This is a genomic window from Streptomyces sp. NPDC034111 (assembly GCF_055575375.1).
Genome location: NZ_JBVIST010000002.1, coordinates 676710 through 732769 on the forward strand (window position 1 = coordinate 676710; position 56060 = coordinate 732769).

Annotated in this window: 51 protein-coding genes and 7 pseudogenes (1 of these 58 only partly in view); 27 read left to right on the forward strand and 31 right to left on the reverse strand. The window is 70.1% G+C overall.

The features are described from left to right. The first annotated feature begins 121 nt into the window (after positions 1-121). Positions 122-886 (forward strand): SIR2 family NAD-dependent protein deacylase, encoded by a 765-nt coding sequence (locus ACZ55A_RS08750; RefSeq protein WP_468836242.1) that lies wholly within the window; start codon positions 122-124, stop codon positions 884-886. A 3-nt stretch (positions 887-889) separates the two neighbouring features. On the opposite strand, the gene ACZ55A_RS08755 is transcribed toward ACZ55A_RS08750, so the two are convergent. The 3 genes from ACZ55A_RS08755 to hydA all read right to left on the reverse strand — a co-directional run bounded on the left by ACZ55A_RS08755 (position 890) and on the right by hydA (position 5001). Beyond that, complete coding sequence (locus ACZ55A_RS08755; RefSeq protein WP_468836244.1) at positions 890-2449, reverse strand: NCS1 family nucleobase:cation symporter-1; 1560 nt, start codon at positions 2447-2449, stop codon at positions 890-892. A 47-nt stretch (positions 2450-2496) separates the two neighbouring features. After that, on the reverse strand, positions 2497-3498 hold the full coding sequence (locus ACZ55A_RS08760; protein ID WP_468836246.1) for a TIGR03842 family LLM class F420-dependent oxidoreductase: 1002 nt from the start codon (positions 3496-3498) through the stop codon (positions 2497-2499). A gap of 93 nt (positions 3499-3591) precedes the next feature. After that, positions 3592-5001, reverse strand: coding sequence for a dihydropyrimidinase (gene hydA, locus ACZ55A_RS08765; protein WP_468836249.1), 1410 nt, complete (start codon positions 4999-5001; stop codon positions 3592-3594). A gap of 283 nt (positions 5002-5284) precedes the next feature. On the opposite strand from hydA, the gene ACZ55A_RS08770 reads away from it, so the two are divergent. Then, on the forward strand, positions 5285-6172 hold the full coding sequence (locus tag ACZ55A_RS08770; protein ID WP_468836252.1) for an ABC transporter substrate-binding protein: 888 nt from the start codon (positions 5285-5287) through the stop codon (positions 6170-6172). Between the two features lie 101 nt (positions 6173-6273). On the opposite strand, the gene ACZ55A_RS08775 is transcribed toward ACZ55A_RS08770, so the two are convergent. Both ACZ55A_RS08775 and ACZ55A_RS08780 read right to left on the reverse strand, forming a co-directional pair. Continuing rightward, positions 6274-7596 carry an aspartate aminotransferase family protein gene (locus ACZ55A_RS08775; protein WP_468836254.1) on the reverse strand — a complete coding sequence of 441 codons (1323 nt, stop codon included), beginning with the start codon at positions 7594-7596 and terminating at the stop codon, positions 6274-6276. Continuing rightward, the gene (locus ACZ55A_RS08780) at positions 7593-8435 is read right to left on the reverse strand and encodes a nitrilase-related carbon-nitrogen hydrolase (protein WP_468836257.1); all 843 of its coding nucleotides are present in this window, start codon (positions 8433-8435) and stop codon (positions 7593-7595) included. The genes ACZ55A_RS08775 and ACZ55A_RS08780 overlap by 4 nt, the downstream gene beginning before the upstream one ends. 215 nt (positions 8436-8650) lie before the next feature. Between ACZ55A_RS08780 and ACZ55A_RS08785 the strand changes: the two genes are divergently transcribed. From ACZ55A_RS08785 to ACZ55A_RS08795, 3 genes are read left to right on the forward strand one after another with little or no spacing between them, the layout of a single operon-like run. Continuing rightward, complete coding sequence (locus ACZ55A_RS08785) at positions 8651-9082, forward strand: MarR family winged helix-turn-helix transcriptional regulator (RefSeq protein WP_468836259.1); 432 nt, start codon at positions 8651-8653, stop codon at positions 9080-9082. Continuing rightward, positions 9079-10557 (forward strand): MFS transporter, encoded by a 1479-nt coding sequence (locus ACZ55A_RS08790; RefSeq protein ID WP_468836262.1) that lies wholly within the window; start codon positions 9079-9081, stop codon positions 10555-10557. Before ACZ55A_RS08785 ends, ACZ55A_RS08790 begins: the two co-directional genes overlap by 4 nt. A 35-nt stretch (positions 10558-10592) precedes the next feature. After that, positions 10593-11147: an isochorismatase family protein gene (locus tag ACZ55A_RS08795; protein ID WP_468836265.1), complete on the forward strand. Its 555-nt coding sequence runs from the start codon at positions 10593-10595 to the stop codon at positions 11145-11147. Positions 11148-11150: 3 nt separating this feature from the next. Here ACZ55A_RS08795 and ACZ55A_RS08800 read toward each other — a convergent pair whose 3' ends face one another. Further along, positions 11151-12635: an amidase gene (locus ACZ55A_RS08800; protein ID WP_468836267.1), complete on the reverse strand. Its 1485-nt coding sequence runs from the start codon at positions 12633-12635 to the stop codon at positions 11151-11153. A gap of 180 nt (positions 12636-12815) precedes the next feature. Beyond that, entirely contained in the window at positions 12816-14636 is a 1821-nt protein-coding gene (gene ggt / locus ACZ55A_RS08805; protein ID WP_468836269.1) for a gamma-glutamyltransferase, read from the reverse strand. Positions 14637-14782: 146 nt separating this feature from the next. Here ggt and ACZ55A_RS08810 point away from each other — a divergent pair, with 146 nt between their 5' ends. Further along, on the forward strand, positions 14783-15526 hold the full coding sequence (locus ACZ55A_RS08810; RefSeq protein ID WP_468836271.1) for a hypothetical protein: 744 nt from the start codon (positions 14783-14785) through the stop codon (positions 15524-15526). A gap of 119 nt (positions 15527-15645) precedes the next feature. Continuing rightward, positions 15646-16470 carry a polysaccharide deacetylase family protein gene (locus tag ACZ55A_RS08815; protein ID WP_468836273.1) on the forward strand — a complete coding sequence of 275 codons (825 nt, stop codon included), beginning with the start codon at positions 15646-15648 and terminating at the stop codon, positions 16468-16470. Positions 16471-16648: 178 nt separating this feature from the next. Here ACZ55A_RS08815 and ACZ55A_RS08820 read toward each other — a convergent pair whose 3' ends face one another. After that, positions 16649-17386 (reverse strand): SDR family NAD(P)-dependent oxidoreductase, encoded by a 738-nt coding sequence (locus ACZ55A_RS08820; protein ID WP_468836275.1) that lies wholly within the window; start codon positions 17384-17386, stop codon positions 16649-16651. Between the two features lie 242 nt (positions 17387-17628). On the opposite strand from ACZ55A_RS08820, the gene ACZ55A_RS08825 reads away from it, so the two are divergent. The 4 genes from ACZ55A_RS08825 to ACZ55A_RS08840 all read left to right on the forward strand — a co-directional run bounded on the left by ACZ55A_RS08825 (position 17629) and on the right by ACZ55A_RS08840 (position 22554). Beyond that, positions 17629-19920 (forward strand): MMPL family transporter, encoded by a 2292-nt coding sequence (locus ACZ55A_RS08825; protein WP_468836277.1) that lies wholly within the window; start codon positions 17629-17631, stop codon positions 19918-19920. A gap of 54 nt (positions 19921-19974) precedes the next feature. Then, positions 19975-20946, forward strand: a complete 972-nt coding sequence (gene ligD, locus ACZ55A_RS08830; RefSeq protein WP_468836279.1) for a non-homologous end-joining DNA ligase — start codon at positions 19975-19977, stop codon at positions 20944-20946. 108 nt (positions 20947-21054) lie between these two features. Continuing rightward, complete coding sequence (locus ACZ55A_RS08835) at positions 21055-22113, forward strand: glutathione S-transferase family protein (protein ID WP_468836282.1); 1059 nt, start codon at positions 21055-21057, stop codon at positions 22111-22113. Between the two features lie 141 nt (positions 22114-22254). After that, positions 22255-22554: a hypothetical protein gene (locus ACZ55A_RS08840; protein ID WP_468836285.1), complete on the forward strand. Its 300-nt coding sequence runs from the start codon at positions 22255-22257 to the stop codon at positions 22552-22554. Between the two features lie 36 nt (positions 22555-22590). On the opposite strand, the gene ACZ55A_RS08845 is transcribed toward ACZ55A_RS08840, so the two are convergent. Continuing rightward, positions 22591-23919: an aminotransferase-like domain-containing protein gene (locus ACZ55A_RS08845; protein WP_468836288.1), complete on the reverse strand. Its 1329-nt coding sequence runs from the start codon at positions 23917-23919 to the stop codon at positions 22591-22593. 138 nt (positions 23920-24057) lie between these two features. Here ACZ55A_RS08845 and ACZ55A_RS08850 point away from each other — a divergent pair, with 138 nt between their 5' ends. Continuing rightward, positions 24058-24876, forward strand: coding sequence for an alpha/beta fold hydrolase (locus tag ACZ55A_RS08850; RefSeq protein WP_468836292.1), 819 nt, complete (start codon positions 24058-24060; stop codon positions 24874-24876). A 76-nt stretch (positions 24877-24952) separates the two neighbouring features. Here ACZ55A_RS08850 and ACZ55A_RS08855 read toward each other — a convergent pair whose 3' ends face one another. Further along, a complete protein-coding gene (locus ACZ55A_RS08855) occupies positions 24953-25771 on the reverse strand; it encodes a class I SAM-dependent methyltransferase (protein WP_468836295.1) in 819 nt (272 codons plus the stop codon). A gap of 166 nt (positions 25772-25937) precedes the next feature. Here ACZ55A_RS08855 and ACZ55A_RS08860 point away from each other — a divergent pair, with 166 nt between their 5' ends. Next, on the forward strand, positions 25938-27548 hold the full coding sequence (locus ACZ55A_RS08860) for an alpha/beta fold hydrolase (RefSeq protein WP_468836298.1): 1611 nt from the start codon (positions 25938-25940) through the stop codon (positions 27546-27548). Positions 27549-27660: 112 nt separating this feature from the next. After that, positions 27661-28116, forward strand: a complete 456-nt coding sequence (locus ACZ55A_RS08865) for a pyridoxamine 5'-phosphate oxidase family protein (protein WP_468836300.1) — start codon at positions 27661-27663, stop codon at positions 28114-28116. A gap of 40 nt (positions 28117-28156) precedes the next feature. Here ACZ55A_RS08865 and ACZ55A_RS08870 read toward each other — a convergent pair whose 3' ends face one another. The 5 genes from ACZ55A_RS08870 to ACZ55A_RS08890 form a co-directional block, all read right to left on the reverse strand. Continuing rightward, positions 28157-29029, reverse strand: a complete 873-nt coding sequence (locus tag ACZ55A_RS08870; RefSeq protein WP_468836303.1) for an amino acid ABC transporter permease — start codon at positions 29027-29029, stop codon at positions 28157-28159. Then, on the reverse strand, positions 29026-29670 hold the full coding sequence (locus tag ACZ55A_RS08875; RefSeq protein WP_468836306.1) for an amino acid ABC transporter permease: 645 nt from the start codon (positions 29668-29670) through the stop codon (positions 29026-29028). The genes ACZ55A_RS08870 and ACZ55A_RS08875 overlap by 4 nt, the downstream gene beginning before the upstream one ends. Positions 29671-29689: 19 nt before the next feature. Then, the gene (locus ACZ55A_RS08880) at positions 29690-30619 is read right to left on the reverse strand and encodes a glutamate ABC transporter substrate-binding protein (RefSeq protein ID WP_468836309.1); all 930 of its coding nucleotides are present in this window, start codon (positions 30617-30619) and stop codon (positions 29690-29692) included. Positions 30620-30633: 14 nt separating this feature from the next. After that, positions 30634-31377: an amino acid ABC transporter ATP-binding protein gene (locus tag ACZ55A_RS08885; RefSeq protein ID WP_468836312.1), complete on the reverse strand. Its 744-nt coding sequence runs from the start codon at positions 31375-31377 to the stop codon at positions 30634-30636. A 140-nt stretch (positions 31378-31517) separates the two neighbouring features. After that, a complete protein-coding gene (locus ACZ55A_RS08890; protein WP_468836315.1) occupies positions 31518-31958 on the reverse strand; it encodes a DUF6278 family protein in 441 nt (146 codons plus the stop codon). A 214-nt stretch (positions 31959-32172) separates the two neighbouring features. Here ACZ55A_RS08890 and ACZ55A_RS08895 point away from each other — a divergent pair, with 214 nt between their 5' ends. Next, the gene (locus tag ACZ55A_RS08895; RefSeq protein WP_468836317.1) at positions 32173-33990 is read left to right on the forward strand and encodes an SGNH/GDSL hydrolase family protein; all 1818 of its coding nucleotides are present in this window, start codon (positions 32173-32175) and stop codon (positions 33988-33990) included. A gap of 125 nt (positions 33991-34115) precedes the next feature. Here ACZ55A_RS08895 and ACZ55A_RS08900 read toward each other — a convergent pair whose 3' ends face one another. The 3 genes from ACZ55A_RS08900 to pcaDC all read right to left on the reverse strand — a co-directional run bounded on the left by ACZ55A_RS08900 (position 34116) and on the right by pcaDC (position 37006). Continuing rightward, complete coding sequence (locus ACZ55A_RS08900) at positions 34116-34895, reverse strand: exodeoxyribonuclease III (protein ID WP_468836319.1); 780 nt, start codon at positions 34893-34895, stop codon at positions 34116-34118. Between the two features lie 53 nt (positions 34896-34948). After that, on the reverse strand, positions 34949-35590 hold the full coding sequence (locus tag ACZ55A_RS08905) for an MBL fold metallo-hydrolase (protein ID WP_468836322.1): 642 nt from the start codon (positions 35588-35590) through the stop codon (positions 34949-34951). A 132-nt stretch (positions 35591-35722) separates the two neighbouring features. Then, positions 35723-37006, reverse strand: coding sequence for a bifunctional 3-oxoadipate enol-lactonase/4-carboxymuconolactone decarboxylase PcaDC (gene pcaDC, locus ACZ55A_RS08910; RefSeq protein WP_468836324.1), 1284 nt, complete (start codon positions 37004-37006; stop codon positions 35723-35725). Positions 37007-37771: 765 nt separating this feature from the next. Here pcaDC and ACZ55A_RS08915 point away from each other — a divergent pair. The 4 genes from ACZ55A_RS08915 (at position 37772) to ACZ55A_RS08930 (ending at position 40946) form a co-directional block, all read left to right on the forward strand. After that, the gene (locus ACZ55A_RS08915; protein ID WP_468836641.1) at positions 37772-38236 is read left to right on the forward strand and encodes a restriction endonuclease fold toxin-2 domain-containing protein; all 465 of its coding nucleotides are present in this window, start codon (positions 37772-37774) and stop codon (positions 38234-38236) included. A gap of 5 nt (positions 38237-38241) precedes the next feature. Next, positions 38242-38712, forward strand: a complete 471-nt coding sequence (locus ACZ55A_RS08920; protein ID WP_468836326.1) for a hypothetical protein — start codon at positions 38242-38244, stop codon at positions 38710-38712. Positions 38713-39241: 529 nt separating this feature from the next. After that, positions 39242-39598 carry a hypothetical protein gene (locus ACZ55A_RS08925; RefSeq protein WP_468836329.1) on the forward strand — a complete coding sequence of 119 codons (357 nt, stop codon included), beginning with the start codon at positions 39242-39244 and terminating at the stop codon, positions 39596-39598. Beyond that, complete coding sequence (locus ACZ55A_RS08930; protein ID WP_468836332.1) at positions 39540-40946, forward strand: PQQ-like beta-propeller repeat protein; 1407 nt, start codon at positions 39540-39542, stop codon at positions 40944-40946. Before ACZ55A_RS08925 ends, ACZ55A_RS08930 begins: the two co-directional genes overlap by 59 nt. 105 nt (positions 40947-41051) lie before the next feature. Here the strand turns inward: ACZ55A_RS08930 and ACZ55A_RS08935 are convergent. The 7 genes and pseudogenes from ACZ55A_RS08935 to ACZ55A_RS08965 form a co-directional block, all read right to left on the reverse strand. Further along, positions 41052-42256: pseudogene (locus ACZ55A_RS08935) on the reverse strand (IS1380 family transposase); the annotation flags it as partial. A gap of 212 nt (positions 42257-42468) precedes the next feature. Further along, complete coding sequence (locus ACZ55A_RS08940; protein ID WP_468836335.1) at positions 42469-42924, reverse strand: hypothetical protein; 456 nt, start codon at positions 42922-42924, stop codon at positions 42469-42471. Then, positions 42918-43196, reverse strand: a complete 279-nt coding sequence (locus ACZ55A_RS08945; RefSeq protein WP_342593542.1) for an NUDIX hydrolase — start codon at positions 43194-43196, stop codon at positions 42918-42920. The genes ACZ55A_RS08940 and ACZ55A_RS08945 overlap by 7 nt, the downstream gene beginning before the upstream one ends. Positions 43197-43293: 97 nt before the next feature. Beyond that, complete coding sequence (locus ACZ55A_RS08950) at positions 43294-43632, reverse strand: hypothetical protein (protein WP_468836665.1); 339 nt, start codon at positions 43630-43632, stop codon at positions 43294-43296. A 4-nt stretch (positions 43633-43636) separates the two neighbouring features. After that, positions 43637-43789, reverse strand: a pseudogene (locus ACZ55A_RS08955) (IS5/IS1182 family transposase); the annotation flags it as partial. Positions 43790-44103: 314 nt separating this feature from the next. Continuing rightward, positions 44104-44383 (reverse strand): annotated as a pseudogene (locus ACZ55A_RS08960) (transposase family protein); the annotation flags it as partial. A gap of 307 nt (positions 44384-44690) precedes the next feature. Beyond that, entirely contained in the window at positions 44691-45458 is a 768-nt protein-coding gene (locus tag ACZ55A_RS08965) for a dienelactone hydrolase family protein (protein ID WP_468836337.1), read from the reverse strand. 339 nt (positions 45459-45797) lie between these two features. Between ACZ55A_RS08965 and ACZ55A_RS08970 the strand changes: the two genes are divergently transcribed. The 4 genes from ACZ55A_RS08970 to ACZ55A_RS08985 all read left to right on the forward strand — a co-directional run bounded on the left by ACZ55A_RS08970 (position 45798) and on the right by ACZ55A_RS08985 (position 48494). Continuing rightward, positions 45798-46247, forward strand: coding sequence for a transposase (locus ACZ55A_RS08970; RefSeq protein WP_468836339.1), 450 nt, complete (start codon positions 45798-45800; stop codon positions 46245-46247). 127 nt (positions 46248-46374) lie between these two features. Then, positions 46375-46737 carry a MarR family winged helix-turn-helix transcriptional regulator gene (locus ACZ55A_RS08975; RefSeq protein ID WP_468836646.1) on the forward strand — a complete coding sequence of 121 codons (363 nt, stop codon included), beginning with the start codon at positions 46375-46377 and terminating at the stop codon, positions 46735-46737. After that, positions 46734-48167, forward strand: coding sequence for an MFS transporter (locus tag ACZ55A_RS08980; RefSeq protein ID WP_468836342.1), 1434 nt, complete (start codon positions 46734-46736; stop codon positions 48165-48167). Before ACZ55A_RS08975 ends, ACZ55A_RS08980 begins: the two co-directional genes overlap by 4 nt. 33 nt (positions 48168-48200) lie before the next feature. Then, positions 48201-48494, forward strand: coding sequence for a DUF1330 domain-containing protein (locus ACZ55A_RS08985; RefSeq protein WP_468836344.1), 294 nt, complete (start codon positions 48201-48203; stop codon positions 48492-48494). Between the two features lie 462 nt (positions 48495-48956). Here ACZ55A_RS08985 and ACZ55A_RS08990 read toward each other — a convergent pair whose 3' ends face one another. The 3 genes and pseudogenes from ACZ55A_RS08990 to ACZ55A_RS09000 all read right to left on the reverse strand — a co-directional run. Continuing rightward, entirely contained in the window at positions 48957-50213 is a 1257-nt protein-coding gene (locus tag ACZ55A_RS08990) for a protein-glutamine gamma-glutamyltransferase (protein ID WP_468836347.1), read from the reverse strand. A 260-nt stretch (positions 50214-50473) separates the two neighbouring features. Beyond that, positions 50474-50689 (reverse strand): hypothetical protein, encoded by a 216-nt coding sequence (locus ACZ55A_RS08995; RefSeq protein ID WP_468836349.1) that lies wholly within the window; start codon positions 50687-50689, stop codon positions 50474-50476. 866 nt (positions 50690-51555) lie between these two features. Beyond that, positions 51556-51885: pseudogene (locus ACZ55A_RS09000) on the reverse strand (transposase); the annotation flags it as partial. Between the two features lies 1 nt (position 51886). Between ACZ55A_RS09000 and ACZ55A_RS09005 the strand changes: the two are divergent. Next, a pseudogene (locus ACZ55A_RS09005) lies at positions 51887-52123 on the forward strand (sensor histidine kinase); the annotation flags it as partial. Between the two features lie 52 nt (positions 52124-52175). On the opposite strand, the gene ACZ55A_RS09010 reads toward ACZ55A_RS09005, so the two are convergent. Then, complete coding sequence (locus ACZ55A_RS09010; protein WP_468836352.1) at positions 52176-52598, reverse strand: hypothetical protein; 423 nt, start codon at positions 52596-52598, stop codon at positions 52176-52178. Between the two features lie 276 nt (positions 52599-52874). Here ACZ55A_RS09010 and ACZ55A_RS09015 point away from each other — a divergent pair. From ACZ55A_RS09015 to ACZ55A_RS09025, 3 genes and pseudogenes are all read left to right on the forward strand, one after another. Beyond that, positions 52875-53351: pseudogene (locus tag ACZ55A_RS09015) on the forward strand (potassium-transporting ATPase subunit B); the annotation flags it as partial. 43 nt (positions 53352-53394) lie between these two features. Further along, entirely contained in the window at positions 53395-53895 is a 501-nt protein-coding gene (locus tag ACZ55A_RS09020; RefSeq protein WP_468836667.1) for a hypothetical protein, read from the forward strand. A gap of 473 nt (positions 53896-54368) precedes the next feature. After that, positions 54369-54902 (forward strand): DUF1648 domain-containing protein, encoded by a 534-nt coding sequence (locus ACZ55A_RS09025; protein ID WP_468836355.1) that lies wholly within the window; start codon positions 54369-54371, stop codon positions 54900-54902. Positions 54903-55411: 509 nt separating this feature from the next. Here the strand turns inward: ACZ55A_RS09025 and ACZ55A_RS09030 are convergent. Both ACZ55A_RS09030 and ACZ55A_RS09035 read right to left on the reverse strand, forming a co-directional pair. Further along, positions 55412-55546: pseudogene (locus ACZ55A_RS09030) on the reverse strand (IS630 family transposase); the annotation flags it as partial. 365 nt (positions 55547-55911) lie between these two features. Beyond that, positions 55912-56060, reverse strand: the end of a protein-coding gene (locus tag ACZ55A_RS09035; protein ID WP_468836357.1) for a virginiamycin B lyase family protein. Its footprint extends 1720 nt past the window's final position; the window shows 149 of its 1869 coding nt (coding positions 1721-1869); its start codon lies beyond the right edge, outside the window; it ends in the stop codon at positions 55912-55914.

Here is a 56060-nt window from a genome sequence, read left to right on the forward strand (position 1 = left end):
GATCACCGGATACGTACCCCCGGACACCCCCGGCAGTACGCGGCGGCCGCCCCGGCAGTACGCGCGCCCGCACCCGGAAACTGCCGCGACGACACGGCGGTCCGCTGCGTACGCTCGCTCCATGACCGGCACCGATGCCTCCTCCGACCAGCCGCCCCGGCGTCCCCTCGTCGCGATCCTCAGCGGCGCCGGGATCTCCACCGACTCCGGCATCCCCGACTACCGCGGGCCGAACGGGCTGTGGCGGCGGGACCCGGAGGCCGAGAAGCTGGTGACGTACGACGCGTACATGGCCGATCCGGAGATCCGCCGGCGGTCGTGGCGGATGCGGCAGGAGAGCCCGGCGTTCCGGGCGAAGCCGAATGCGGCGCACGAGGCGGTGGCCCGGCTGGAGCGGTCGGGGACGCCGGTGCGGGTGATCACGCAGAACGTGGACGGGCTGCACCAGCTCGCGGGGATGCCCGAGCGCAAGGTGCTGGAGCTGCACGGCACCGCCCGGGCGGTCACCTGCACCCGCTGCCACGCCCGCTCGTCGATGCGGGAGGCACTGGAGCGGGTGGCGGCGGGCGAGCCCGATCCGGCGTGTCTGGTGTGCGGGGGCATCCTGAAGTCCGCGACGGTGATGTTCGGCGAGCGGCTGGACCCGCAGGTGCTGGGCACGGCGCTGGGCGTGGCGAAGGCGGCGGACATCTTCCTGGCCGTCGGGACGACGCTCCAGGTGCAGCCGGCCGCCTCGCTCGCGGGGGTGGCGGCCGAGCACGGTGCGCGGCTGATCATCGTCAATGCCGAGCCGACGCCGTACGACGAGCTGGCCGCCGAGGTGATCCGCGAGCCGATCGGCACGGCGCTGCCCCCGCTGCTGGCGGGCCTCGCCCAGCCGGGCTGACGTTCAGCCTCGGGCGGCGGCCCGCCCCGGCGCCGTGGCCATGAGCAGCACATAGAGCAGCAGGGCGGCGCCCAGGCCGACCGCCCAGCCGTAGTCGGCCAGGGGTTTGAGGAAGGGGATCAGACCGTCGGCGGGGAAGGGGCCCTTGCCGGGGTGGGAGTACGAGCCCCCGACGGACAGCAGCCCGCCGACGGCGAAGGCGAGGACCGCCCGCCAGTTCCAGCCGGCCGTGTACCAGTAGCGGCCTCCGGGGCGGTAGAGCGCGGCGAGGTCGAGGACGGTACGGCGGATGATCCAGTAGTCGGCGATCAGGATTCCGGCGACCGTGCCCAGCAGGCCGCCGACGACCCCGAGCCAGGTGAAGATGTACAGCTCGGGGGTGGCGGTGAGCTTCCACGGGAGGATGAGGACGCCGACCACGCCCGTGATCAATGCCCCGGTACGGAAGTTGATGAACCTCGGCGCCAGGTGGGCGAGGTCGTACGCCGGCGAGACGACATTGGCCGCGATATTGACGGAGATCGTGGCGATCAGGACGGTGACGAGGGCGAAGAGCAGACCGAAGACGTTGTCGGCCTTGCCGGCCAGGGCGACCGGGTCCCAGAGCGGGGCGCCGTAGACCGCCTGTGAGCCGGAGGTGACGAGGACGGAGAGCAGCGCGAACGCCGTCATGGTGGTCGGCAGGCCGAGGGTCTGGCCCCAGACCTGGGCCCGCTGTCCGGCGCCGAAGCGGGTGAAGTCGGGGATGTTGAGGGAGAGGGTGGCCCAGAAACCGATCATGCCCATGAGGGAGGGGAAGAAGACCGGCCAGAAGTCCGCGCCCCAGCCCAGTGCGCTCGGCTGGTCCAGGAGGGGCCCGAACCCGCCAGCTTTGGTCGCCATCCAGACGAGCAGCGCCACCGCGCCGACGAGGACGAAGGGGGCGGCCCAGTTCTCGAAGCGGCGCAGGGTCTCCATCCCCCGGTGGATGATGGCGAGTTCGGTCGCCCAGAAGACCAGGAAGCAGAGCCAGAGGGTCCAGGGGTAGCCGGCGACGGCCGTCGCCCCGGCCCAGTCGCCGCCGAAGACCTTGCCGAGCAGGATGTAGATGCCCTGGCCGCCGATCCAGGTCTGGATGCCGAACCAGCAACAGGCGACGGCCGCGCGCACCAGCGCGGGCAGATTGGCGCCGCGCAGGCCGAAGGAGGCGCGGGCCAGGACCGGGAAGGGGATGCCGTACTTGGGGCCGGCGTGGCCGGTGAGCAGCATCGGGACGAGGACGATGAGGTTGGCCAGGGCGATGGTCAGCACCGCCTGCTTCCAGTCCATGCCGAGCGCGACCAGGCCCGAGGCGAGCGTCCAGGAGGGGATGTTGTGGGCCATGCCGACCCACAGGGCGGTGAAGTTGTAGGTGGTCCAGCGGCGTTCGGCGAGCGGCACGGGGCGCAGATCGTCGTTGAGGTAGCGGCCGTGCGGCGGGAGGGCGTCGGGTGCCGGTTCGATACGGCCGTCGGGCGCGGTGAGCTGGCCGGCTGGGGACGCTATCGGCGGTTCCGGCGGCACGGGAGGGAAGGTCGCGGGCATACGGGGGCCTTTCGTCCGGGTGCGGGCCGCCGGTCTCCGGGGTCCGTTCAGTCGGCGAACGCGGGGATGATCTCTGCTCCGTAGGCGTCGATGGTGGATTCCTTGGCGTCGTGCATGGCGTAGACGGCGAACTGGTCCACGCCCAGCGCCTTGAGCTGTCGCAGCTTGTCGAGGTGCGCGGCGGCCGGGCCGAGCAGACAGAACCGGTCGACGATGGCGTCCGGCACGAAGGCGGTGTCGGGGTTGTCCGCGCGGCCGTGGTGGGAGTAGTCGTAGCCCTTGCGCGCCTTGATGTAGTCGGTCAGCTCGTCGGGGACCATGCCGGAGTGTTCGCCGTAGCGGGCGACGAGGTCGGCGACGTGGTTGCCCACCATGCCGCCGAACCAGCGGCACTGCTCACGGGCGTGGTCGAGGTCGTCGCCCACGTAGGCGGGGGCGGCGACACAGATCGTGACGGCGGCCGGGTCGCGTCCGGCGTCCGTCGCGGCCTGCCGTACCGCCTTGATCATCCACTCGGTGAGGAACGGGTCGGCGAGCTGGAGGATGAAGCCGTCGGCCAACTGCCCTGTCATGGTGAGGGCCTTGGGGCCGTACGCGGCCATCCAGACCGGCAGCTTGCCGTTCTTGATCCAGGGGATCCGGATGCGGTGCCCGCCGACCTCCGCCTCCCGGCCCTCGGCCAGGTCGCGGATGGTTCCGATCGCCTCGCCCAGCCGGGCCAGGGTGTTGGGCGGCCGTCCGGCCACCCGCATCGCGGAGTCACCGCGGCCGATCCCGCAGACCGTGCGGTTGCCGTACATCTCGTTGAGGGTGGCGAAGGTGGAGGCGGTGACTTCGGGGGCGCGGGTGGAGGGGTTGGTGACCATCGGGCCGACGATCAGACGCTCGGTGTGTTCCAGGACGCGGCTGTAGATGACGAACGGTTCCTGCCACAGGACGGTCGAGTCGAAGGTCCAGCCGTAGCGGAAGCCGTTGCGTTCGGCGCGGCGCATCAGGGACACGACGGCGGAAGAGGGCGGGTCGGCCTGGAGGACAACTCCGAAGTCCACGGCGGCGCTCCTTAAAAAGGGTCCTTGAAGAGGTCCTTGGTCGTAGGGGTCCTTCTTGGTCCTGGTCCCTGATCCCTCGTGAGGGAGAGGGCCCTAGAGGAGGTACTGGCAGGTGCCGCGCGGGATGTACTGGCCGTGTCCCGCGCGTCCGGTGAACTTCCGCCGGTCGATGACGAGTTCACCGCGCGAGAGCACCGTCTCGACCTGTCCGGTGAGCCGTGTGCCCTCGTACGCCGAGTAGTCGACGTTCATGTGGTGGGTCTCGGCGGAGACGGTCTGCTCGGCGGACGGATCGTAGATCACCAGGTCGGCGTCGGAGCCCGGGGCGAGGGTGCCCTTCTTCGGGTAGAGGCCGAACATCCGGGCCGGGGAGGCGCAGGCGATCTCGATCCAGCGCCGGCGGCTGATCCGGCCCTCGACGACGCCCTGGTGGAGCAGGTCCATCCGGTTCTCGATGCCCGGCATCCCGTTGGGGATCTTGGAGAAGTCTCCGCGGCCGAGTTCCTTCTGGCCCTGGAAGCAGAAGGGGCAGTGGTCGGTGGAGACGACCTGGAGGTCGTTGGTGCGCAGTCCGCGCCACAGCGCGGCCTGGTGCTCGCGGGGCCGCAGCGGGGTGGAGCAGACGTACTTGGCCCCCTCGAAGTCCGGCTCGGCGAGGTTGTCGGTGGACAGGAACAGATACTGCGGGCAGGTCTCGCCGAAGACGTTCAGCCCCTTGTCGCGGGCCTGGGCGATCTCGGCGACGGCTTCCTCGGCGGAGACATGGACGACATAGAGCGGGGCGCCGGCGACCCGGGCCAGCTGGATGGTGCGGTGGGTGGCCTCCGCCTCCAGCAGGACGTGGCGGACCTCGCCGTGGTAGCGCGGGTCGGTACGGCCCTCGGCCAGCGCCTGTTCGACCAGCACGTCGATGGCGATGCCGTTCTCGGCGTGCATCATCACCAGGCCGCCGTTCTCGGCGGAGCGCTGCATCGCGCGCAGGATCTGGCCGTCGTCGCTGTAGAAGACGCCGGGGTAGGCGGTGAACAGCTTGAAGGAGGTGACGCCCTCCGCCACCAGGAGGTCCATCTCCTTGAGCGTGTGCTCGTTGACGTCCGAGAGGATCATGTGGAACGCGTAGTCGACGGCGCACCGGGCGTCGGACTTGGCGTGCCAGGTGTCCAGGCCGGCGCGGAGCGAGTTTCCGCGGGACTGGACCGCGAAGTCGACGATGGTGGTGGTGCCGCCCCAGGCCGCCGCCCGGGTGCCGGTCTCGAAGTCGTCGGAGGAGGACGTCCCGCCGAAGGGGAAGTCCAGGTGGGTGTGGGCGTCGACACCGCCCGGGATGACGTACTTGCCGGTGGCGTCGAGGGTGCGGTCCGCGGACTCGCGCCAGCTGTCGGCGGTGCGGCTGCCGTGCGCGGCGAGGGCGGCGATCCGGCCGTCCTCCACCAGGACATCGGCGTGGATCTCATCGGCGGCGGTGATCACCAGTCCGCCCTGGACGACCGTACGGCTCACCATCTCAGCTCCCTACCTGACGCCACGTCACAGCTGGTCTACACCCGTAGATTCCGGTCGAGAAGGAGACACCGTAGAAGCATGTCACCCACCGTGGCAATACCATGACGGTTAATCAGTGGGGACGTTCGTGTTGCCGCCACGATCAGCCGCCCGGTTCAACGCGGGGCCCGCCGCGGAGGGGTGCGGAGGGGGCCGGACGGGCAGATATCCGCCGACGCGGGCGGGCAATCCTCGCGGGCGCCAGCCTCATCGGGACGGACCACAGCGCGGAGGGCGGCAGGTCATGGACCAGAACACACCGTGGGAGTTCTCCGACGACCGGGGGCGCCTGGTGGTGGCCGGGAGCCGGCCGGTGCGGATCGTGGCCTACATACAGGCGGGGGCGACCCTGTGGGACCACGGCATACGCCCGGTGGGGCTGTTCGGATCCCAGCACGACGGGCCCGCCCCCGATCCCGCGAAGGGCGGTGAACTGCCGCTCGGGGAGATCCCGTACCTCGGCTCGGGTGCCGCGCTGCACCCCGACACCCTGCTGGCGGCGGAGCCGGACCTGGTGGTGGCCGTGACCTATGACGGTGAGCAGGTCTACGGGCTGGAGCAGAAGACCGCGCTGGAGCTGGAGGTGCATGTCCCGGTCGCCACCGTCGCGGTGGGCCCGGGCCGGAGCCTGGCCGAGGTGCGGGAGCGGTTCGCGGCGCTGGCCGGATCGCTGGGCCGCGGCGAACCGCTGGGTATCGCCCGGGAGTTGGACGCCGCGGAGGATGCCCTGCGGCAGGCGACCGGGGGTGCGGTGCGTCCCCGGGTGCTGGCGCTGTCGCCCGCCGGGCCCGAGCGGGTGCATCTGGCCCGGCCCAGCTCCTGGCCCGATCTGCGGGCACTGGCTGAACACGGGGCGGCCCTGCTGGAGCCGGCCGCGGGCGCCGGTGTGAACTGGTCCACGCTCGGCTGGGCGGAGGCCGCGGCCCTGGCGCCCGACATCGTCCTGATGGACGTACGCGCCAATGCCGCCCGCCCCGAAGCCCTCCGGACCGACGAGCACTGGCGGGCGATAGAGGCCCGCGCCCGGTTGCTGCCCTGGAACCCCGAGGCGTCGTGCAGCCGGCGTGCGCACACCCGGTTCTTCACCCTGGTCGCCGACACGGTGCGGGAGGTGGCTGCCCAGGCACCGTGAGGCCGCCCGGGGAGCTGACGCGCACGCGGTACGGCTGCGGCCGGGGCGCGCGCCCCTCGCCCGGCCGCAGCCATATGCCGTACGCCGCAGGCCGTACGCCGCTACCCCGCCGCCAGCATTCCCTGCACCACCCCTAGCGCGTCCGCGAGCAGGGCGGCCCCCTCCTCCGCCTCCGCGACGGTCAGCGTCATCGGAGGCGCGATCCGCAGCGACGCCCCGCCCTGGCCGCCCTTGCCGACCAGCAGACCGCGCTCGCGGGCGGCCTCCAGGACCAGCGACGCGGCCTCCGGGGAGCGCTCGTCGGTGCCGGGACGGACCAGTTCGAGGCCGATCATCAGGCCCCTGCCGCGCACCTCGCGCACCATGTCGAGGCCGGCCGCGACCGCCCGCAGCCGCTCGATGAGCAGCCCGCCGACCCGCCGGGCGTTGCCCTGGAGGTCGTGTTCGAGGAGGTAGGTGAGGTTGGCCAGGCCCGCGGCCATGGTGACCGGGCTGCCGCCGAAGGTGGAGATGGAGTTCGCGGTGAGCGAGTTCATCACCTCGGCGCGGGCCACCACCCCGCCGATGGACATGCCGTTGCCGATGCCCTTGGCGAAGGTGAGCAGGTCCGGCGGGCCGTTGTCGGCGTGCGCCTGCCAGCCCCAGAAGTGGTCGCCGGTGCGGCCCCAGCCGGTCTGCACCTCGTCGCTGATCCACAGGATGCCGTGCCGGGAGAGCACCTCGCGGAAGGCGGCGTAGAGGCCGTCCGGCGGCACGGTGAAGCCGCCCACGCCCTGGACCGGCTCGGCGATCAGCGCGGCGACCCCGCCCGCGGTCTGCTGGAGCATGTCCTCCAGGTCGGCGACGCAGGCCGCGATGTAGTCACGGTCGCCGAGCTCCGCGTACGGGCCGCGGGTGCGTACCCCGCCGTGGACGTAGAGGGTCTGGAGGGGCGACAGGCTGGTGGGCGACCAGCTCTGGTTGCCGGTGATCCCGACGGTGGAGAAGGAGCGGCCGTGGTAGCTGTTGCGCATCGCCAGGATCTGGTTGGAGCGCCGGTACGTGGTGGCCAGCAGCAGGGCCGCGTCATTGGCCTCCGTACCGGAGGTGGTGAAGAAGACCCGCGCGTCGGGGATGCCGGAGAGCGCCGCGATCCGCTCCGCCAACTCGACCATGGGGCGGGAGAGATAGAGCGTCGAGGTGTGGATGATGCGGCCGGCCTGCTCGCTGACGGCCTTGGTGACCTCGGGCAGCGCATGCGCCGTCATGGTGGTGAGGATGCCGCCGAAGAAGTCGAGGTAGCGGTTGCCCTCGGCGTCCCAGACGTGCCGGCCCTCGCCGTGGGTGAGTTCGAGGGGCCGCTCGTAGTAGAGGCTGAGCCAGGACGGCAGTACGGCCTGGTGGCGGGCGTGCAGGCCCGCCGCGTCATGGGGCGCGTGGGTCATGGCCGCACCAGCCCGTCGTAGGCGTCGGGACGGCGGTCGCGGTAGAACGCCCACTGCTGGCGGACCTCGTCGATCAGCCCGAAATCCAGGTCGCGGACGACCAGTTCCTCCTTGGAGTCGCTGGCGACCTCACCGACGAACTGGCCTCGGGGGTCGACGAAGTAGCTGGTGCCGTAGAAGTCGTTGTCGCCGTACTCCTCGACACCGACGCGGTTGATCGCCGCGATGAAGTACTCGTTGGCGACGGCGGCCGCGGGCTGCTCCAGCTTCCACAGGTAGGCGGACAGTCCGCGGGAGGTGGCGGAGGGGTTGTAGACGAGCTGGGCGCCGTTGAGGCCCAACTGCCGCCATCCTTCGGGGAAGTGGCGGTCGTAGCAGATATAGACGCCGACCTTGCCGACGGCGGTGTCGAAGACCGGCCAGCCGGCGTTCCCCGGCCTGAAGTAGAACTTCTCCCAGAAGCCCTTGACCTGCGGGATGTGGTGTTTGCGGTAGCTGCCCAGGACCGTGCCGTCGGCGTCGATGACGGTCGCGGTGTTGTAGTAGAAGCCGGACTGCTCGACCTCGAAGACCGGGACGACGATGACCATGCCGGTCTCGCGGGCGAGGTCCTGCATGCGCCGTACGGTCGGCCCGTCGGGCACCGGCTCGGCCCAGCGGTAGTGCTCCGGGTCCTGGACCTGGCAGAAGTACGGAGCGTTGAAGACCTCCTGGAAGCCGATCACCTTCGCGCCCTGCGCGGCCGCCGCTCTGGCGTACTCCTCATGCTTCGCGATCATCGATTCGGTGTCGCCGGTCCAGGTCGCCTGGACCAGTGCGGCACGCACAACATCGGCCATGAGCTGCTCCTTTGTCGATGCGTCAGCCTGCGGGCCACGCGGGATCCACGACACGGTGCACGGCGCGATCTACGCGTGTGGAGGTGACCGTAAGGCCCGGTACGCAGCGTGGCAAGACCATCTCTCACGTGGCGCGTCCGGCCGGTCACTCCGGCATCCACCCATGCTCGACAGGGAAACTTGCAAGTTTCCCTGTCGATATCTACGGTGGAGATATGCCGGAAAAGGAGCAGGAACGCCTGGCGACGGAGCTGCGCGCGACCGTCGCACAGCTGATGCGACATCTGCGCGCCGCCTCACCCCAGGGCGAGCTCACCCCGACCCAGCGCTCGGCGCTCTCACGGATCGAAACCGACGGACCGGCCACCATCGCGGCGCTGGCCCGCGCCGAGCTGGTGCGCCCGCAGTCCATGCGGCTGACCGTCGGCGCGCTGGAGGAGCGCGGCCTCCTGGCCCGCAGCCCGCATCCGACGGACGGCCGCCAGGTCGTCTTCTCCCTCACCGAGGACGGCCGCCGGATGATCGCCGAGCTGCGGCAGGCCAAACAGCACTGGCTCGCGGTGGCCATCGCCGACCGGCTCACCCCCGACGAACAGCAGACCCTGGCGGCCGCGACCGGGCTGATACGACGGCTGATGCAGGAATGACCGACCCCTCTGCCGCGGAAGCGGCCCCGGACCGGGCGGACGGCACACGGCCGCGCCCCGGTGGGCCCACGGGTGCCGGCGACGCTTTCGGCGCCCGGCTGATGGCACCGCTGCTGCTCGGCTCGCTGCTCAACCCCGTCAATTCGACGATGATCGCCACCGCTCTGGTGGCCATCGGGCAGGACTTCCACGTCGGAGCCGTCGACACCGCCTGGCTGATCTCCGCGATGTACCTCGCCAGCGCGGTCGGCCAGCCCTCGATGGGGCGGCTCGCCGACCGCGTCGGACCGCGCCGGGTCTTTGTCGCCGGAGCGCTGACCGTCTGTGCCGCGGGCCTGATCGGCGCGCTGGCCCCGACCTTCACCCTGCTGATCGTCTCCCGGGTCGTCCTCGGTATCGGCACCTCGGCGGCCTACCCCGCGGCGATGGCGATCCTGCGCGCCGAGTCCCGGCGGGTGGGGCGGCCCACCCCCCGCCGCGTCCTCGGCCGGCTCTCACTGGCCGCACTGGGCAGCGCCGCCGTCGGCCCCACGCTCGGCGGGCTGCTGGCCGCGACCGCCGGCTGGCGGGCGGTGTTCGCGGTCAATCTCCCGCTGGCGCTGCTCGCGCTGGCCGGTGCGCTGGCCTGGCTCCCGGCGGACCGGAGGGCGGACGGGAAGACCGGCCGGACGTCCCGCCGCAGGTATACGAAGCGCCGGTGCACCGCGCCCGCCTCCGGCTCCCTCGACCCGCTGGGCATCGGCCTCTTCGCCACCGCCCTGACCTGCGCGATGGTCTTCCTGCTGGGCCTTACGGACCCGCAGTGGCCGCTGCTGGTGCCGACCGCCGTGCTCACCGCCGTCCTGGTCCGGTGGGAGCTGCGCCATCCGGCGCCCTTCATCGACCTGCGGATGCTCGCCCGCAACCACGCGCTGGTCCTCACCTACCTGCGGCACGGGCTGACATACCTGGTCATCTACTGCGTCCTGTACGGCTTCAGCCAGTGGCTGGAGGAGGCGCACGGCTACTCGTCCTTCCACGCCGGCCTGGTCATGCTGCCGATGTCCGTCGCCGCCGCCGTCTGCTCGGTCGCCGGCGCCCGGACCAAGGGCATCCGCGGCCAGCTGACCCTCGCCGCGGTCTGTCTCGCCGCGGGCAGCGCGGCCTTCCTGCTGCTCCAGGGCACCAGCCCGCTGCTCGTGCTGCTGTGCGCGGGGGCGCTCTTCGGCATCCCGCAGGGTCTGGCCTCCACGGGCAACCAGGCCGCGGTCTACGCCCAGGCCCCGGCCGACGGTGTGGGCGCGGCCGCCGGGCTCCAGCGCACCGCCCAGTACCTCGGCGCCATCACCGCCGCCGGCCTCATCGGGCTGCTCTACGGGCCGCGCGCCTCCGACCCCGGGCTGCACACGATCGCGCTGATCGGTGTCGTACTGGGCCTGCTGCTGCTCGTCCTGACCCTCGCCGACCGCGCCCTGCGGGCCCGTCGCGCGCCCTGACCGACCGTCCGTCACCTCACTCAAGGAGCCCGCCCGTGCCCGCCACCACCCTCGACCCCACCACCGCCCTGGTCCTGATCGACCTTCAGAAGGGGATCGTCTCTCTGCCCACCGCTCCGCTGCCCGCCGCCGATGTCGTCGCGCGCGGCGCGCGGCTGGCCGCGGCGTTCCGCCGGCGCGGGCTGCCGGTCGTCCTGGTCAACGTCACCGGCTGCGCACCGGGCCGTACGGAGACCGCGCTGCGCGGTGGCACCCCACCCGCCGACCGGGCGGAGTTGGTGCCCGAGCTCGACCGGCAGCCCGGCGACCTCACCGTCACCAAGCAGCAGTGGGGTGCCTTCCACGGCACCAACCTGGATCTGGAGCTGCGCCGCCGCGGCGTCACCCAGATCGTCCTGGCCGGCATCGCCACCAGCATCGGTGTGGAGTCCAGCGCCCGTGCCGCGCACGAGCACGGCTACCACGTGACCGTCGCCTCCGACGCGGTGACCGACCTGGACGAGGCGGCGCACCGCAACAGCCTGGAGAAGATCTTTCCGCGGCTGGGCGAGACCGATACGGCCGAGGCGATCCGCACGCTGCTCGGCTGAGGCTCAGCGCGGTACGCCGTCGGCCGACGCCGGGTGCGCGGGCGGCCGGTGCTCGTGCCAGCGCAGATCGTCCTGGAGCTGGGCGGCCAGCGAGATCAGCAGGGGCTCGGCATGGGCCGGGCCGAGGAGCTGGGCGCCCAGCGGCAGCCCGTCGGCGCTGAATCCGGCGGGGACGCTCACGCCCGGCCAGCCCAGGACGTTCCACGGCCAGGCGTACGGGCAGGCAGCGATCATGGCCTGATCCGTACGCCAGCCGTTGAGCTTGGCGAGGGTGCCGATGCGCGGGGGCGGGGTGGCGGTGGTCGGTGTCAGCAGCACGTCGTAGGACCCGAACAGGGCGCCGATACGCCGCTGTTGGCGCCTCTCGACGGCGCGGGCCCGGCGCAGTACGGGCCCGCCGAGCAGCCGGCCCAGCCGCGCCGCGCCCCGCGTACGGGGGTCCAGCAGGGAGCGGTCGGGGACCCGGCCGGCCCACTCCCCCACGCCGGCCGTGGCGCGCGGCAGGAAGGCCAGCCCGACCAGCCCGTAGTCCGGCTCCGCCTCCTCGACGAAGTGGCCGAGGCCGGCCAGGGTGCGGGCCACGTCCGTCACCGCGGCCCTGACCTCCGGGTGCAGCGGCTTGCGGGTGAAGGTGAGGGCGGTCTTCCAGGAGAGCGCGATCCGCAGACGGCCCGGGTCGCGGCCGGCCGCCTCGCGGGCCGCGATGGCCGGCGGCCGGTGCAGATCGCCGTCGTGATTGCCGCTCGCCACGTCCAGCAGCAACGCCGCGTCCTCGACCGTACGGGCCAGCGGGCCGATGCCGGTGATCCCGTTGAAGGACTCGGGGTCCGGCCAGGTGGAGATCCGGCCGCGCTGGGGTTTGATGCCGACGAGGTGTGACCAGGCGGCGGGGATCCGGACCGAGCCGGCGCCGTCGGTGCCGAGCGCGGCCGGTACGAGTCCGGCCGCGACCGCGGCGGCCGAACCGCCGGACGAGCCGCCGGGGGTGTGCGCGAGGTTCCACGGGTTGCAGGTGTTGCCGAAGGCCGGGCCCTCGGTGAAGGGCCACTGTCCCAGCTCGCAGGCGTTGGTCTTGCCGACGATGATCGCGCCGGCTGCGCGCAGCCGCCGGACGACCTCGGCGTCGCGCTCCTTGGGCGGGAACTCGCCGGCGCAGCCGAACGCGGTCGGTTCGCCCGCCACATCGGTGTCGTCCTTGACCGCGACCGGCACTCCGAGCAGCGGCAGCCGCTCGCCGGCGGCCAGCCTGCGGTCGGCCGCCGCGGCCTCCGCCATCGCCGCCTCGGCCCGTACCCGCCGGAAGGCGTTGACGGTGCCCTGGGTCGCCTCGATGCGCTCCAGCGATCTGTGGACCAGCGCGGTCGAGGTGGCCCGCCCCTCGGCCAGCGCCCGGGCCTGCTCGGACAGGCCCTCCAGCTCCCCGGCCGCCGCACCGAGGTGCCGGGCCGGGGCCCCGGCCGCGCTCTCCTGGCTCTCGTCAACGCTCACGCTGCGTGCCCTCCCTGGGACCGCTCATTCGAACGAACGGTCCCAGGAGGCTAATCGCACCCGCCATGACCATCAATGACGCCGCGCGGCGCGACACGTCGACGACACACGGACGGCACACAGCGGCCCGTCCTTGAGCCGGTGGTGTTAACGTCCGCCGCCCGCACCAGCGGCCTCGCGCTATGACCGGTGGACGACCATCGCCGAGCCGCCGCCGCGCCGCACCTTTTCGGCCGCGGCCAGCCAGCGGCCGTCCGGCAGCCGCTGCACCCCGGTCGCCGCGCCGATCTCCGGATTCTGCTTGAAGGCATGTCCGATCGCTTCGAGTTGCGCGCGGACCGGGCTGTTCCACAGGGCGGGTTCGAGCTCGGTGGCCGCCGCGTTGCGCTGGCTGGCGCGGGGTGCGGCGATCGCGTCGACCAGCGGCATGCCGCGGTCCAGGTGGTTCACCAGGGTTTGCAGCACGGTGGTGATGATGGTCGCGCCGCCGGGCGAGCCGAGCGCCAGCACCGGCCGGCCGTGGTGCAGCACGATCGTCGGCGACATGGATGAACGCGGCCGCTTGCCGGGCCCCGGCAGGTTCGGGTCGTACACGGCGGGGTTGGCGGGCGCGAAGGAGAAGTCCGTGAGCTCGTTGTTGAGCAGGAAGCCCCGGCCGGGGACGACGATGCCGCTGCCGCCGGTCTGCTCGATCGTCAGGGTGTAGGCGACGACATTGCCCCACTTGTCGGCGACGGTCAGGTGGGTGGTGTTCTCCCCCTCGTACGTCGTCGGGGCGGCCCGGCCGGCGCTGGCGCAGCGCGCCGGGCCGCGCGGGTCGCCGGGCGCGAGCGGGCTGGTCAGCGCCTTGTCGTCGTGGATCAGGCAGGCGCGGGAGTCGGCGAACCGCTGGGAGGTGAGGCCCTTGACCGGTACGTCCTCGTAGGCCGGGTCGCCGACCCAGCGGCCGCGGTCGGCGAAGGCGATCCGGCTGGCCTCCAGGTAGCGGTGCAGATACTGCTTCCGGCTCATCCGGGAGAGATCGCTCTTCTCCAGGATGTTCAGCGCCTCGGCGACGCTGGTGCCGCCGGAGGAGGACGGGGCGATGCCGTAGATGTCCAGGCCACGGTAGGTGGTGTGGGTGGGCGTGTGCCTGAGGGCCTGGTAGGTCCGCAGGTCATCCGTCGTCAGGCGGCCGGGCCGGACCTTGCGGGTGGAGCCCGGGCGCACCGGCGGCTTGTTGACCGTACGGACGAGGTCGCGGCCGAGCCCGCCCTTGTAGAGCGCGGCGACGCCGTGCCTGGCCAACTCGCCGTAGGTGCGGGCCAGATCGGGGTTCTTCAGCGTCGTGCCGACCACCGGCAGCTTGCCGCCGGGCAGGAAGAGGTCCGCGGTCGCCGGGAAGTCGCGGAAGCGTGCCTCGTTGTCGGCGGTCTGCTTGCGGAAGGTCTCGTCGACGGTGAAGCCGCGCGCGGCCAGCCGCTGAGCGGGGCGCAGTACCTCGCCGAGGGAGCGGCTGCCCCAGGTGCGCAGCGCGGTGTCCCAGGTGGCGGGTGTGCCGGGGGTGCCGACGCCCAGCCCGCTGGTGACCGCGTCCTCGAACGGGATCGGCTTGCCGTTCTCCAGGAAGAGGTCCTTGCCGGCGGTGCGCGGGGCGGTCTCGCGGCCGTCGAGGGTGCGTATGGTGCGGGTCGCGGCGTCGTAGTAGACGAAGTAGCCGCCGCCTCCGATGCCCGCGGAGTAGGGCTCGGTGACGCCGAGCGCGGCGGCGGTGGCGACCGCGGCGTCCACCGCGTTGCCGCCCTTCTTGAGCACCGCGATGCCGGCGGCCGAGGCATCCGGGTCGACGCTGGAGACCGCGCCGCCGTGGCCGACGGCGACCGGGGTCTTCTCCGGGGTGGCCGGCGCGCCGTGCGCGGGCCGTGGCGGGGCGGCGGTCTGGGCGGCGGCCGGGAGCGCCACCAGGGAGCCGGTCAGCGCGGCGGCCGCTCCCAGGACGGTGAGACGTCGGGCTCTGGTCATAACCGGAATGTCCTCCATGGCATATGCGAGGGAGCGGCAGGGGCCGGAGCCTACTCGGGCCAACGGCCCACCGACAGAGGGCATTTCGGGTGCTACCGGGCCCCGCCCTCGAACACACAACCGGAATGCCGCTACGCTCCCCGGCCATGGATGACACTCTGCTGCTCGTGACCGTCGCGGCCGCGGCCCTCCTCGTGGGGCTGGCGGCCGGCTGGGCCGTACAGTCGGCCGCGGCCCGGCGGAGGCTGACCCGCGAACAGAGCTTCTTCGGGCTGCCCGGCGGCTCGGAGTGCGTCCTGGTCACCCACCGGGACAGCTCCTCGGCCCACTGGAGCATCCCGCGGCATGACGCGCTGGCGCTGCTGGGGCTGGCCGCGGTGATCGAGAACTGCGGTGCGCACCCGGAGGTCGCGCCGCACGACACCGGCCTCCAGGGCTTCGGCGCACGCACCGAATTCTGTGTCGGCGATCCCCTCGCACACCGCCGGCTGGCGGCCCATCTGGCCAATCTGCTGCCGGGGGTCGCGGTGCACCCGGGCGATGCGTCCGGTGCGGGCCGGGGCAGCTTCACGGTCGGCGGCTCGACGTACCGGATGGAGCCCGGCGCGGTGGAGTACGTCCTGCTGGCCCGGCTGACGGCCGGGGAGGGTGGCCGCCCGGTGTTCCTGGCGGCCGGCCAGCACCCGGTCACCCACCGCGCCGCGGTGCGTCATCTCGTCCGCAACCGGGCCCGGCTGGCCCGTAAGCACGGCGCCGACGGCCAGTTCTGTCTGCTGCTGAAGGTGGTCAACTCGCAGGCGTACGGGCCCGATGTGGTCGAGCTGGTCGCCGATGTCAGCAAGGCCGCGACCACGGGCGCGGAGACGAAGAGCCACCGGGCGGCCGCCTGAGGCCGGGAGCGGCGCGGCCTCGCCCGCACGCCGGCGGGCGGCAGCCGATCGGGTAAGGAAGCCCGCACTCCCGGTGTCGCTCCCGTGATCGGGCGAGGCCGCGTGAGAGCACGTAGGGGATGAGGTCGGACAATCCCACAAATGCCCGGCGGAGGTTCCTCCAGACCGCGGTCGCGGTCGGTGCGCTCTCCGCGGGCCACGCCCTGTTCGGGCCCGACCACGGCGCGCCCCGGGCGGGCAGGGCACATCCGCCGTCCGGCCACACCGGCCGCCCGCGCCCCACCGAGGTGTACCGGCTCCGCCCGATGGCCGGCGAAACCTCCCGGTCCGGCCCCGGCGCCTCGCCGCCCCACCCCGACGTCGCCTACACGCTCTCCACCGACCACCGCGAGATCTTGCTGACCTTCGACGACGGGCCGCACCCCCTCTACACCCCGGACATCCTGCGGATCCTGCGCCGCCACGACACCCAGGCCACCTTCTTCGTCGTCGGGGAGAACGCGGTCGCCTTCCCCGGCCTGCTCCAGTACATCGCCGACGAGGGCCATGTCGTCGCCAACCACACCTGGACGCACCCTCAGCTGACCACGCTGCCCCCGGACGCGATCCGCGGCGAACTCGGCCGCACCAGCAGCCTGATCGACGATCTCCTCGGCGCCGCCCCGAACCTCGCCCGGGCCCCGTACGGCGCCTGGGACGACCTCTCGCTGGACATCTGCAACGAGCTGGGCATGTCGCCCGTCGGCTGGGCGGTCGACTCCGAGGACTGGACGACCCCTGGGGCGGCGACGATCGCGGACACGGTCCTTGCGGAGATCCGCCCCGGCGCGATCGTGCTGGCGCACGACGGGGGCGGGGTGCGCACGCAGACCGTCGAGGCGCTGGACTGGTATCTGCCACGTCTCCTCGACGACGGGTACCGGCCGGTCCGTATCGAGCCCTGACGGGGGCAATAGGTGCCAATAGGTGAGAACGGTCACTCGATGCGCCGCCCGAGGGACCCATGGTTTATCGTTCAAGTGCAAGCGGGCTCCCCCCGTGCCCGCTGTGCCGCCCCGGCCGAATTCCCCCGTTCGGCCGGGGCCCCCTCTTTTCCGCCGGGTTTTCCGGTCTTCCGGCCCGTTACCGCAGGTGCGACGCCCCGTTGACGTCGAGCACCGCCCCGGAGGACCACACCGCCTCCGGCGAGGCGAGGTAGTGCACGGCCGCTGCCACCTCCTGCGGTGAGGCGACCCGGCCGAACGGGCTCTGCTCCCGCACCTCGTCCGTCAGCCGCTCCGCGACCCGCTCGGTCCGGACGAACCCGGGCGCCACGGACGCCACCCCGATCCCGTACGGCGCGAGATGGACCGCCAGCGACTGCCCCATCGCATGCAACGCCGCCTTGGACGCCCCATAGGCGGGATGGTCCGGCTCGCCACGGAAGGCCCCCCGCGAGCCGACGTTGACGATCCGCCCCTCCACCTCCCGCTCGATCATGTTCCGTGCCGCGCAGTAACTCGTGTGCGCCGCCCCCAGCAGATTCACGTCCACGACCTGCCGCCAGGCGCGCTGCCAGTCCTCGAAGGACGTACGGTCCAGCGGGTGCGCCACATTCGCCGCGGCGTTGTTGACCAGGACATCGACCCCGCCCAGCCCGTCCACGGCCGCCTCGACGAGCGCCGCCGCCCCCTCCGGCGTCCGCACATCGCCCTGCACCAGCACATGGCCGGTCCCCGCCAGCCCCGCGAACGCCTCCTGCGCCGCCTCACGGCGCGACGCGTAGTGCAGCGCGACACGGTCCCCGCCGGCGGCGAACTCCTCGGCGACGGCCCGCCCGATCCCCCGCGAGGCCCCGGTCACCAACACTGCCCGGCTCATCGGACACCCTCCCTCAACCGTTCGGCCCACCTTGTGTCGGAACACAAACGATCTTACGGAGGAAGGGCGGCCCGCGGGCGGCCCGGGGCGAGCGGGCCGTCGGGCGGCCGGCCGCCGCGCCGCGCGGGGCACGGATGTCCCCCGTATCCCCCGCTGCGCATGCCGCCGGCGCGGAACTGCCGTTGAATGCGGAGAGATCGTCTGTCAACTGCCCAGCAGCGCCGGTCTCGTCGGGAGCACGGATGTCGTTGCCGAAGTCCCCCGGCCCTCCTGCCGTGCCGGACACCCCTCACACCAAGGGACTGCTGCGGCGTACCGGGGAGTGGTGTGCCCGGCACTTCGTGGTCGTCCTCGTGATGTGGCTGGCCGCGCTGGCCGGGTTGCAGTTCCTCCAGCGGGCGTACGGGGGCGAGTACTCCGACAACTTCGCGCTGCCGGGCGTCCAGTCGACCAAGGGCCGCGATCTGCTCCAGGAGCACGAGCCGAAGGCCGGCGGCTACAGCAGCCAGGTGGTGCTGCACGAGGCGAAGAAGCCACTGACCGGCTTCCGCAACGAGATCAACAGCGCCGTCACCGCCCTCGGCAAACTGCCGGACGTCCTGTCCGCGCAGAACCCGCTGCCCCCGCCCGGCGCCCCGCCCGCCAAGCCGCCCCCGGGGACGCCGAACGTCGGCCCGCTGTCCGGCGACGGCCGCACGGCGTACATCACCATGCGCTTCAGCGTCCAGCCGTCCACCCTGAACCCGGACTATCTGCGGGGTGTGGACACCGCCGTGGCGCCGCTGCGTTCCGCGGGCGTGGAGGTGGAGTACGGCGGGCCGCTGGGCGAGCTGGCGAGGCCCGAACCCGACGACACGCTCAGCGAGCTGATCGGCTTCGGGGTGGCGATCCTGGTACTGCTGGCCGGGTTCGGCAGTGTGCTGGCCGCCGGGGTGCCGCTGCTGACCGCGCTGCTCAGCGCGATCTGCGGCCTGGCCTGCCTGGGACTGCTCGCCGCCGCCTTCCTCTTCGCCACCGTCTCCCCCACCCTGGCCACGATGATCGGCCTCGGTGTGGGCATCGACTATGCGCTGTTCCTGCTCACCCGGCACCGGCAGAACCTCATGGACGGCGCGGACCCCGTCGCGGGCGCCGGCCAGGCCGTGTCCACCAGCGGCCGGGCGGTCCTGGTGTCCGGCTGCACGGTGATCATCGCGCTGATGGGGCTGTGGGTCTCGGACGTCACCTTCATCGGCAAACTGGGGGTGGCGGCGGCGATCACGGTGGTCTCCGCGGTCCTCGGCGCGCTCACCCTCGTACCGGCGCTGCTCGGTCTGATCGGCCGCCGTATCGACCGGCTGCGCGTCCGCAGACCGATCGCCGAGACCGACGCCGCACCGGGCGAGGAGGCACACGGCACCTGGCACCGGTACGCCCAGCGGGTGGCGCGCCGCCCCTGGTGGTACCTGGCCGGCGGGGTGGTCACCGTATGCGTCCTGGCCATCCCGCTCTTCTCGATCCAGCTCGGCCACATCGGCGACGGTGCCGACCCGAAGTCCTTCACCGACCGGCGCGCCTTCGACCTGATGTCCTCGGCGTTCGGGCCCGGCTCCAACGGCCCGCTGACGCTGGTCATCGACCAGACGCAGGTCCCCCAGGCGGACCGCGGGATGCTGGCGGCACAGGCCGGGAAGGCGCTGGCCCAGGTCCCGGGCGCGGCCTATGTCACCCCGCTCAAGCCCACCCCGGACGGCGCGGTGCTGACCGGGACCGCGTACTCCACGCAGTCCCCGCAGAGCGGCGAGACCACCGCACTCGTCAACCGGCTCAAGGACGACGTACTGCCGCAGGCGGTGGACGGCACCGACGCCCACGGCTATGTCACCGGCACCACGGCCGGCCAGGTCGACTTCCTGGACATCGTCGCCAGCCGGCTCCCGCTGATCATCGCCGTGGTGGTCGCCCTGGCCTTCCTCCTCATCCTGATCGTCTTCCGGGGCGTACTGATCGCCCTGAAAGCGGCGGTGCTCAATGTGCTGTCGATCGCCGCGTCGTACGGGGTGGTGGTCGCCGTCTTCCAGTGGGGCTGGGGCGGCCCGGCGCTGGGGGTCTCGGGCACGGTGCCGATCGAGAGCTATGTCCCGATGATGATGTTCGCGATCGTCTTCGGGCTGAGCATGGACTACGAGATCTTCCTGCTGTCGCGGGTGCACGAGGCCTGGCTGCGCACCGGCGACTCCCGGGCGAGCGTGGCGCACGCCCTGGAGATCACCGCCCGGGTGATCACCTGCGCCGCGCTGATCATGGTCAGCGTCTTCGCCGCCTTCATCATCAGCGACAACATCGTGGTGAAGATGCTGGGCCTCGGCCTGGCCGTGAGCGTACTGATCGATGCCACCGTGGTCAGACTGCTGCTGGTCCCGGCGGTGCTGACCCTGCTGGGGCGGAGGGCCTGGTGGACGCCGCGCTGGCTGGACCGGATCCTGCCGCAGGTGAGTACGGAGGGCGAGGAGCAGCAGCCGAGCCGCAGACCGGCCTCCGCGGGCCGCCCTTAGGGGGTGTCCGCCGCGGCGGGTGCGAACGCCCCCGGCTCGCCCGATGATCGAACCATGGCCCCCAGCGCCGAGCATGCCTCGGCCCCGTACCCCGTGATCCGGCCGATGCTGGCCGCGATCGGGCCGCTGCCCGACGAGCACGAGGAGACGGCCTGGGCGTTCGAGGCCAAGTGGGACGGTGCGCGCTGCATCGTCAACACCCCGGGGGACGGCACGCTCCGGCTGATCACCCGGGCGGGCAACGACGCGACCACCACGTATCCGGAGCTGGCGCCCCTCGGTGCGCAGCTGCGGGGCAGGCCCGCGGTGCTCGACGGCGAGGTGGTGGTGCTGGACACGCGCGGACGGCCGGATTTCGGGCTGCTCCAGCGCCGGATGGGTGTGGTCAATCCGCGCCGGACGGCCCGGCTGGCCATGGAGCACCCGGTGCATCTGATCCTCTTCGACGTGATGTACCTGGGCGGCTCGCTGCTCGGCTCGCCGTACCACGAGCGCCGGGCCGTCCTGTCGGAGCTGCGGTTGCAGGGGCCCAACTGGTCCTCGCCCGCGTACGTGGCGGGCCATGCGCAGCAGGCATGGGAGGCCTCCCTCCAGGCCGGGCTCGAAGGCGTGGTGGCCAAGCGGCTGACCTCGCCGTACGTGCCCGGGGTCCGCTCACCCGACTGGCGCAAGACCAAGCATCTCCAGACCCTCGACGTGATCATCGGCGGCTGGCTGGAGGGCCATGGCGGGCTCGCCGGGCTGCCCGGTTCCGTGCTGGTCGGCGTCGCGGAGCCGGCCGGTCTGCGGTACGTCGGCTCGGTCGGCTCGGGGCTGTCCGAACGGGAGCGTCAGGAGCTCGCGCAGTATTTGGGGGTGATCCCGCTCGGCCACTCCCCGTTCCTCAACCCCGTGGACGCGGCGGACCCGCACTGGGCCGAACCCCGGCTGGTCGCCGAGATCACGCTCACCGGCTGGACCGCGGCCGGCCGGCTGCGGCACCCGATCTGGCACCGGCTGCGGCCCGATCTGACGCGGCTGGGCTGAGGCGGGCACAGCGGTGATGCGCCGGGCGGCTGACGCGGGGGGATATCGGCGCCGCTCCGGGAAGGCTCGCCATGAGCACCTGGCATCCGCGGACGGAAGGAGTCGGTGATGCCCTCCCACCCCACCGGCGGCAGCGACACCTGCGGCAACACCGAGTACGGCCGAGCCACCTTCAAGCGCGCCAAGAGCCACTTCGCGGACCGCATCACCGCCGACGGCCGTGACGGCTGGCCGGTCGAGGCCGGCCGCTACCGGCTGGTGGCCAGCCGTGCCTGCCCCTGGGCGAGCCGCGCCGTCATCTCGCGGCGGCTGCTCGGTCTGGAGAACGCGATCTCGCTCGCCATCCCCGATCCCCTCCAGGACGACCGCAGCTGGCGCTTCACCCTGGACCCGGACGAGCGCGACCCGGTCCTCGGCATCCGCTTCCTCAGCGAGGCCTACGACGCCCGCGAGCGCGGCTACCCCGGCGGGGTCAGCGTCCCCGCCCTCGTCGATGTCCCCAGCGGGAAGCTGGTCACCAACGACTTCCAGCAGATCACCCTGGACTTTGCGACGGAGTGGCGGGCGCTGCACCGGCCCGGCGCGCCCGACCTGTACCCCGAGCCGCTGCGCGAGGAGATGGACGTCGTCATGTCGGGCGTCTACCGGGACGTCAACAACGGCGTCTACCGGGCCGGTTTCGCCACCGGACAGAGTGAGTACGAGGCCGCCTTCCACGATCTGTTCCGGCGCCTCGATCTGCTGTCCGACCGGCTGTCCGGCCGCCGCTACCTCATGGGCGACCAGATCACGGAGGCCGATATCCGGCTGTTCACCACGCTGGTCCGCTTCGACGCCGTCTACCACGGGCACTTCAAGTGCAACCGGTTCAAGCTGGCCGAGAACCCGGTGCTGTGGGCGTACGCCAAGGACCTCTACCAGACGCCTGGCTTTGGTGACACCGTCGACTTCCACCACATCAAGCAGCACTACTACCGGGTGCACACGGGCATCAACCCCACCGGAGTCGTCCCGCTCGGTCCGGATCTGTCCGGCTGGCTGGCCCCGCACCACCGCGAGGAGTTGGGCGGACGGCCGTTCGGCGACGGCACCCCGCCGGGCCCGGTCCCGTCGCCCGAGGAAGTGCCGCCGACCGGACGCCCGGAACAGCTGCGGCTGGGCGCCTGACCGGCCCGGAACGGCCGCTCTCCTCCGCTGACCACCGCGCCCGTACCGTGAGACCCTGAGAACAAACAGGGTCATACAACGACATACGGTGCGAACTGTGCGACGTCGAGACAACCAAGATCCACGCGAGGAGTGAGCCCGATGAGGATGGTCCTGAAGGCCCGGGTACCGACCGAGGCCGGCAATGAAGTGCTCCGCAGCGGCAATATGTCGAAGATCATGGAGAACGCCATCGCCGCCCTGAAACCGGAGGCGGCCTACTTCGCCCTCGAGGACGGCGACCGCACCTGCTACTTCTACTTCGACATGCAGCAGTCGTCGCAGATGCCGCCGCTGCTCGAATCGTTCTTCATGGAGCTGAACGCAAAGGTCTCGATCCAGCCGGTGATGAACGCCGATGATCTGCGCATCGGCCTCGGCGACCTGATGAGCGGCACCTGACCGCCGCCACACCGCGGCACCGCTCGCTCCCGCGCCTCACTCCGGACCGGTGTCCTCCGGCGTGCCGTGCGCCAACTCGCCCAGGACACCGAGCGCTTCGGCGAGCGCACCCGGCGACGGGGAGGCGAGCGCCAGCCGTACGGCGTTGGGCGCATGACCCGGGCCGACGGTGAACGCCCCCGCGGGGGTGACCGCGATACCGCGGCGGGCGGCGGCCGCGACAAAGGTGTCGGCCCGCCAGGGCTCCGGCAGCTCCCACCAGCAGTGATAGGCATGCGGATCGGCCCGTACGCGAAACCCGGCGAGCCTTTCGGCGACGATCCGCTGGCGGGCCGCCGCATCCGCACGCTTCGCCGCCTCGACGGCCGCCGCGGTCCCGTCCGTCATCCAGCGGGTCGCCGCCTCCAGCGCGAAGTGGGAGGCCGTCCAGGTCCCCGAGCGCAGCGCCGACGCGACCTCCTGGGTGGCACCTGCGGGCACGGTCAGGAAGCCCAGGGACAGGCCGGGCGCCAGCCGCTTGGACAGGCTGTCGACGACCACCGTGCGCTCCGGGGCGCGGGCCGCGAGCGGGGTAAGGTCGGCCCGGAGGAATCCGTAGATCGCGTCCTCGATGGCATGGATCTCCAACTCCCGCAGCACATCGACGAGTTCCGCGCGCCGCGCGTCGGGCATGGTGATGCCCAGCGGGTTGTGCAGGGCCGGCTGGAGGTAGACGGCGCGCAGCGGGGCGGCCTCCCGCACCGCCGCGGGCGTCAGACCGTGCTCGTCCATCGCGAGCGGGACGAGGGTGACACCGAGGCGGGCCGCGATGCCCTTGACGACGGGGTAGGTGAGGGCTTCGACGCCGAGGCGTTCGCCGGTCGGGACCAGGGCGGCGACCGCGGCGGCCACGGCCTGCCGGCCATTGCCCGCGAAGAGCAGCTGACCGGGGTCCGGGGCCCAGCCGGCCCGGGCCAGGTGGGCCGCCGCGGCCTGCCGGGCCGCGGCCGTACCCGCCGCACCCACCGGGCGGAGCGCCCCGGCCAGCGCCTCGGGGCGCAGCAGTGACTCCAGGCTCTTGGCCAGCAGCGCGGGGTGGTCCGGCAGCACCGGGAAGTTGAGCTCCAGATCGATCCGGGCCTCACCCGGCTCCGCCAGCGCCGGCTCGGCCGTGGGGGCGACGCTGCGGACGAAGGTGCCCCGGCCGACCTCGCCCACCGTCAGACCCCGCCGGCTCAGCTCCCGGTACACCCGGGCCGCCGTCGAACTCGCGATCCGCCGCTCACGCGCGAACCGACGCAGCGGCGGCAGCCGGTCACCGGGCCGGAGCCGCCCGGCCGCGATATCCGCCGCCAGCCCGTCCGCCAGCACGCGATAGTCCTCCACCGACCGCACCCCTCCCAGGACACCAAGGACACCACCCTGCCCACCATATTGCACCGAGCACATTATTTCTATTGCACCGACCATTGCACGCCCATAGCATCGAGAGCACACCGAAGCAGAGGGGCGGGGATGCAGCGCATGGGACGGTCCGTTTTCGGCGAGCTCACCATCGGATACGACGACGAGGGCAGCGGTCCGGCGCTGGTGCTCCTGCACGGGCACCCGTTCGACCGCTCGATGTGGCACCCGCAGACCGCACACTTCGGCCGGGCCGGCTGGCGGGTGATCGCCCCGGATCTGCGGGGCTACGGCGACAGCTCGGTGGTGCCGGGCAAGACCCCGCTGGAGACCTTCGTACGCGACGTCGTGGCCCTGCTCGACCGGCTCGGGATCGAGCGCTTCGTCCTCGGCGGTCTGTCCATGGGAGGCCAGATCGTCATGGAGTTCTACCGGCTCCACCCGGAGCGGATCCGCGCCATGATCCTCGCCGACACCTTCGCCGCGGCGGAGACGGCCGAAGGCAGGGCCGCGCGGTACGAGATGGCCGCGCGCCTGGAGCGCGAGGGGATGGCCGGCTATGCGCAGGAGGTCCTTTCGAAGATGATCGCGCCGCACACCATTGACGCCCGGCCGGACGTGGCCCGCCACGTCCTGGGCATGATGACCGGCACCCCGCCCGAGGGCGCGGCGGCCGCACTGCGTGGACGCGCCGAACGCCCCGACTACACGGCGCTGCTCCCGGACATCGCGGTGCCGGTGCTGGTGGTCGTCGGCTCGGACGACACATTCACACCGGTCAGCGACGCCCGGGAGATCCACCAGCGGGTGCCGAACGCCGAGTTGACGGTCATCGACGGGGCGGCACATATGCCGAATCTGGAGCGGGCGGACGCCTTCAACGCCGCGCTCGCCCAGTTCCTCACCGCACTGCCGGAAGCGGCCGGCGCACCGACCTGACGGCATCTCCACCTGTCTACTGCCGCCCCCTACCCCTACCCCTGCCCCTCCCCCTACCCCCCTCTCCGGCCCCGGCTCACCCCGCCCGCCGGCCGTACCCCAGCAATGCGGCATGCGGCAGCACCAGAGCGCCGTCCGGTGTCATGAACTCCGCGGCCAGCACGGTGAATTGACGCCGTATGCGCTCGGTCACGGCCGGCCCCTGACTGAGCACGGTCCGGCCGATGGTCGCCACTCCGGCCGCCGGACCGCCCCACCACTCCTCGGGGGTCGTCCGGTGGTCCCAGGTCAGCGCACGGCAGCCGGCCTCCACCAGCCCCGCCCCGCGCAGCAGTCCGGCCAGACCGTCCACCGTCCGCGGAAAGTCGTCCTCAGGCGCGAGTGGCGGCAGGTACGAGGGGCGCTGCACGCCGGCCGCCTGTACGGCGCGCCCGAGCAGCGCCTGTCCGGGCGCCGCGGGCACCGCCCAGATCGTCAGCGCGATCCACCCGCCCGGCCGGGTCACCCGGCGCAGTTCGTCAAGGGCGACTCTCGGCCGTCCTACGTGATTGAGTACGAAGTTGCCGACGGTCGCGTCGAACTGCCCGTCCCGGAACGGCAGTTGCGGGAGCGCGGCGACCTGCACATACGCCTGAGGGACGGTACGGCGCGCCCGCCGGGCCATATCGGGCTCGGCGTCCACGGCGGTCACCCGCGCTCCGCGCTCCCAGGCGGCCGCGGCGACCGCGCCCGGCCCCGTCCCGACGTCCAGGACCCGGGTGCCCGCCCGCACCCCCGCGGCGTCCAGCAGCCACGGCACCGTATGGGCGCAGAGCCTGCCGAAACCGGCCTCGTAGGCCGCCGCTTTCCCCTCCCACGCGCGGCGTTCGCTCGCATCGAATGCCGTCCGCACCATTGCTCCGACTCCCCCTGGATCCAAGGACGTTACCCAGCCGTAACCTACCGACGGGTTACCAGAGGTAAGGGGTGGACCTTACTCTCCAGTCAATTCGGGCCTTCCGTACGCCCCTCCTGTCCTGCGACAGCGTACGGGCGGCCCGCTTCGAGATCTGGAGCAGAAGATGACGCCCTCCCGCACGACTCTGCGTGCCGCAACAGGCACCGTCTCGGCGGCCGTGCTGGCCACCACGGTCCTCGCCGGCGCGCCGGCCACCGCCCAGGCAGCCGTACCGGATTCCGCCCGTACGACGGCGGCGGCCACCGCGGCCGGATCGCCCGGCGTGAGGTTCGTCGACATCGAGGGCGACGGCGGGGTGACCCTCAAGGCGAACGTCTTCACCCCCGCCGACGCCGACGGGACCCGGCGGTACCCGGTCCTCGTGCTGCCCACCAGCTGGGCGATGCCGCAGGTCGAGTACATGGCACAGGCCAAGAAGCTGGCGGACGCGGGCTATGTGGTCGTCGGTTACAACTCGCGTGGGTTCTGGCAGTCCGGCGGGCAGATCGAGACGGCCGGGCCGCAGGACATCGCCGATGCGTCGAAGGTCATCGACTGGGCGCTGGCCCATACGCCGGCCGACCGGCAGAAGGTCGGTATGGCCGGCGTCTCGTACGGTGCCGGGATCAGCCTGCTGGCATCCGCATTCGACAAGCGGATCAAGGCGGTTGCCGCGCTCAGCGGCTGGGCCAACCTGATCGACTCGATCTACAGCGGGCGCACCGAGCACCGGCAGGCGGCCGCGGTGCTCGGCGGTGCGGGCGCGCTGACCGGGCGGCCCAGCCCCGAACTCCAGACCATCCTCAAGGACTTCCTCAGCTCGAACCTCGCCAAGGAGCAGGACATGATCGAGTGGGGGCGGAAGCGCTCCCCCGCCACCTACCTCGACAAGATCAATGCCAACGGCACCGCGATCATGCTGGGCAACGCCTGGGGCGACTCCATCTTCCCGCCCAATCAGTACGCCGACTTCTACGAGAAGCTGAAGGGCCCCAAGCGGCTGGAGTTCCGCCCCGGCGACCATGCGACGGCCGAGGCGCCCGGGCTGTTCGGACTGCCCGACGACACCTGGACCAACACCAAGCGCTGGTTCGACCACTACCTCAAAGGCGCGGACAACGGCATCGACCGCGAGTCGCCGGTACTGCTCAAGTCCCGTTCCACCGGCGCCTACGAGGGCTACAAGAGCTGGAAGGACGTACCGTCCGCGCACCGGAGGATCGCGCTGGACGGCAGCAAGCAGATCAACACCAACTGGGACTCCGGCGCCGACGGCGGGCTGATCTTCCTCTCCAGCATGCTGGACCAGTTCTTCCGGCTGCCCCCGATGGCCTCGATTCCGCTGCTGCCGCGCTCACTTGCCGCCGTCTGGAAGTCCGAGCACTACGAGACCGGGCAGCGGGTCCGTGGCACCACACAGCTGCACACCACCCTGACCAGCACCGCGGAGAGCGGCACCGTCATCGCCTACCTCTACGACGTGGGCCCGCTGGGCATCGGCAAGCTGGTCACCCACGCCCCATTCACCTTCCACGACAAGACCCCGGGCCGGCCCTTCGGCGTCGACCTGGATCTCTTGTCCACCGCCTATGACGTCCCGGCCGGGCACCGGCTGGCGGTGGTCGTGGACACCGTCGACCCGCTGTACAACGAGCACAATCCGAGCGGCGCACGACTGACGTTCTCCTCCCCGGAGGGCGATCCGTCGTATGTCTCGGTCCCGGTACGCGACTGACCGGGAGGGGCCACACACAGGGGCGTACGACGCCGGACCCACGGCTCGTACGCCCTCGGTCCTACGGCCGGCGCCCGAGGCGGCGGCCGCTCCGCGTCGCTAGCCTCCCGCCATGGCCAACTTTCCACCGGCACGCGATGCCGGGCAGCGCAAACGTGATGCGCTCGAACGGCTGGAGAAGGACGAGGACGCCTGGGTGTCCACGGCGTCCGGTGAGGGTGCGCCCTGCCTCGTCCCGCTGTCGTTCGTCTGGCACGACGGACGCCTGGTGATGGCCACCAGGAAGAACAATCCGACGGCCCGCAATCTGGCGGCCAACGGGGAGTGCCGGGTGGCGCTGGGGCCGACGCGTGACGTGGTGCTCATCGACAGCACGGCGGAGGTCATCGCCTCCGACGCGCTGCCGAACGCCACCGGCGCGGCCTTCGCCCGCAAACTCGGCTGGGACCCCCGGGGCCGCGAGGCCTGGGTCTTCCTCGCCTTCCGGCCCCGCCGGATGCTGGTGTGGCGGGAGGAGAACGAGCTGGCGGAGCGGGAGTTGATGCGGGACGGGGTGTGGCGGGTGTAGGGCCTGGGATGGCGCGCAGCCTCCGCTGAGCCCGGGCCGCCTACGGCGGCGGCTGCTGGTGGCGGCCCGGCAGCAGGGTGCCCGGTTCCGGCGCGGCGACCTCGACGGCCTCGACCTTGGGGTTGCGCTTCTGGCGCCGGGAGACCCAGTTGGCCAGCCAGGACAGCAGCATGCACATCCCGATGTAGATCGGCGAGATGATCATGACTACCGGGATGAACGGCAGGTCGTAGTCGAGGTTGGAGGCGATGAGCTTGCCGGCGTGCAGGAACTCCTCGTAGGTGATCAGGAAACCGAGCGAGGTGTCCTTCAGGGCGACCACCAGCTGGCTGATGATCGCCGGCAGCATCGCCCGGACCGCCTGCGGCACCAGGACGTGCGTCATGACCTGGGTCTTGCGCATGCCCAGCGCATAGGCGGCCTCCCGCTGGCCGCGCTCGACGGAGTTGACGCCGGAACGGAAGACCTCGGCGAGCACCGAGCCGTTGTAGAGGGTCAGCCCGGCGACCAGCGCCGGCAGTGGTGCCACCTGGAGCGCCACATAGATGAAGAAGATCATGACGAGCACGGGCATGGCGCGGAAGAACTCGACCAGCAGGGTGCACACCCAGCGGACCGGCCGGTGCTCGGAGAGCCGGCCGGTCGCCAGCACCGCGCCCAGCGCCAGCGACAGCACCGCCGCGAAGCCGAACGCCCGCAGGGTGTTGCCGAGGCCGCGGAGCAGCAGCTCCTGGATCCCCTTGTAGAGGAAGGGCGTCCACTTCGCCGCGGTGAACTGGCCGGTGGCGAAGAGGAGGTAGAGGATCCAGGCGATCAGGGCGAGGATCGCGGCCGTCGCGCCGAGACCGTAGAGCCGGTGCCGCGCCCGGGTCCGCGGGCCCGGGACGTCGTAGAGGGCGGAAGTGGTGGTCATCGGGCGGCTCCGAAGCGCTTCTCCAGGACATTGAAGATCGCGCTGATGGTCAGGGTCACGATCAGATAGCCGACGGCGATCCAGATGAAGGTCCAGATGATGCTGTAGCCCATCTCGTTGAGCGGCTTGTAGACGCCGAGCAGTTCGAAGACGCTGAACGCGCCGGCGATCGCGGAGTTCTTGGCGAGCGCGATCAGAGTCGAGCCGATGGGCGGGATGACGGACCGGAAGGCCTGCGGGAGGACGATGTCACCGAGGGTCTGCGGAAAGGTCATCCCGAGGCTGCGGGCCGCCTCCCCCTGGCCGACCGGCACGGTGTTGATACCGGAGCGCACCGCCTCGCAGATGAAGGCGGAGGTGTAGCAGCCGAGCGCCAGGATGGCGAAGAGCTTGAAGGGCAGTACGAGACCGAAGCGCGGCAGGCCCAGGACGACGGCGAAGAACAGCAGGGTCAGGGGCGTGTTGCGCAGCACCGTCACCCACGCCGTGCCGAACGCCCGCAGCGAGGCCACCGGTGCGACGCGGAAGGCCGCCATGAGGAAGCCGAGGGCGAGCGCGAGCAGCGAGGCGTAGACGGTGAGTTCGACGGTGCCCAGCAGACCCTCCGCGTAGAGGGAGAGGTTGTCGAGGAGAACGTTCATCGGTCGGTTCCTTGGCTCCTCAGGTCGCCGGGTAGCGGTCGATCGGGGGCGGCTTGGGGGCGGGCACACCGGACAGGCCGAGGGTGGCGTCGTACGCCTTCTTCCAGTTGCCGTTCTTCTCGTCCGCGGCGAGCGCGTCATCGAGCGCGAGGCGCAGTGCGTTGTCGCCGCGCGGAACACCGATGCCGTACGGCTCCTCGGAGAACGGCTTGCCGACCACCTTCAGCTCGTCGGGCACCTTGGCGGCGTAACCCAGCAGGATCGCGTCGTCGGTGGTGACCGCGGCGACCTGGTAGGTGAGCAGGTTGTCGACGCACACCGAGTAGGTGTCGTAGGCGACCAGGACCGCCTTGGGGTACTCGGACTGGATGCGCTGGTACGGCGTCGAGCCGGCCGCCGAGCAGACCCGTTTGCCGGCCAGGTCCTGCGGGCCCTTGATGTCGTTCTCGTCGGCGCGCACCAGCAGCGCCTGGCCGGCCATGTAGTAGGGGCCGGCGAAGCCCACCAGCTTCTTGCGCTTGTCGTTGATGGTGTACGTGCCGACGTAGAGGTCGATCTGGCCGTTCTGCAGCGCCGTCTCACGGTTGGCGGAGGCGATGGTCTTGAACTGGATGGTGCTCGGCGGAAAGCCGAGGGCGGCCGACATCATCTTGGCGATCTCGATGTCGAAGCCGGAGTAGAGGCCGGAGGCCGGGTCCTTCTCGCCGAGGTAGGGCTGGTCCTCCTTGACGCCGATGACGAGATGGCCGCGGCGCTTGGCCTTCTGCCAGGTCGGGGAGTCCGGCAGCCGGAAGTTCTTCGCGACCGGGTACTGCGGAAGTTCGCTGCCCTTGGGGCCCTTGACCGGCGGACTGCCTTCCCGGCCGCAGCCGGCGAGGGCCAGCGCGAGCAGGCCGAGCGCGAGGGCCACCAGGGCACGGCGCAGGCGCGTGGAGTGACTGTGCGGCATCGCAGCGCCCCCGTTCAGTGCTTGAGGATCTTGGAGAGGAAGTCCTTGGCCCGCTCGCTGCGCGGTGCGGTGAAGAACTCCTCGGGGGTGCGGTCCTCGATGATCCGGCCGTCGGCCATGAACACCACGCGGTTGGCGGCGGAGCGGGCGAAGCCCATCTCATGGGTGACCACGACCATCGTCATGCCGTCCCGGGCGAGCTGACGCATGACCTCCAGCACTTCGTTGATCATCTCCGGATCGAGGGCGGAGGTCGGTTCGTCGAAGAGCATGGCCTTGGGGTCCATGGCCAGCGCGCGGGCGATGGCGACGCGCTGCTGCTGGCCGCCGGAGAGCTGTGCGGGGTACTTGTCGGCCTGGGAGGCGAGCCCGACCCGGTCCAGGAGTTCCCGGGCGCGCCGCGCGGCCTCGTCCTTCCTCTTCTTACGGACCTTGATCGGCGCCAGCATGATGTTGGCGAGCACGGTCTTGTGGGCGAAGAGGTTGAAGGACTGGAAGACCATGCCGACATCGGCCCGCACCTGGGCCAGCGCCCGGCCCTCGTCGGGCAGCGGCCGGCCGTCCAGCTCGATGGTGCCCGACTCCACGGTCTCCAGCCGGTTGATGGCGCGGCACAGGGTGGACTTGCCGCCCCCGGAAGGCCCGATGACCACCACCACCTCGCCGCGGTCGACGGTGAGGTCGATGTCCTGGAGAACATGCAGTTCTCCGTAGTGCTTGTTGACCCCGCGCATTTCGATCAGCGCATCACCGGCCATATGCAGTCCTGCCCACTCTCATCCGTACAGCGGAGAGCCCGCAACTTACCGGTGCAAAAGGGGCACTTCTCCACTGACACGCACGTATCAGCAGATAGGGGCGGATAAATCAGGCAAGCCGGCCGATCGCCGCACGGCCGTCAGGACTCGGAGACCTCGGCATAGACCTGGGAGAGCTCCGGCGCGCCGGTATCGGCCCAGTCATGGCCCGCCGCCACCACATCGATCTCCCGCCCGGACTCCAGCCGGACCACCGGCTGCCCGTCCGGCCACACATGCCAGACCGCGCCGCGGACCGTACGCACCAGGACCGTGCCGAGGTAGAGGCCCGCGTCATTGCCCAGCCACGGCAGCACCTCCGGGTCGTCCCGCCATACCGGCTGAAGCTGGTCCAGCAGCTCCAACGACCTTACGGAGTCGTCCAGTTCGACCCCCGCGGCGGCGGCCTGGTCCCGGAGCAGCTCGCACTCGGACAGCAGCTCGACGACGCTGCCGGGATCGGCCCGCACCGACTCCGCGAGCGGCATGGACCGGTGCGCATGCTGACGCTTACGCCACTTGTCCAGAAAAGACATGTTCATGGTGTGAGGGTCCCACCCGACCTGTGGTGCGGGCCACAGGCGCGCGGCGCAAGCGGACGCCGTTCCTCGCCTTGACGCTCCCCCTCCCTCTCCCTACCTTCATGGCGCTCGGATCGGATCGGCCGGATCCGTCGAAGCCCCCGCGCACCCCGGGGAATCGGCCGGATCGCAACGCACACCTGCCCGTTGATGCCTCCCGGAGGGACCCCGACCGATGCGCCTACGACGACCTGCCAGCGCCCTGACCCTGCTGCTCACCGCCACGGCCCTGCCCGCCACGTCCGTCGCGGCGACCGCCGCGACTCCCCTCCCCGCGCACCACGCAACCCACCCGCAACGCCTGTCGAAGCTCTTCGACAACCGGGCCATCAGTGACAACTCCCGCCCCGGCACCGCCGACTTCGACGGCGCGGGCCACTCCCTCTCCGCCCAGGACCTGGCGGCGGCCGGCTGGTCCCCCGGGAGCGTACTGACCCTCGACGGGGCACGGGTCCGCTGGCCCCGTACCGCCGGGGCACCGGACAATGTGCGGGCGGACGGGCAGGCGGTGGCGGTCTCCGGCCGGGGTGAGGCACTGACCTTCCTGGTGGCCGGGACCGGCGGCACGGCCTCCGGCACCGGCACCGTCCGCTATCGGGACGGCTCGCACAGCTCCTACGAACTCACCGCGCCCGACTGGCGGTCCGGCCCGCTGACCACGAAAGCGGTCGCACTGCCGCACCTCAACGGCCCGGGCGGACAGCTGGACGAAAAGGCGCGGCTGTACGCGGTGGCCGTACCGCTGCGCGCCGGCCGGGAGGTGGCCTCCGTAACCCTCCCCAGAGCCGCGCACTCCCCCGCCACCCTGCACGTCTTCGCGGTGTCGGTACGGGACACCGGGCGCGGACGGACCGGGAGTTGGGCAGCGAGCACCGCTGGCTACCGGGCGGTCGGCCCGTGGACGGACCGTACGCTGCGGCTGGTCGTCCACAGCGGCGCGGGCGGGCCACGGGCGCGCATACGGATCGCCAACAGCTTCGCGGCAACGCCGGTGGAGATAGGCGCCGCCAGTATCGCGTTACGCGGTACGGGCGCGGCAGCACACGGCACACCCGTACCGCTGACCTTCGGGCGGGGCCGGACCGGGGTCCGGATAGCGGCCGGTGCCGAGGCGTTCAGCGATCCGGCGGCCTTCACCGTGCCGCCCGGCTCCGATCTGCTGGTGAGCCTCCATCTGCCGGGCAGGGTCGCGGCGGCGCCGGTGCACCAGGAGGCGACCCAGCTGTCCTATCTGAGCGCGGCCGGCAGCGGGGACCGTACGGGAGACACCGGGGGCGCGGCCTACCCGGAGACGATGACCAGTTGGCCGTTCCTGACGGGGCTCGATGTCGAGGGCGGGCCCGGCTCGATCGTGGCGCTGGGCGATTCGATCACCGACGGGACGAAGTCGACCAGCGGCACCAACCGCCGCTGGCCGGACGTGCTGGCCGCCCGCTTCCAGTCGCAGAGCGCACTGCCCCGCTACGGCGTGCTCAACCACGGGATCTCGGCGAACCGCATCGTGACCGACCGCTACCAGGGCGACGGCATCAGCACGGACACCGGCGGGGTCAGCGCCCAGCACCGGCTGGAGCGGGATGTGCTGGCGCAGCCCTCGGCACGCACCGTGGTGGTCTTCGAGGGCATCAACGACGTGCGCTGGGACACCTCGGCCGAGGACGTCATCGCCGGTCTGCGGGCGCTCACCCGACGCGCACACGAGCGGGACCTGCGGGTCGTCGCGGCGACCCTCACCCCGTGCGGCGGCTACCCCGACTGCACCCCCGCCGCCGAGGCCCGCCGCCAAGCGGTCAACACCTTCCTCCGCACCACCGCCGACACCGACGCGACCCTCGACTTCGACGCCGTCCTCCGCGACCCCCAGCACCCCGAGCGGCTGCTCCCCGCCTACGACAGCGGGGACCATCTCCACCCCGGCGACAGGGGCCTGAAGGCCCTGGGCGAGGCGGTGAACCTAGGAGAGCTGGTGCCGGGGCGGCCGGGTCCGGGGTGAGGAGGATGTGCGAGAGGACGGAACCCACGCACGAACCCGCGAGCCCCGCCCCGACCTGTCCTGCCCTGCCACCGCATGTCCTGCCCCGCGCGGCGGCCTACAGGACCCTGCGGACACACCGCGCCCTAGACGTCGAGATCCACCACGACCGGGGCATGGTCCGACGCGCCCTTGCCCTTGCGCTCTTCGCGGTCCACATAAGCATCCGAGACGGACTTGGCGAACGGTTCGTTGCCGTAGACCAGGTCGATGCGCATCCCGCGGTTCTTGGGGAAGGCGAGCTGGCGGTAGTCCCAGTACGTGTACGGCCGGTCGTACTTGAGGGGGCGCGGCATCACATCCGTCAGCCCCGCCTCGCGCAGGGCCGTCAGGGCGGCGCGCTCGGCGGGCGTGACGTGGGTGGCGCCGACGAACACGGACGGGTCCCAGACGTCCTCGTCCGTCGGGGCGACGTTGTAGTCGCCGAGGACCGCGAACGGACGGGCGCCCGCCGCGTCCTCGGCGACCGCCGTCTTCAGCGCCTCGAACCAGCTGAGCTTGTAGGTGTAGTGCGCATGGTCGATCTCGCGGCCGTTGGGGACGTACACCGACCAGATGCGGACCGGGCCACAGGTCGCCGAGATGGCGCGCGGCTCCTGCACCCCTTCGTAGCCCGGGCCGCCAGGAAGCCCCAGGACGACGTCCTCCAGCCCCACCTTGGACAGCAGGGCGACGCCGTTCCACCGTCCGTCGGCGTTGACCGCGGCCTCATAGCCGAGCTCGCGCAGCTGGTCGTACGGGAACTGCTCGGCGGTGCACTTGGTCTCCTGGATGCCCAGCACATCCGTGCCGGAGCTCTCCAGCCAGGCCAGCAGCCGCGGGAGGCGGGCGGTGATCGAATTGACGTTCCAGGTCGCGATGCGCATGTCTGTAAACCTACAGCGAGGCACTGACAGCCGGGCCCACCGCCGGCCGGCCCTCAGCCGACCGCGGTGCTGCTGCCGGGGGTGAGCCGGCCGTGGTCGGTGCCGCCCAGCTTGTCGATCATGGAGTCGTAGACCGGGCGGGCATGGTCCTGCAACAGGCTGTCGTGGATGTCGATGGCCCGGCGGGGTGCGACCGCACGGACGTAGTCGATGACCTCAGCGACCTTGTTCCAGGGGGCGTGGACGGGCAGCAGCAGGGTGTCGACCGTACGGCCTTCGGGGACGGTGAGCGCATCACCGGGGTGGAACACCGCCCCGCCGTCGAGGAGATAGCCGACGTTGGTGATCCGCGGAATGTCGGGGTGGATGACGGCATGCAGCTGACCGTGCACCTCGACCTCGAAGCCGGCCGCGGTGAAGGTGTCGCCCTCACCGACCGTGTGCACCCGGCCGGGAAAGGCTGCCGAGAGCTGCTCGGCGACGCTGGCCAGGGTCCAGATCTCCGCCCCCGGATTGGCCTCCATACCGGCCCGCAACCGCTCCTCGTTGAAGTGGTCCATGTGCTCATGCGTGACCAGGATCGCGTCCGCCCCTACGGCCGCGTCCTCCTCACTGAACAGGCCGGGGTCGATGACCAGCGTCTGCCCGTCCTTCTCCAGACGGACACAGGCGTGGGTCTTCTTCGTGAGTTCCATGCCCCCATCTTGCCGCGCGGACCACTCACTCACGCGGGCACTTGGGCCACCCGTCATGTCGTTGAGCCATGTCGTTGAGCCGACCGCGCAAGAAGCCGGAAATCCAAAGAGGTACAGGTGCTCCCGGCCCCTTCACGCCTCCGGTGTCGTCTCCTCGCGGATCACCCGCTGGGCGACGGCGAAGGCGGAGTTGGCGGCGGGGACGCCGCAGTAGATGGCGGTGTGCAGGAGGACTTCCTTGATCTCCGTGGGGGTCAGGCCGTTGCGGAGGGCCGCGCGGGTGTGCAGGGCCAGCTCGTCGTGGTGGCCGCGGGCGACCAGCGCGGTGAGCGTGATGATGCTGCGGGTGCGGCGGTCCAGGCCCGGGCGCGTCCAGGTCTCGCCCCAGGCGTAGCGGGTGATGAAGTCCTGGAAGTCGCCGGTGAAGTCGTCGGCCGCGGCCTGGGCCCGGTCCACATGGGCGTCGCCCAGGACCTCGCGGCGGATCTTGATGCCCGCCTCATACGTGCCGCCGCGGTCCGGGTCCGGCTGGGCGAGGCCGGACTCTATGGCGGCGGGCGGTGCCTGCGCGGGCGGCGGGGGCGCGATCTGCGGCTTCGGGGCGGAGGCGCCTATGGCGGCCTGGCCGCCGGGGCCCGGCTTGTCGTGCCAGGCGGTGCTGAAGTGCCGGATGAGGAGTTCGGTGACGGCCGAGGGCTGCTCGACGGGGGCGAGGTGGGAGGTGCCGGGCACCAGCGCCAGGCTCGCGTCCGGGATCCCGGCCACCAGGGTGCGGGCGTCGGTGGTCGGGGTGACCTGGTCCTCGGAGCCGGCGACGACGAGCGTGGGGACGCCGATCCGGCCGAGGGAGGACCGTACGTCGTAGGAGGCCAGCGCCTCGCAGGCGGCGATGTAGCAGCCGGGGTCGGTGGTCCGCACCATCTGGACGGCCCATTCGACGATGGCGGGCTGGGTGCCGGCGAACGCGGGCGTGAACCAGTGCTCCGGCGAGGTACGGGCGATGGGGTCGAGCCCGTTGGTACGGATGACCACACCGCGCTGCCGCCAGGCGTCGGCGGTGCCGTAGCGCGGCGACGAGGAGACCAGGGCGAGCGAGGTGACCCGGTGCGGGCGGGTGAGCGCCAGCTGCGTGCCGATGGCGCCGCCGATGTTGCAGCCGGCGTAGCCGAACCGCTCGACGCCGAGTGCGTCGAGGGTGGCGACCAGGCGGTCGGCCAGCTCGGCGATGGAGGGCGTCGCGTGGGCGGGAGACCCGCCGTGTCCGGGCAGGTCGAAGCGGATGACGCGCCAGTGGCGGGTCAGCTCGGGGATTTGCCGGTCCCACATGTGCCAGGTGGTCCCGAGGGCGGCGCCGAGTACGAGTACGGGCGCGTCGTCGGGGCCGTCGATCCGGTGCTGCAGGGTCTTCTCGCTCACCCGGCCACGCTACCGACTCTCTGACGCGATCCTTACATCCGGGTCAGGAGGAGCCGTCGGAGCGCGGCCACCGATCGCGCCCGAAGCGGGATCTGCGCAGGTCAGATCCTCACCGTGGAGATGACGCAGACGATCGCGTGACCCGGCTCGTCGTAGCTCACCATGATCCTCTGGTACGGATGCGGTGCCTTGCTCGTGATCAGGGCCGGGGTCTTCTGACCCGGAGAAGTGGCGTTGCAGGGTGCGCGCCGGCATCTCACTCACACCCGGCACGCTCTGAAATCTCACCGCCGTCCAAGGCCGAACCCTCCTGCACTCTGCTGGCCAATCTGCCAGCTGCCTGCCAACAGCTCGCCAACGCCTGCGACAGGTACGCCGACCACGTCGAAACTGCCAGCAAGAAGTCCTGAGGAGAAACCGCCTCCGATGCGTTGCTCGACAGCGGCGGAGGTTCCGTCTGGGACAACCCTGCCTTCGGAGGCAACGGTGAGGACGGGGGGCTCCACGCGGCGGTCTCTGGTGACGACCGCATCATGGCCCTCGCCAGCCTGGGCCACAGTCTGGACTCCTCGGAGTCGCGCGTACGCGTTCCGCAGCCCGACCCGGCCCCCTGGAAGCCAAGCCCGGTCCTTCCGCCAGGGCTCCCCCTCCCGCTTCCTCCTCGCGTCCCCATCATGATCCCGGCCGGCTACACCAAACCCGATCCGAGCCTGTACCGTCCGGCGATGCCGCCACCCGTCCCTCCGGACCCCCCGGTTCCCGCCTCTGACGCCCACCGAGCGACAGAGCTTCAACCGATGGGCACACAGCCTTCGCGACGGGGGCTTCTCCGGCGGCACGAAAGCCGAAAGGGACTACCAACTCCGCACCGCGGGCTACCCCGAGAAGGAGGTCCCGATCGATCCGCGCAAGTCAGCCCTCGGCACACTGATGGTGGACAGCCTGCATGACACCGACGGCATGGCGGTGGAGGCGAAGTTCGTCAAGAGGCCGGGATGCACGTACCGGAACCTAGATGACCTGGAGAACAGCGACAGCTTCCAGGAGAAGGTGCTCCACAAGAAGGACGAGAAAGAGCTGTACAAGTACAAAGCGGCGATCGAGTACCCGGCCCACGCGGGCCGGTTACGCGGGGTGGAGGTTGCCACCAATGACCCCCATGCCGTGCCCTACTGGGATGCCCTGCTCGTCGCCCACGGGGTCAACGGCTACAGCAGGCACGTGCCCTGACCCAGATGGCGATCGAAGAGGATGGGAACGCCGGCAACTTCCGAACCATGTTCATCTTCAGCCCACCCGAAGGCGCTCCCCAGGGATGGGGCCTCACCTTCCCCTCCTTCGCCGACGCCTTGCGAACGAAGGAGCCCGAGGCGGTCGTGGAGGCATGGAGCGGGCATTACACAGGAGAGACGCTCTCCTTCCAGTTCCGCACATCCAGCGGCGAGATCAACGAAGGGATGATGGGAGTCGAACCGAACGGCGTAGCCCTCGAGGACTGCACCCCCGCCGAAGCGGCCGACTTCGCCAGCTGGCTCCAGCAAGCCATCGTGCCGGCCGATAGCGAGCTGATGGTGAACATCCGCGAAGGCGTGGAGTGGGAGCTGCCACTGATGAAACTTCGCAGCGGGACGCTGGCCGAGCTGGACCAGTGCCTGGTCGAACACGTTGACCAGGTCCTCCGGCATGAGGAGGAGCAGCTCGGTTAGCCAGCAGTACCTCCCACCACCTGCCGGTCCAGCCGCTACAAGGCTCTCCCAAAGCCACACCGGCAGCACCAAGACCTGGGACAGCGCCCGCGCCATCGTCCGCTCCGCCGGCATCCCCCCGTCCGTGCCCACCACCATCGGGCTGCGCCCCCGCAGGTGTCGACGACGGTCCCAGAGCGACCACAGCCATGGCGTCGGCGTCCTGACTTCTGGAGCCGCCGACCACGGGCACACTCCCTCGACCAGGTAGTGCGCCAGCGGATGGAGCGCATCTCGGGCCACGCTCGGCCCCGCCGCTCTCGAAACCGTCTTCCTGTCCCCCGGCGCACTCAACACGAATCCAGACTCTGGGCATACGGTGCATCCGCCTGGCTTCGTTCATCTCTAAAGGTTGTCCCGTAACTGATGTGGCGGTTGGTGCATTGACCGCGCGTGGCCGTCCATTTATCCCCGCATCCCTACACGGAACCAGCAAGATCTTTTCCCGTTAGACGCAGACACATCGGCTCCGCTAGCTCATCATGTCCTCATGACCACGTATCGGCGGTGGATCCTATGGGGCGGTGTCGCTTTCGGCCTCGCCTTGGTCGGCCTCGGCTCCTACTTCGCCTACATCGGCCTGGAGCAGGCGGACAAGCTGGCAAGCATTCTGGGGTTCTTTGTGGGGTCGCTGGGTCTAGCGATCTCCATCCTGGTTGCTCTGGTTCCCCGGAACAACAACGCCACGAATAACACTCCTGCCTCAGGAGGAACCGCGCCCAGTCCGACTCTCGACGGTCCGAGAACGGATTCAGAACCAGAAAATAGCCTGAGTAATATTCAGTTCCATGGACCCGCCGCGCTCATCAACGGAGATCACGGCAGGCAGCATAACCGTTTTGGATAAGTCGCGGATGCGGGATAAGGCAGGGGCCAGAAAACACTCGAACTCCGTGCATGATACGGAGATCAGAGGAAGCGCCCAGATCATTGTCGGCGACCACGGAAAGATGGTCAATATTTTCAGTCCTGGGCTCATTGGGCTTGCTATCACGGTGCTCGTTGCAGTGGCAGTCGCCGTGGTGTTTCTAGCAGAGCCGTGGAAGCCCAGAAAAACTGATCAGGACGACCAGAAGGTAGCACGGCGACCCGTCTCTCCAGTTGAACAGGGCGGCCGATTTTATCTCTCCGATGATGCGGGCTACCTAAGCGCGTTGGATCTCCGCACTGGCAAGGAGCTTTGGAGCTTTCACCAGAAGGGAACGACGGAAATTTCGCATGCCCAAGACGGCGTATCGCGCGTCTACGCCGGGACCGCAGGGCGGAGCACGAACGGATTACATGCACTGGATGCATCGAACGGGGACCCGATATGGAGCAAGACGAACGATGCGTGCGCCGGAAATCCCGTCGGGACCGCGGAGTCAACGCTAGTTGTCGAAGCGTATGGGTACGTATGCGGTCTAAACAAGGACACTGGGGAAGAAGAATGGCGAACAAAGGGCTTCGCTTGCACATTTGATCACTCAGGGACTGTCTATCTAAATACCGGAGTCGAAACAGCCGCCCTGAACGCCGTTACCGGTGCCACGATCTGGCGAGCCTCCGGAGGGGAGGGCTCGCTGATCTTTATCGAAGGGAAGCTTTACGTCAAGACCGACTCGACCTTTCAGGCACTTGATGCTCAGACAGGAAAGCGTCGATGGAATCTGCGCACGCAAGGCCTCAAGTTCAAGGACGCATCCACCTCAACGTCCACCCTGTTCTTTATGAGCGAAGCCGGAGTACATGCCATTGATGCGGATACCGGCAACCTCTCATGGCTTTACGCCGACCCAGAAGCCAAGGACCTGAAATACGGCGATGGTTCCGTATATCTCCTGACCAGTGACGAGCTCGTGGCCATTTCTGAGAAAACGCGTGCAAAGAGGTGGGCGCGGGTAGTCTTCAGTGGAGAATCTCTCGCCGTCCATCGCGGTAAGTTTATCAACCTACTGTACGTCCTGGGAGGTCGAGTTTCTGCCATTCGTACCAAGAACGGTAACCTGGCTTGGGACTCTCCTGTGTTGAGTACTGACCTAACCCCGGCCCTGGCAGACGGCGCCGCAGCGATGGCGCAAGATCATAACGACGTAACGACACTCGATCCGTGGAACGGCGCAACTCGTTGGACTTACACCTCCCGCGGCCAAGTCGTGTCAATTTCGTACAGTGGTCCGCCAACAGCAATGGATGCAATCGATCGCATTCGTTAGAAGTAGCCCTTGAGCCCACTGCCTGCGCTCAATTTCCGTCCTTAGCCTCGAACTTTCTTGACGGTCTGCCGACGGAGTCGGCGGACCGTTTCGCTTTCGGTGGCTGCCGGGCTTCGGTAGGAGAGCGAGCCGTGCGAGAGCTGCGGTGATTTCGCCGGTCCACGGCCAGTGACGGACGATGCGGAGGATGCGACGCCGTCCGGTCGTGACGAGCTGAGCGGCTGCAGAGAAGAGGCGGAGCCGAAGCCGGCGGGGCTCCCAGAGCCGGGCCTTGCCGGTGAGGGCGAGCATGGGCATCCAGGCCAGCAGGTCGAGCGCGAGCTGGATGATCTCCAGCCAGACCTTGTTCTGCGCGGTGTCGTGCAGGGGCAGGTTGCGCATTCCCGTTGCGCGGGCGGCCCGGATCCGGTCCTCGGTCCGGGCCCGCAGCCGGTGACGGAGCTCAAGTGCGGCGATGGGACGACCGGCAGTGTTGGTGGCGAAACGGGTGATCCGCATGCCGTCCGCATCCGTGATCCTCAACTGGGCGCCGGGATGGGGCCGTTCCGTGCGGACGATCAGCCGCATCCCTCTCGGCCAGCCCTCGATCAGATCGCCGGTGAGTTCGGCGACCCAGGCCCCGTCGCGGAGCTCGCCGCCGGTCTCGATGGCCGGGGTCCAGGCCGACTCGGGGATCTTCAGCACGTGCTGGTGGATGGCCTGGGTGATCACCATGCCAACGGAGTAGGACAGCCAGCGCCCGCGCTGGGCGAGCCAGGAAACGAACTCGTGGGTGCCGCCCGCGGAGTCGCAGCGGATGAGGGTCTGCCGTCCGCGCCGGTACTTCTTGGGCAGTTGGGCGAGGGCGAGGCGAGCGGTGGTGATGTGGTCGGCGGCGGTGTTCGAGCCCGCGTTCCCAGGCCGAAGGAGAGCGGGGACGGGTTCGCCGGTCCCGCCCGGCCCGTGGTCGACGAAGGCCATCAGCGGGTGGCGGCCGTAGGTCTTCTTCCAGGTTGGGGCGGCATCCTGCTTGTCGGAGTGGGAGACGACCAAGACTCCGTCCAGGTCCACGATCACCTGCCCACCGGTGTCCGGTGCCTGGCTGCCGGCCAACGACCAGGCGCGGGCCCGGACTTCGTGCCGGGCGGTGCGGATGGCGTTCTGTGGGTCGTGGACGGCCCGCGGTTTCCGCCAGGGGGCGAGTGCTGCGGATATGGCCTGCCGGTCCTGCGGACCGTTTCGGCCAGCAGCACTGAACCGGCCTGCGAGACCACGGCCCGGCCGTCGTCCCGGACAAGGACATGGGGATAGGACCCGATAGGCTGCTTCACCTGGAAAGTGCCTCCGACAGGGGCGGGAACAAGGACCTCAGCAATCCTCATTCTCGCTGGTCAGAGGCGCTTTCTGCTTGCCTGATCACTTGCCGGACAGCCCGCTTCATGAAGGCGTGAGGTTAATTCCTCCGCAGAAAACACGAGAGCCCCCGTCCTCCTGGTCGCGGAGGCGGGGGCGCTGCGTGTGCTGAGGCTCAGGTCTGGCAGCGTCAGGTCTGGCACTGGGAGGTCGCGGCGCTGCTCCAGTTGGACCAGGCGCCCCCTGCGGGCCTGACATGGACGCGGATCTCGACCTTGACGTTGACCGGGCCGCAGACGCGATCCGTGGAGCCGATGGCGAGGGGGCCGACCGTGGACCGTCGCTGGACTACGGTACGCCCGTTGCCGATCTTCACCCAGTGACCGCCCGAGACGACGCGGAAGTACGCCTCGTACTCGACCCAGGAGGCGTGCGGGCGCGTATTCGTCAGGACCGTGTGCGCGGTGATGTTGCGCATGAAGACGTGGCCGTCCTTCCACCGCTCCGCGCTGATACAGCCGTTACCGGAGATGCCCTGGGTCGAGACGGACCCGCCGCAGGCGATGGCGGCGGCGTGGGCGTCGGCGGGGAGGGCAAGTGCGGCAACGGCAGCAGCGGCCACGACAGTTCCCGTACGTTTCAGCATTCCGGTACTCCTTTGGGTTGGGTGCGGTCGGCGAGCAGCAGGGCGAGGGGACCGCCGGGGAGGTGTAACCGGCCGTCCTGCGCGGCCTGGATCGCCTCGTTCATCGGCCACCAGGACAGCTTGAAGTCCTCTTCGGTGTCGTTGAGTTCCTGTGGTCCGAGCGTGAGGTGTTCGGCGAGGAACAACGACAGGCGGGCGTTGCTTCCGAGGGTGCTCGCGTAGGTGCCGAGATGCTGCCACCGGGTGGCCTCGGCCCCGGCCTCTTCCTTCAGCTCTCGCCGCGCACAGTCCTCGGGAGTCTCCCCGGATCGCGCCGGCCACCGGGAAGGAAAATCTCCCCGTGTTCGGCGCTGCGGGAGGACAGGACGGCTACCCGGCCGTCTTTGGTGCGGGCGACGACCACGGAGGCGTCCTGAAGTTGGGGCATGGGCTCGTTTCCGTGAGGTAGGCGGTGATGATGTCGGCGAGTTCGGCGGGGGTGTTGTCGTCCGTGTCGATGATGACGCCTGTGGGGTCAGCGGCGGCGATTTTGTCGAAATTGGTGCGGAGTCGTGTCAGCCGGCCGGGGACGTTGACCATGTCGTCGTCCTGGTTGTAGTCCTGTTTTCCGGCCATACGGTCGCGCAGGGTGGCGTCCGTGCACCGCAGGTAGAACGTGTGGTCGGGCTGGACGAGGTACGGGCGGAACGGTTCGACCAGCTCCTTCACCTGCTGTGTCGTGCCTGCGCAGGTACACCAGGCCGACCAGCGCACGCTGGTGCGGTGGGAGCTTGCAGCGGCGGTCACCCTCGCGGGTGACGATGAGCATGGTGACCCACTCGACCAGGGCGTGGGGCAGGTTGAGTGCGGCAAAATACGGAACCAACGGGGCTCCTGTGCCTGTGGGTTGAGACTTCGAACACCTCCCCCAACGGCACGGGAGCCTCGTGCGTTGCGCCCACCGCCAGCGTCACCCGATCAGTGGCCACTCTGAAACAGCTCAGTGCTTCACCTGGAAAGTGCTCTTTTCCTTGCAACCAACAGGACCCTCAGCAAGTCCTATCGTTGCAGGTCAAGGGCACTTTCCGTGTTTATGATCAACCTCTGGACAGCCCACCTCATGAAAGCGCGAGGTTAGGGCCGTCCCGTCGATGATCTTTAGCGCGGGTGAGTGCGATCGGCCAACTGTCGGCCCGCTCTCTATCCGGCGAGGGCGAGGTTTTGCAGACGGCGATGCCACGCATGGAGTGGTGGACGCCGTCACGCTCGAAACGGCAGTCGCGCAGTATCTTCCAGCCCTTCATGCGCGCGAAGACGTGCTCAACGCGGGCGCGGACTTGCTTGTGAGACTTGTTGTGCTCCTCTTTCCACGCGGGCAACTCCTCGCCCCTGCGGCGGCGGTGCGGCATCACCAGGCCGTTCCGGGATAGCCGCCGTCGGCGACCGCCGTCGTGGCGCCGACGGCGGCCTTGGCACCGGATCGAGTGAAGCCCACCGATTCCAGGTGGGTCAACAACGCGTGCACCGCAGGCGTCCACTCGCCGACCGGCCTGCGGATCGTCCCGCCGATCCGCCGCACCGTGGTCACGCTGCCCTTGTCAGTGGCGCCGTCCTCGATCATCGGGTCAGCGCGGCGGCCGGATTGGTCCGCCGCAGGTCGCGGTGATCACGGTAGGGGCTCTGCCGCAGTAAATCCGGTATTTACTGCGGTAGTTGTGAATACGTCTCCGCGATCGAGTAACCGCCCGAATGCGTTTCTGCTGTGCGGACTTGAGGGGAGTGGACTGTCAGTGCCCGGGGCCAGCATGCTTACCTGGGTCATGCCCCAGATCCTCCGTCACGGGCAGGCACTCGGCGAGCAGGTCGACGACGTCGCGCCAGGCTCGCTGTGCGTGCCGTGGGTGGTAGCCGACGCCGGGGACCACGGTGTGGTCGACCGGTGGGTGGTGGAAGGCGTGCAAGGCGCCGCCGTAGACCGTGAGGCGCCAGTCGACGCCCGCGGCCTGCATCTCGGCGGTGAACGCGTTCCGTTGCGCGGGCGGCATGATCGGGTCTTCCGACCCGACCCCGGCCCACACCGGGCAGCGAATGCGCGCCGCCTCGCCCGGTCGGCCCGTGGTAGTTGCGTTGACTGTCCCGATCGCGCGCAGGTTGACGCCATCGCGCCCGAGTTCCAGCGCTATGGCGCCCCCGGTGCCGTAGCCGACGGCGGCGATCCGGTCGGGGTCGGTCCGCGGTTCGGTGCGCAACACATCGAGCGCCGCATGGCCGATGCCTCGCATCCGCTCGGGATCAGCGAGCAGCGGCAGGCAACGGGCCAGCATCTCCTCGGGGTCGCCCAAATAGCGCCCGCCATGAAGGTCGAAGGCCAGCGCTATATATCCCAGTTCGGCGAGAGCATCGGCCCGGCGGCGCTCGACGTCGCTGAGCCCCATGCCCTCTGGTCCGAGCAGCACCGCGGGCCGGCGGTCGACACCGGCCGGGAGCGCGAGGTGCCCGATCATCGTCAAGCCGTCGGCCGGATACTCGACCGTACGCGTCGTAATCGTCGTCATGAGACTGGACTGTAGTGATCGTCGAGCCCGGTCCGGCCGGTGTTCTGCCGCTGGCAGAACAGCGCGGGTATCCCTCTGAAATACGGCGAGGGCCCACAAGAACCGTCACAAACCCCGCCCCCACGGCAGCGCTGTCGGGTCGTACGCCTCGGGCTGGATGCCGAGTTCGTGGGTGCTGTACTCGCCGAACCGGTTGATGTGTTCGGTCAGGTACGGCGAGATGTGCGCCAGGTCTTCCGGGTCGGACTCTGTCGGGAATCTTGAGGACGGACAGTCAACGATCGTGACGTTGCGTCAGGCTTGTGGGAGCGTTCTACCCATGTCCCCCAGGAGCCTGACATGTCCCTCCAGCCCCGTCCCGGAGCCGAGATCCCGGCGCTGACCGTGCGGGTCGCCCGGGCCAGCAACCCCCACGGCACCGCTGCGATGTGGATCCGCGACCGCCTCGACGGCCTGTTCAGCGACGAGGACTTCACCGCCTGGTACCCGCGCGACGGCCGCCCCGGGCTCTCGCCCGCGCAGCTGGCCACCGTCTGCGTGCTGCAGTACGCGCCGAACCTGTCGGACCGCCAGGCCGCCGAGGCGGTGCGCTGCCGCATCGACTTCAAGTACGCCCTCGGCCTGGAGCTGGAAGACCCCGGCTTCCACCACAGCGCGCTGTCCGACTTCCGCGACCGGCTCGCCGAGGGCGACCGCGCCGACCGGCTGCTGGGCCTGGCACTGACCCGGATCCGGCGGGCCGGCCTGCTCAAGGGGCGCGCCGCCCGCGCCAGTCGACCATTTCCATAAACTATGAATATAAAAATGCTATGCTTCGAGCATGAGTCGTCAAGACACCGCTCCTGGCGCGTCCGCCGCCATCGGGGCAGCCCTCTACGGCCTGGCCACCAGGGCCGCGAGACGCCTGCCCCGGGACATGAGCCTGACGTCCGCCGCCACCCTGGCCACCCTGGACCGGACCGGCCCGCGGCGCATCACCGATCTGGCCGCGGTCGAGGGCATCACCCAGCCCGCGATGACCGCCCTGGTCCGGGTGATGGAGGAGTCCGGCCTGGTCGAGCGGCGGGGCGACGCGTCCGACAAGCGGGTCACGCTGGTGTGCCTGACCGAGGCCGGCGCCTCCTATGTCCGGACGCGGCGCCAGGCGGGCGTCCACGCGTTCGAGCGGTTGATCGGCGAGCTCACCGGCGACGAGGTCGAGGCACTGGTGGCGGCCCTTCCGGCGCTGAAGCATCTGGCAGAGATCGAAAGCCAGGACCGCGAAGGGCCGAAGCAGTGACCGGGCAGCCGGTCGGCGGGGTCGCGGTGAAGGCGTTCCCGGTGGCGCGTTCCGAGGCGCGGCTGCTGGTCCCCGCCCTGATGTTCATCGCTCTGGTCGTGGCGGCGGTCGCCAGCCTCGGGACGCCGCTCATCACCAGCGTGGCGACCTCGTTCCACGTCTCGCTCGGCAGCGCGCAGTGGACGCTGACCGTCGCGCTGCTCAGCGGCGCCGTCGCCACGCCGGTCCTGGGCCGGCTCGGAGCCGGCCGGCACCGGCGGGCCACGATCCTCGCCACGCTGGCGGTCGTCGTCGCCGGCAGCGCACTCACCTTGCTGCCGCTGCCGTTCGCGTGGCTGCTGGCCGGCAGGGCGGCCCAGGGCGTCGGGCTCGGGCTGACGGCGCTGATGATGGGCGTGGCCCGGGACCACCTCCCCGAGGAGCGCAGCGCGGGCGTGATCGCCCTGATCTCGGTGGTCTCGATCATCGGGGCCGGCGTCGGCTACCCGCTGGCCGCACTGCTCGGCGAGCTCGGCGGGGTACGGGCCGCCTACGGCCTCGGCCTGGTCGTCACCGCCGCCGCCCTCCTGACCGCGTGGCGCTCCATGCCCGAAGCCCCCGAAGGCCGCTCCGCCCACGTGGACGTGGCAGGCGCGGTCGTCCTGGCCGCTGCGCTGCTCCTGGTGCTGTTCCTCGCCGGCGAACGGAATCTGTGGAGCCGGCACCTCGCCGTGGCGGCGGGCCTCGCCGTCGTCGCGGTGGTGCTGCTCTGCGTCTGGGCCGTCATCGAGCTGCGCAGCACGACGCCCCTGGTCGATGTGCGGGCGGTGCGGCACCCGGCGGTCGCCGGGGCGAACCTCGCCATGTTCGTCGGCGGGATCGGCATGTACCTCCTGCTCACGCTCATCACCCGGTACGCGCAGACGCCGCACGGCGCCGGCTACGGCTTCGGGCTGACGACCTTCGTCGCCGGGCTGGTCCTCATCCCGTTCTCGGTGCTGGGGTTCGTCGCCGGCAAGCTCACGCCGCGGGTCCGGACGCGGATCGCCGACCCCCTGCTCCTGGCCGGCAGCGCCGTCGTGGTCGGCGGCGGGTTCGCCCTGTTCGCGGCGGCCCGGTCGGACCTGGCCGAACTGTTCGCGGCGATGGGCGTGCTCGGCTTCGGCGTCGGCGGCTTCTCGGCCGCGATGCCCGGCGTCATCCTGGCCGTCACCCCCAAGAGCGAGACGTCGAGCGCCATGAGCTTCAACTACGTCGTCCGCAGCGTCGGGTACTCCCTGGGCAGCGCCATCGGCGGCCTGATCCTCGCCGCGGGCACCGGCCCCGGCCACCTTTTCCCCGACGACAGCGCCTACACCACCGCGGCGCTGGTCGGCATCGGCGCCATGGCGATCACGACGCTGACAAGCCTCGCTCTCGCCCGCCGACGCTCGTCCGAGACCAACCCGTAAGTCAGATGCACTCATCCCAACACTGGAGGTTCCATGCCCAAGGGCTACTGGGTCAGCGTCTACCGCACCATTTCAGACCCTGAGAAACTGGCTGCTTACAACAAGCTGGCCGCTCCGGCCGTCAAGGCCGGGGGCGGTCGGACCTTGGTCCGTGGCGGTCGGGTCGTGGCGCATGACGCCGGAATCGCCGAGCGCACCGTCCTGGTCGAGTTCGACAGCTTCGAGCAGGCCGTCGCGGCGCACGAGAGTGCGGCCTACCAGGAGGCGCTGGTCGCACTCTCCGACGGCGTCGAGCGCAACTTCCGCATCGTCGAAGGCATCGACTGACCGAGGTCCAGTCGGATCTTCACTGAAGCAGCAGGATTCTGGGGTATACCGGCCCGCTCCCGTGAAGACGAGGTCGAGTCGTTCAACCGGTTCTCCCAGTGCGGCCGGCCTCAGCGTAAGGAAGGAAGACGGCGTCAGGAAAACAACGCCGTCGCGACGGGAGAAGGGCCTCCCCCATGCACCACGCGCACGCCGGCCCCTCCGCGACTGTCCCCCCGGGACCCCAAGGACGCGCCCCCGTCGGCACATCGACACCGGCGCCGCTTGTGCTTCCTGAACCAGGATGCCGGCACGCCGTGATCGCCCTGCTCGCCGAGAAGAGCCACGTGCGCACCGTACGCCGCTTCGTCCTGGCTCACCTGAACCGCTGGGTGTGACCGAAGAAGACCGGGACCGCATCGACGCCGGCGTGTGGCGGGCTGGGGAGAGAGGGCCGGGTGACCCGGCCCTCCTACCCGGCTGTTACGACCAGCCCTGCTTCACCTCGGCGGGGGCGGTGTTCCAGTTCTTGGGTATGAACGTGATGACGTAGGTTCCGCGGTCGAAATCCGCGTACCCGGCAGACCAGTTCCGGAACTTGCTCTCGTATACGTTCATGGGGCCCAGGCCGCCGTTGGGCGCGTGATAGTGGTTGGCGTGGGTCCATATGGTTTTGTCGGCATCCGCTTCCGTCTGAGCCCCAAACCAGCCGTAGTCGAAATTGACCCAACTTTCGCCAGGTTGAGCGGGACTGCGCGGAATGTTCCTGTCCTTCGACATGTCGACCAGGCCTGTGCCCGGGTCGGGGCGGAAGGCATCCGGGTCGCCGTACTTCCTCTTGTCAGAGGAGCCCCGCTGGTCCTGCCCGCTCCAGAAGTGTTTCGAGTAGACCACCGCCTTCATCTTGGATGGGTCGTAGTTGCCTCCATCCCTTTCCTTGAAGGACGGCGTATTCCTCAGCGCCGAGTAAAAGTTCGAGCGACTGTCCTCGTAGCGCAGAGCGTCATTTTTGTTCGCGAGCTCTGTCTTGAGGTTGTCGATGTAAGTCCCCTCGTCGTGCGCATTATCCAGGGCCTTGTTCATGACGGACGCCACATCACGTGCCCGCTTGAAACCCTTCCCCTCGTCGAAACTGTCCTTGACGATGCGCCCCTCAAACTCGGCTTGCGTCTCGTTGGGGCGTGGTCTGCCGTTTTCCAGGTTACTCTTGTACTTGTTCTCGTCGAAGAACGCGAACGCCAATTTGTTCGTCGGGTAGGGGCCCGAATTGACCCAGGTGATGCCGACGCAGCCGTAGGACAGCTTTTCTCGCTGCTCTTCGGTCATTTGCTGTGGGTTGCCGTCGCGGTGACTGTAGACCTGCTGCCACTTGCGTATGTAGTTGTTGACGACCGTAGTGGCCCTGCCTCCGTAGGCCCGGTACGCGTCAGGCATCCGGTTGAGCGGCTCGGCGGGAGGGGTCACCCTCTCGTCGGCAGCGTCGGGGGCCCGGAAGAGCGCACTGGCGCTCGGCGGCAATTCCGCCAGAGAATTGCCAGGTTGACCCGCAGTCAGGGCTCTTTTGTTCAGTGCGTTGATGTTCTTGACGTCCTCCGCCGTCAGGCCGTGCGTTTCGGCGTAGGACCCCTCCCTTTCTCCGTCGCCGCCGCTGGCGGCATGGCTGACCGACGGCATGACTCCAGCGGTACATATCGCCGCACTCACAGTGGCGAAGGCGAGTAAACTCCGACGCTTGTACATGAAAATCAGTAACTCCCTTGTTGTGGAATCTCGTGAAACGGGGCATGCGAGCGAACGACGCAATGAGAGGTTGCGGTAAGCAGCCGCTCCGTGACCCCAGCCGCGCTGCCCTGGGTCGCTGCGCCGGCGACAGGAAGGAACGCCACCACGAGGCGGAAGGAGATGCGGCAAAGGCGGGAGACGGCGGTGGCGGCGCGGCCGTCGCCGGTCATGACCTGGTGACCGGCGGGCCGCCCGGGTCGGGCGGCACCGGCGCCTCGCTACATCAGCGTCGCCGCCGAGGCGACGACGCGGGCCCGGTCCGGGGGGCCGAGGTCGCCGTAGCGGACCTCGACGCGCGGATGGGAGTGCATGAAGTCGGTGTCGCCCCGGCGGACCTGGCCGGGATGACCGACAGCGGCGGTCGCCGGGGCGACGGGGGTCGGGGCGGCCGCCTGGGCTCCCTGGGCGAGGGGCAGGGCGGGGGCGCCGGTCACGGCGACAGCAGGGAGAGCACGCAAAGCGATGGGGCGTATCACGTATCGGCTCCTGGATGAGTGATCAGGTGGATACGAGCAGTGATCATGCCCCGGCGCCAACTCCCCGGCAACGTCGCGGTCTTACAATCGGCCAATCTGTCACGTAGGACGTATCTGGCCATATATCCGAGCCGGCCTGTGGGGGTGCGATGCGGCAGCGTTCCCCTGCTCCTGGCGTGTGGTTCGCGGCGAGGCCGGTACCGATGTTGTCGAGAATCCCACGGTGCAGTTGAAGCCGTCGTCGACCGGGACGAAGAGTCCCATTCAGCGGGGTGAACCGGCTACGGGAGCTCCGTCAACATGCTCGGGGCCGCAGTCGAACGGGCCATCGCCCACCTGAAGGACTGGAAGATCTTCGCCACCCGTCGGCACGCAACGCTCGGTTTCTTAGAGGGCATCTGATCAACTTTCAGACTGTGACGCCTGTTTCACCCGATTCGATTCGCCAGCTTGGTGTGGATTCTGAGGCCAGAGAACGACTCATTGTGTGAGCCAAAGCCCAGTGGATCATTGTGCGGGATTGCTGGGGCAGAGCTTCGTAGTCGCGTGCCGGACACCGGTTCTGCATCAGCCAGCCGAACGTGCGCTCGCTCGGGTCACCTCCGCCCTGGTGCCCGGGAATGCGCGGGGGTGGCTTCGTCCAGCGCATCCAGCCGGGCAGGAGGCCACCCCCGCGACCAGGCCGCCTGTGTCGAAACCGGACGCGGAGCGCAGCGCCTTGGTGCTGTCTGGTCAGCGTGCGGGGCAAGGCCGGCGAGGGTGCATGCGGCCACTGGCTCGGGGGATCTCGCAATCGCTCGTCCCTGTGCGAACGTTCAGCTGGCTCAAGCCACTTCGCGGGGCCCGATGCCAGACCGAACCAGGTTGAACACTTCTCGGGCAGCGTAGCGGCGTTTGAGACAGCGGATGATCTCGCGACGAGTCTTACCCTCCGCGATGCGCCGCTCGTAGTAGTTGCGGGTACGTGCATCGAACCGGAGCCGTGACTGCACGATCCGATACAGGGCGGCATTGGCTCTACGGTCGCCACCGCGGTTGAGCCGGTGGTGACGCTGACGGCCGGAGGAGCGCTCGACGGGGCTGCCCCCGCAAAGCGCCGCGAACGACGCCTCGCTGGACAGGCGTTCTGGGTTGTCCCCCATCGTGATCAGCAAGGTCCCCGACGACGCCAAGGACCGCATCTTCGCGCCCTTCCAGCGCTACGGTGACGCCCCGCGCGGCGCGGGTGTCGGCCTCGGCCTGGCGGTCGCCCGCGGCTTCGCGGAGGCCATCGGAGGCACCCTCGACGCCGAGGACACCCCCGGCGGCGGCATGACCATTGTCCTTACGGTCCCGACCGCCGCCGGTCACCTGCCGGCCAGTCCCGACCTTCCGGCTGCGGTCACTTCGTGACGGCGGCCGGGCGCCTCTGACCGCACGCTCCCGGCCCCGCCCCGCGGCGCTGTCATCTGCCCGCGGGCACCTTGGGGCGGGCCGGAGCCGAGGGGACACGCACCGGCCGAATGCCACGCCAGGCGAAGAAGGCGACGAGGAACAGGGCTTCCGCGACAACGGACAGAATGCCGTATGGGGGATCCCAGCCCTCTTCCTGGTAGCCGGGCAGTCCGACCGTGCGCGAGAGGGCGAAACCGAGGATCATGCCACCGCTGACCAGTGCGCCGACCCACCATGCCGTTAGTACGGAATGCCCTAGCGCCAAGCCGGCGACAGCGAGGAGAAGCCCCAAGCTGCCGACGATGAACAGGATTCCTATGTAGGGCATTTCCTCAAGGTGCTCGGGTGCGATGACGAGGTGGACAACAGCACTGAGGAGGGCGCTGCAAGCGGCAACTCCTGCCGACCATGCGGCAACGGAACGAGAATGCATCAGACCTCCTGACCAGGAACCGCCGGTGGCGTACCTATACAGCGCATGTTCCTGCGGTGCCCCGAAGGTGAGCGCCCGACGGGACCGTGAGCCCGGGCCCCGCCCGGGCGTGCCCCCGGGCTCGTACGGTCAGTTTCAACCTGTATACGAGCCAGGCCGCTCAATGGTTCATGATCGGCCCTGGGGCGGCGCCGCTCCTACCCGTGGGTCCGGCCGATGCGGCTGCCCACCGGTCATCAGGAAGTCCAGGCCGCGGCGGGTGGACGCCACGACCACGAATCCGGCGGGGACCGCTCCGGCGTCACCGGCGGCACCACCGTGCTGTCCGACCGCCTCGTCGTACGCGTCACCTCGCGCCCCGGACAGTCCTTCCTGGACCGGATGATCGCGCTGGTCGAGGGTGCGACGCGGCAGCGGACCCCCAACGAGATCGCGCTGCACATCCTGCTCGCCGCGCTCACCATCGTCTTCATCCTCGTCGTGGTGGCTCTGCAGCCGATGGCCTCCTACGCCGGCGCGGTCCCGTCGACGACGGTGCTCGTCGCCCTCCTCGTCACCCTGATCCCGACGACGATCGGCGCGCTGCTCTCCGCGATCGGCACCGCGGGTATGGACCGCCTCGTCCAGCGCAACGTCCTGGCCATGTCGGGCCGCGCGGTCGAGACGGCCGGCGACATCAACACCCTGCTGCTCGACAAGACCGGCACCATCGCCCTCGGAAACCGCGAAGCCGTCGCCTTCATCCCGCTCCCGGACGCCGACGCCGGTGGACCCGCCCCTCCCGGATTCCCGTCCGTTGCGCGCGGTCGGACCGTACGCGCTGTGGCAACCGGCCGTGCACGGACCGGGGATGTACGGCTTCGGCCTCGGCTTCCTCGCCGTATGCCTGATCGTCGAGGGGGTCGACTACGACGGTGGCCCGCTGTTGAGCATGTGCTTCGTCACCGCCGTGGGAGTACCGGTGGCGGGACTCCTGCTCATCCGGCGTCGGCGCACAGCCTCCGGGCAGGAGGGCCCACACTTCTCGATCGAGGGCCCGGCTCAGGGAATCATCAGCCTTCTCAGGCGCCCCGATGCTCCAGGCACATCAATGCAGCCGGAGCCCGTCCTGACAGCCTCGCTGCGTCTCGCCTCGTCGAACGGACCCCGCGATCTGTTCCTCGACCAGTGCCTCGACCCCGTTCCGCTCGCCAGCATCCTCCAAGGTGTTCAAGGCCGGCTCTACTGGACACCCAGGGCGGAAGACCGGCCCGAATGGTCCACCCCTGCCTTGCTCGTACTGGATGACGGCCGCTAGTACGGGCCGCGACACCCCTCGGGCCGCCTCCGGAAGCCCCGAGGGGTGAACCGGCCAGTGGCCCCCACCCGACCCTCCCGGTAGGCCCCTACGTCCTTTGGCAGCCCCAAGTCCACAAACCCGGCGTTATCTGCTGCGGTGCCGCCTTCCTGGTCGTGGTGCTGTTGGTGTCAGGTCTCGGACAGGACAGCGGCGTGCTTCGCGCCGCATGCCTCCTGATCGTCGCTGCCGGGCCAAGGTGGGGATGCTGATGATCCGGTGTCGGCATATGTGCTACTTGCGGCAGTTGATGCGCCAGTCATGACACAGACGTCGCCACACGTACCGCCGGCTCCCTGGCGTCAGCCTTGTCGCGGCAGGGATCGACTACGGAAAACAGCAGGGCGCTGAACGTCTGCCCGGCCGCCACGCTCCGGCCGGCCGCCTCCGTAAAACGGTACCCGCCCTTGCGCGTTCGTCGGAGAATCAGCCGCATGGTCTTGTCATCTCCCGTACGTCTCTGGCTCCTCCCCAACGCCGCTCTTCTGACCGCACTCTCCGTCTGGGGCATCGTCCGCTATCCGCATCTGCCGAGCCGGATACCCCAACACATCGGCAGCGACGGGGTGGACGCCTGGACGAACCGGTCTATCGGTAGCGCGTTCGTCCTCGTATTCGTGCACATCGGCGTAACTGTTCTGCTGACCGCCTGCGCGGAGCAGACACTGCGGGTAACTCCCAGCGCCGAACTCCCGGATAGCGTTGCGCCCTTCGGCAACGGGCTCGTGAGGGCGTCGCTCAACCGGCCTCGCACACGCGCCTCCGCCCTCTGGACCGCCCGGGCGTTGTTGGCACTCAACGCCTGCGTGGGCATGTCGCTCCTGATCGGCTGCGCAGTCTTGTGGCGTTCGGCGCCGGAGCGAGAGGTCTCCGGCTGGCTGTTCTCCGCGATGATCGCGCCGATCCTCGCCGGGACTGCTCTGACGGTGGCATCCGCCGTTCGCGACCGACGAGCGCCTGCACACTGAGCTTCAAATAGTTTCCGACCTGACCATCCGATGCGAACGTTCACTGCCCCCTCACCTCAGGTCAGGTCTTGATAAACAGTCGTGGTCGAACCGGCAGAGCCGCCCCGGCCGGCGCTTCACTGTCTCGCGGTGGTGGCACGTTGCGCTCAACGGACGCAGACGAGACTCGACGGGATCGGCGCCCCCGAACGATCAGCGAACGGCGGTGCCCCGTGGCAAATGGGGCTGAGCGACCACCTCGACGGCGACCACAGGGCCCTCGCCTGCCTCCCCGTCGACGTACGCACCGCTGGTACCAAGCGCCGCGTCTCATGAGCCGACAAGCCCCCATCGTGATCAGCAAAGTGACGGCCGTGTCCGGGCCGATGCCCACCACAGTGAGCAGCTGCGGGGCGTGGCGTTCCGCGAGCCGGGCCAGGCGGCGTTCCAGCTCCTGGATCTGCTCGGTGAGCTGCCCGATTCGGTGGGCCAGCAGGCAGAGGGTGTTGCGGGTGGCCTGCAGCACCGCCTCTTCGTCGCCCTCCTCGTTCCAGCAGCATCATCGCCCGGCGATAGCGCACCGAGCTGGTGCCCCGGCCCACGATCTGCTGCAGCCTCTGCCCTTCCTGATCGGTGAGTCTGCGCACCCGCACAGGCTCGGCCACCACATCCCCCAGGGGGCGAAACGGATGTCACCGCCCATCCAATCGCCCACCCGGCGAACCATGTGGTCACAGTGGCCGTTCGGCAGCCGAGGTGTGCCGTCGTTGCCGTCATCACCGTCGCTGTCGCACCCTCCAATCGCGGCTCGCGAGCGCGGAGTCGGGTTGTTCTGCCGCCCTTCCTGCGCCGTGGTCTGCTGGATCACCGTGCCGATGCTGGAGCCGCCCTCACGGCCGGAGCCCCGCCTCTGGAGTCCACACGTGTCGCCGAACCCCTCGACTGGTCGGCCAGCTCGTCGAGTTGGGCCACGGTGTGTTCCTCCCGTCGCAGCAGACCAGGTGACGTGGGGTTTTCGGAGCCAGTGAGATCAGCCCGGGAGGGGGTTGAACAGCAGGATGCCGTGGGCGGTGGCGGCGGTGTAGCAGGCAGTGCCGGGGAAGGTGGCGGTGTAGAAGGGGGTGGCGATGGCGAAGACGGGGACGATGGCGTTGTGGATGGTGGCGGTGCCGTTGGCGT

Coding starts and splice junctions, on each gene's coding strand:
- ACZ55A_RS08790 (WP_468836262.1), top strand. CDS start 9,079: ATGACCGACCCCTCTGCCGCGGAAGCGGCCCCGGACCGGGCGGACGGC.
- ACZ55A_RS08905 (WP_468836322.1), bottom strand. CDS start 35,590: ATGGAACTCACGAAGAAGACCCACGCCTGTGTCCGTCTGGAGAAGGAC.
- ACZ55A_RS08965 (WP_468836337.1), bottom strand. CDS start 45,458: ATGACGACGATTACGACGCGTACGGTCGAGTATCCGGCCGACGGCTTG.
- ACZ55A_RS08895 (WP_468836317.1), top strand. CDS start 32,173: ATGCGCCTACGACGACCTGCCAGCGCCCTGACCCTGCTGCTCACCGCC.
- ACZ55A_RS08985 (WP_468836344.1), top strand. CDS start 48,201: ATGCCCAAGGGCTACTGGGTCAGCGTCTACCGCACCATTTCAGACCCT.
- ACZ55A_RS08890 (WP_468836315.1), bottom strand. CDS start 31,958: ATGAACATGTCTTTTCTGGACAAGTGGCGTAAGCGTCAGCATGCGCAC.
- ACZ55A_RS08975 (WP_468836646.1), top strand. CDS start 46,375: ATGAGCCTGACGTCCGCCGCCACCCTGGCCACCCTGGACCGGACCGGC.
- ACZ55A_RS08825 (WP_468836277.1), top strand. CDS start 17,629: ATGTCGTTGCCGAAGTCCCCCGGCCCTCCTGCCGTGCCGGACACCCCT.
- hydA (WP_468836249.1), bottom strand. CDS start 5,001: ATGGTGAGCCGTACGGTCGTCCAGGGCGGACTGGTGATCACCGCCGCC.
- ACZ55A_RS08865 (WP_468836300.1), top strand. CDS start 27,661: ATGGCCAACTTTCCACCGGCACGCGATGCCGGGCAGCGCAAACGTGAT.
- ACZ55A_RS08880 (WP_468836309.1), bottom strand. CDS start 30,619: ATGCCGCACAGTCACTCCACGCGCCTGCGCCGTGCCCTGGTGGCCCTC.
- ggt (WP_468836269.1), bottom strand. CDS start 14,636: ATGACCAGAGCCCGACGTCTCACCGTCCTGGGAGCGGCCGCCGCGCTG.
- ACZ55A_RS08850 (WP_468836292.1), top strand. CDS start 24,058: ATGGGACGGTCCGTTTTCGGCGAGCTCACCATCGGATACGACGACGAG.
- ACZ55A_RS08835 (WP_468836282.1), top strand. CDS start 21,055: ATGCCCTCCCACCCCACCGGCGGCAGCGACACCTGCGGCAACACCGAG.
- ACZ55A_RS08755 (WP_468836244.1), bottom strand. CDS start 2,449: ATGCCCGCGACCTTCCCTCCCGTGCCGCCGGAACCGCCGATAGCGTCC.
- ACZ55A_RS08920 (WP_468836326.1), top strand. CDS start 38,242: ATGGCGATCGAAGAGGATGGGAACGCCGGCAACTTCCGAACCATGTTC.
- ACZ55A_RS08990 (WP_468836347.1), bottom strand. CDS start 50,213: ATGTACAAGCGTCGGAGTTTACTCGCCTTCGCCACTGTGAGTGCGGCG.
- ACZ55A_RS08940 (WP_468836335.1), bottom strand. CDS start 42,924: ATGCTGAAACGTACGGGAACTGTCGTGGCCGCTGCTGCCGTTGCCGCA.
- ACZ55A_RS09010 (WP_468836352.1), bottom strand. CDS start 52,598: ATGCATTCTCGTTCCGTTGCCGCATGGTCGGCAGGAGTTGCCGCTTGC.
- ACZ55A_RS09025 (WP_468836355.1), top strand. CDS start 54,369: ATGGTCTTGTCATCTCCCGTACGTCTCTGGCTCCTCCCCAACGCCGCT.
- ACZ55A_RS08875 (WP_468836306.1), bottom strand. CDS start 29,670: ATGAACGTTCTCCTCGACAACCTCTCCCTCTACGCGGAGGGTCTGCTG.
- ACZ55A_RS08820 (WP_468836275.1), bottom strand. CDS start 17,386: ATGAGCCGGGCAGTGTTGGTGACCGGGGCCTCGCGGGGGATCGGGCGG.
- ACZ55A_RS08750 (WP_468836242.1), top strand. CDS start 122: ATGACCGGCACCGATGCCTCCTCCGACCAGCCGCCCCGGCGTCCCCTC.
- ACZ55A_RS08900 (WP_468836319.1), bottom strand. CDS start 34,895: ATGCGCATCGCGACCTGGAACGTCAATTCGATCACCGCCCGCCTCCCG.
- ACZ55A_RS08840 (WP_468836285.1), top strand. CDS start 22,255: ATGAGGATGGTCCTGAAGGCCCGGGTACCGACCGAGGCCGGCAATGAA.
- ACZ55A_RS08780 (WP_468836257.1), bottom strand. CDS start 8,435: ATGGCCGATGTTGTGCGTGCCGCACTGGTCCAGGCGACCTGGACCGGC.
- ACZ55A_RS08775 (WP_468836254.1), bottom strand. CDS start 7,596: ATGACCCACGCGCCCCATGACGCGGCGGGCCTGCACGCCCGCCACCAG.
- ACZ55A_RS08870 (WP_468836303.1), bottom strand. CDS start 29,029: ATGACCACCACTTCCGCCCTCTACGACGTCCCGGGCCCGCGGACCCGG.
- ACZ55A_RS08970 (WP_468836339.1), top strand. CDS start 45,798: ATGTCCCTCCAGCCCCGTCCCGGAGCCGAGATCCCGGCGCTGACCGTG.
- ACZ55A_RS08815 (WP_468836273.1), top strand. CDS start 15,646: ATGAGGTCGGACAATCCCACAAATGCCCGGCGGAGGTTCCTCCAGACC.
- ACZ55A_RS08785 (WP_468836259.1), top strand. CDS start 8,651: ATGCCGGAAAAGGAGCAGGAACGCCTGGCGACGGAGCTGCGCGCGACC.
- ACZ55A_RS08925 (WP_468836329.1), top strand. CDS start 39,242: ATGACCACGTATCGGCGGTGGATCCTATGGGGCGGTGTCGCTTTCGGC.
- ACZ55A_RS08770 (WP_468836252.1), top strand. CDS start 5,285: ATGGACCAGAACACACCGTGGGAGTTCTCCGACGACCGGGGGCGCCTG.
- ligD (WP_468836279.1), top strand. CDS start 19,975: ATGGCCCCCAGCGCCGAGCATGCCTCGGCCCCGTACCCCGTGATCCGG.
- ACZ55A_RS08860 (WP_468836298.1), top strand. CDS start 25,938: ATGACGCCCTCCCGCACGACTCTGCGTGCCGCAACAGGCACCGTCTCG.
- ACZ55A_RS08930 (WP_468836332.1), top strand. CDS start 39,540: ATGGACCCGCCGCGCTCATCAACGGAGATCACGGCAGGCAGCATAACC.
- ACZ55A_RS08855 (WP_468836295.1), bottom strand. CDS start 25,771: ATGGTGCGGACGGCATTCGATGCGAGCGAACGCCGCGCGTGGGAGGGG.
- ACZ55A_RS08810 (WP_468836271.1), top strand. CDS start 14,783: ATGGATGACACTCTGCTGCTCGTGACCGTCGCGGCCGCGGCCCTCCTC.
- ACZ55A_RS08885 (WP_468836312.1), bottom strand. CDS start 31,377: ATGGCCGGTGATGCGCTGATCGAAATGCGCGGGGTCAACAAGCACTAC.